This is a genomic window from Terrabacter sp. P2_E3, assembly GCF_056403915.1.
In genome coordinates, this window is sequence record NZ_JBFUEN010000009.1 from 222,187 (window position 1) to 279,857 (window position 57,671).

Annotated in this window: 45 protein-coding genes and 1 riboswitch (2 of these 46 only partly in view); of the genes, 29 read left to right on the forward strand and 16 right to left on the reverse strand. The window is 71.0% G+C overall.

The window, feature by feature from the left end; genetic code table 11:
• Window positions 1-223, forward strand: partial view of an AfsR/SARP family transcriptional regulator gene (locus AC1DW8_RS13535; RefSeq protein WP_478094610.1) — the 3' portion only. The gene continues 809 nt to the left of window position 1, outside the view; the window shows 223 of its 1,032 coding nt (coding positions 810-1,032); the start codon falls outside the window, past its left edge; its stop codon occupies window positions 221-223.
• A 274-nt stretch (window positions 224-497) separates the two neighbouring features.
• Entirely contained in the window at window positions 498-6,032 is a 5,535-nt protein-coding gene (locus AC1DW8_RS13540) for a peroxidase family protein (protein WP_478094612.1), read from the forward strand.
• Window positions 6,033-6,250: 218 nt separating this feature from the next.
• Here the strand turns inward: AC1DW8_RS13540 and AC1DW8_RS13545 are convergent, their stop codons facing one another.
• A complete protein-coding gene (locus AC1DW8_RS13545) occupies window positions 6,251-8,002 on the reverse strand; it encodes a copper resistance CopC/CopD family protein (RefSeq protein ID WP_478094614.1) in 1,752 nt (583 codons plus the stop codon).
• Between the two features lie 139 nt (window positions 8,003-8,141).
• Here AC1DW8_RS13545 and AC1DW8_RS13550 point away from each other — a divergent pair, with 139 nt between their 5' ends.
• The gene (locus AC1DW8_RS13550; protein WP_478094616.1) at window positions 8,142-8,711 is read left to right on the forward strand and encodes a hypothetical protein; all 570 of its coding nucleotides are present in this window, start codon (window positions 8,142-8,144) and stop codon (window positions 8,709-8,711) included.
• A gap of 2 nt (window positions 8,712-8,713) precedes the next feature.
• Window positions 8,714-13,405, forward strand: a complete 4,692-nt coding sequence (locus tag AC1DW8_RS13555; protein WP_478094618.1) for a multicopper oxidase domain-containing protein — start codon at window positions 8,714-8,716, stop codon at window positions 13,403-13,405.
• A gap of 7 nt (window positions 13,406-13,412) precedes the next feature.
• Here AC1DW8_RS13555 and AC1DW8_RS13560 read toward each other — a convergent pair whose 3' ends face one another.
• The gene (locus tag AC1DW8_RS13560; RefSeq protein WP_056772853.1) at window positions 13,413-14,648 is read right to left on the reverse strand and encodes a helix-turn-helix domain-containing protein; all 1,236 of its coding nucleotides are present in this window, start codon (window positions 14,646-14,648) and stop codon (window positions 13,413-13,415) included.
• Between the two features lie 86 nt (window positions 14,649-14,734).
• Between AC1DW8_RS13560 and AC1DW8_RS13565 the strand changes: the two genes are divergently transcribed.
• The 4 genes from AC1DW8_RS13565 to AC1DW8_RS13580 all read left to right on the forward strand — a co-directional run bounded on the left by AC1DW8_RS13565 (window position 14,735) and on the right by AC1DW8_RS13580 (window position 20,149).
• Window positions 14,735-15,874 carry a ferredoxin reductase gene (locus AC1DW8_RS13565; protein WP_056772855.1) on the forward strand — a complete coding sequence of 380 codons (1,140 nt, stop codon included), beginning with the start codon at window positions 14,735-14,737 and terminating at the stop codon, window positions 15,872-15,874.
• 42 nt (window positions 15,875-15,916) lie between these two features.
• Window positions 15,917-17,080 (forward strand): fatty acid desaturase family protein, encoded by a 1,164-nt coding sequence (locus tag AC1DW8_RS13570; RefSeq protein WP_478094622.1) that lies wholly within the window; start codon window positions 15,917-15,919, stop codon window positions 17,078-17,080.
• A 235-nt stretch (window positions 17,081-17,315) separates the two neighbouring features.
• Window positions 17,316-18,617 (forward strand): COG4705 family protein, encoded by a 1,302-nt coding sequence (locus AC1DW8_RS13575; RefSeq protein WP_478094624.1) that lies wholly within the window; start codon window positions 17,316-17,318, stop codon window positions 18,615-18,617.
• Window positions 18,618-18,679: 62 nt separating this feature from the next.
• Window positions 18,680-20,149: a sensor histidine kinase gene (locus AC1DW8_RS13580; RefSeq protein WP_478094626.1), complete on the forward strand. Its 1,470-nt coding sequence runs from the start codon at window positions 18,680-18,682 to the stop codon at window positions 20,147-20,149.
• Here the strand turns inward: AC1DW8_RS13580 and AC1DW8_RS13585 are convergent.
• Complete coding sequence (locus AC1DW8_RS13585; protein ID WP_056772865.1) at window positions 20,101-20,799, reverse strand: response regulator transcription factor; 699 nt, start codon at window positions 20,797-20,799, stop codon at window positions 20,101-20,103. The genes AC1DW8_RS13580 and AC1DW8_RS13585 overlap by 49 nt on opposite strands.
• A gap of 171 nt (window positions 20,800-20,970) precedes the next feature.
• Here AC1DW8_RS13585 and asnB point away from each other — a divergent pair, with 171 nt between their 5' ends.
• From asnB to AC1DW8_RS13605, 4 genes are read left to right on the forward strand one after another with little or no spacing between them, the layout of a single operon-like run.
• Window positions 20,971-23,862 carry an asparagine synthase (glutamine-hydrolyzing) gene (gene asnB, locus AC1DW8_RS13590; RefSeq protein ID WP_478094628.1) on the forward strand — a complete coding sequence of 964 codons (2,892 nt, stop codon included), beginning with the start codon at window positions 20,971-20,973 and terminating at the stop codon, window positions 23,860-23,862.
• A complete protein-coding gene (locus AC1DW8_RS13595) occupies window positions 23,859-24,578 on the forward strand; it encodes a phosphatase PAP2 family protein (RefSeq protein WP_478094630.1) in 720 nt (239 codons plus the stop codon). Before asnB ends, AC1DW8_RS13595 begins: the two co-directional genes overlap by 4 nt.
• A complete protein-coding gene (locus AC1DW8_RS13600) occupies window positions 24,575-25,462 on the forward strand; it encodes a polysaccharide deacetylase family protein (protein ID WP_478094632.1) in 888 nt (295 codons plus the stop codon). The genes AC1DW8_RS13595 and AC1DW8_RS13600 overlap by 4 nt, the downstream gene beginning before the upstream one ends.
• Window positions 25,463-25,505: 43 nt before the next feature.
• Window positions 25,506-26,777, forward strand: coding sequence for a YncE family protein (locus AC1DW8_RS13605; RefSeq protein WP_478094634.1), 1,272 nt, complete (start codon window positions 25,506-25,508; stop codon window positions 26,775-26,777).
• Window positions 26,778-27,046: 269 nt separating this feature from the next.
• Here the strand turns inward: AC1DW8_RS13605 and AC1DW8_RS13610 are convergent, their stop codons facing one another.
• The 5 genes from AC1DW8_RS13610 to AC1DW8_RS13630 form a co-directional block, all read right to left on the reverse strand.
• Window positions 27,047-27,661 (reverse strand): maleylpyruvate isomerase N-terminal domain-containing protein, encoded by a 615-nt coding sequence (locus AC1DW8_RS13610; RefSeq protein WP_478094637.1) that lies wholly within the window; start codon window positions 27,659-27,661, stop codon window positions 27,047-27,049.
• Window positions 27,662-27,713: 52 nt separating this feature from the next.
• Entirely contained in the window at window positions 27,714-28,211 is a 498-nt protein-coding gene (locus tag AC1DW8_RS13615; protein WP_478094639.1) for a pyridoxamine 5'-phosphate oxidase family protein, read from the reverse strand.
• 107 nt (window positions 28,212-28,318) lie between these two features.
• Window positions 28,319-29,398 carry a fatty acid desaturase family protein gene (locus tag AC1DW8_RS13620; RefSeq protein WP_478094641.1) on the reverse strand — a complete coding sequence of 360 codons (1,080 nt, stop codon included), beginning with the start codon at window positions 29,396-29,398 and terminating at the stop codon, window positions 28,319-28,321.
• Between the two features lie 260 nt (window positions 29,399-29,658).
• On the reverse strand, window positions 29,659-30,078 hold the full coding sequence (locus tag AC1DW8_RS13625; protein WP_478094644.1) for a DUF7144 family membrane protein: 420 nt from the start codon (window positions 30,076-30,078) through the stop codon (window positions 29,659-29,661).
• 145 nt (window positions 30,079-30,223) lie between these two features.
• Entirely contained in the window at window positions 30,224-30,514 is a 291-nt protein-coding gene (locus AC1DW8_RS13630; protein WP_478094647.1) for a hypothetical protein, read from the reverse strand.
• A 183-nt stretch (window positions 30,515-30,697) separates the two neighbouring features.
• On the opposite strand from AC1DW8_RS13630, the gene AC1DW8_RS13635 reads away from it, so the two are divergent.
• From AC1DW8_RS13635 to AC1DW8_RS13645, 3 genes are all read left to right on the forward strand, one after another.
• Window positions 30,698-32,296 carry a phytoene desaturase family protein gene (locus AC1DW8_RS13635; RefSeq protein WP_478094649.1) on the forward strand — a complete coding sequence of 533 codons (1,599 nt, stop codon included), beginning with the start codon at window positions 30,698-30,700 and terminating at the stop codon, window positions 32,294-32,296.
• A complete protein-coding gene (locus AC1DW8_RS13640; RefSeq protein ID WP_056772899.1) occupies window positions 32,293-32,739 on the forward strand; it encodes an SRPBCC family protein in 447 nt (148 codons plus the stop codon). The genes AC1DW8_RS13635 and AC1DW8_RS13640 overlap by 4 nt, the downstream gene beginning before the upstream one ends.
• Window positions 32,740-32,876: 137 nt before the next feature.
• Window positions 32,877-33,806, forward strand: a complete 930-nt coding sequence (locus AC1DW8_RS13645; RefSeq protein WP_478094651.1) for a hypothetical protein — start codon at window positions 32,877-32,879, stop codon at window positions 33,804-33,806.
• 27 nt (window positions 33,807-33,833) lie between these two features.
• On the opposite strand, the gene AC1DW8_RS13650 is transcribed toward AC1DW8_RS13645, so the two are convergent.
• Both AC1DW8_RS13650 and AC1DW8_RS13655 read right to left on the reverse strand, forming a co-directional pair.
• Window positions 33,834-35,123, reverse strand: a complete 1,290-nt coding sequence (locus AC1DW8_RS13650) for a hypothetical protein (RefSeq protein WP_478094653.1) — start codon at window positions 35,121-35,123, stop codon at window positions 33,834-33,836.
• A 111-nt stretch (window positions 35,124-35,234) separates the two neighbouring features.
• The gene (locus tag AC1DW8_RS13655) at window positions 35,235-35,534 is read right to left on the reverse strand and encodes a hypothetical protein (protein ID WP_478094655.1); all 300 of its coding nucleotides are present in this window, start codon (window positions 35,532-35,534) and stop codon (window positions 35,235-35,237) included.
• 55 nt (window positions 35,535-35,589) lie between these two features.
• Window positions 35,590-35,702, forward strand: a riboswitch (SAM riboswitch).
• Window positions 35,703-35,734: 32 nt separating this feature from the next.
• Here AC1DW8_RS13655 and AC1DW8_RS13660 point away from each other — a divergent pair.
• From AC1DW8_RS13660 to AC1DW8_RS13695, 8 genes are all read left to right on the forward strand, one after another.
• Complete coding sequence (locus AC1DW8_RS13660) at window positions 35,735-35,839, forward strand: putative leader peptide (RefSeq protein ID WP_478094657.1); 105 nt, start codon at window positions 35,735-35,737, stop codon at window positions 35,837-35,839.
• A 110-nt stretch (window positions 35,840-35,949) separates the two neighbouring features.
• Window positions 35,950-36,507, forward strand: a complete 558-nt coding sequence (locus AC1DW8_RS13665) for a cysteine dioxygenase (protein ID WP_056825067.1) — start codon at window positions 35,950-35,952, stop codon at window positions 36,505-36,507.
• Window positions 36,504-37,730, forward strand: a complete 1,227-nt coding sequence (locus AC1DW8_RS13670; RefSeq protein WP_478094660.1) for an LLM class flavin-dependent oxidoreductase — start codon at window positions 36,504-36,506, stop codon at window positions 37,728-37,730. Before AC1DW8_RS13665 ends, AC1DW8_RS13670 begins: the two co-directional genes overlap by 4 nt.
• Window positions 37,731-37,743: 13 nt before the next feature.
• Window positions 37,744-39,168: an NtaA/DmoA family FMN-dependent monooxygenase gene (locus tag AC1DW8_RS13675; RefSeq protein ID WP_478094662.1), complete on the forward strand. Its 1,425-nt coding sequence runs from the start codon at window positions 37,744-37,746 to the stop codon at window positions 39,166-39,168.
• A complete protein-coding gene (locus AC1DW8_RS13680) occupies window positions 39,165-39,767 on the forward strand; it encodes an NADPH-dependent FMN reductase (protein ID WP_478094664.1) in 603 nt (200 codons plus the stop codon). Before AC1DW8_RS13675 ends, AC1DW8_RS13680 begins: the two co-directional genes overlap by 4 nt.
• A 138-nt stretch (window positions 39,768-39,905) precedes the next feature.
• Window positions 39,906-40,568, forward strand: a complete 663-nt coding sequence (locus tag AC1DW8_RS13685) for a Type 1 glutamine amidotransferase-like domain-containing protein (RefSeq protein ID WP_056825073.1) — start codon at window positions 39,906-39,908, stop codon at window positions 40,566-40,568.
• An 81-nt stretch (window positions 40,569-40,649) separates the two neighbouring features.
• Window positions 40,650-42,701 carry an MDR family MFS transporter gene (locus AC1DW8_RS13690; RefSeq protein WP_478094666.1) on the forward strand — a complete coding sequence of 684 codons (2,052 nt, stop codon included), beginning with the start codon at window positions 40,650-40,652 and terminating at the stop codon, window positions 42,699-42,701.
• Between the two features lie 150 nt (window positions 42,702-42,851).
• Window positions 42,852-43,424, forward strand: coding sequence for a dihydrofolate reductase family protein (locus tag AC1DW8_RS13695; protein ID WP_478094668.1), 573 nt, complete (start codon window positions 42,852-42,854; stop codon window positions 43,422-43,424).
• Window positions 43,425-43,536: 112 nt separating this feature from the next.
• Here the strand turns inward: AC1DW8_RS13695 and AC1DW8_RS13700 are convergent, their stop codons facing one another.
• Window positions 43,537-44,460: a hypothetical protein gene (locus AC1DW8_RS13700; protein ID WP_478094670.1), complete on the reverse strand. Its 924-nt coding sequence runs from the start codon at window positions 44,458-44,460 to the stop codon at window positions 43,537-43,539.
• A gap of 274 nt (window positions 44,461-44,734) precedes the next feature.
• Between AC1DW8_RS13700 and AC1DW8_RS13705 the strand changes: the two genes are divergently transcribed.
• From AC1DW8_RS13705 to AC1DW8_RS13730, 6 genes are all read left to right on the forward strand, one after another.
• Entirely contained in the window at window positions 44,735-45,379 is a 645-nt protein-coding gene (locus AC1DW8_RS13705; protein WP_478094672.1) for a TPR end-of-group domain-containing protein, read from the forward strand.
• 41 nt (window positions 45,380-45,420) lie between these two features.
• The gene (locus tag AC1DW8_RS13710) at window positions 45,421-45,954 is read left to right on the forward strand and encodes a GNAT family N-acetyltransferase (RefSeq protein WP_478094674.1); all 534 of its coding nucleotides are present in this window, start codon (window positions 45,421-45,423) and stop codon (window positions 45,952-45,954) included.
• 138 nt (window positions 45,955-46,092) lie between these two features.
• Entirely contained in the window at window positions 46,093-46,665 is a 573-nt protein-coding gene (locus AC1DW8_RS13715) for a mycothiol transferase (RefSeq protein ID WP_478094676.1), read from the forward strand.
• A gap of 151 nt (window positions 46,666-46,816) precedes the next feature.
• Window positions 46,817-47,524, forward strand: a complete 708-nt coding sequence (locus AC1DW8_RS13720; RefSeq protein WP_478094678.1) for a VOC family protein — start codon at window positions 46,817-46,819, stop codon at window positions 47,522-47,524.
• Between the two features lie 232 nt (window positions 47,525-47,756).
• Window positions 47,757-48,845, forward strand: a complete 1,089-nt coding sequence (locus AC1DW8_RS13725) for a glycerophosphodiester phosphodiesterase family protein (RefSeq protein ID WP_478094680.1) — start codon at window positions 47,757-47,759, stop codon at window positions 48,843-48,845.
• A 59-nt stretch (window positions 48,846-48,904) separates the two neighbouring features.
• Window positions 48,905-50,920, forward strand: coding sequence for a phosphocholine-specific phospholipase C (locus tag AC1DW8_RS13730; RefSeq protein WP_056772943.1), 2,016 nt, complete (start codon window positions 48,905-48,907; stop codon window positions 50,918-50,920).
• Window positions 50,921-51,035: 115 nt separating this feature from the next.
• On the opposite strand, the gene AC1DW8_RS13735 is transcribed toward AC1DW8_RS13730, so the two are convergent.
• The 5 genes in view from AC1DW8_RS13735 to AC1DW8_RS13755 are tightly spaced (at most 28 nt apart) and all read right to left on the reverse strand, a layout consistent with a single transcriptional unit that may run on beyond the window.
• Complete coding sequence (locus tag AC1DW8_RS13735) at window positions 51,036-52,274, reverse strand: MFS transporter (RefSeq protein WP_056825087.1); 1,239 nt, start codon at window positions 52,272-52,274, stop codon at window positions 51,036-51,038.
• A 28-nt stretch (window positions 52,275-52,302) separates the two neighbouring features.
• Window positions 52,303-53,052 carry a respiratory nitrate reductase subunit gamma gene (gene narI, locus AC1DW8_RS13740; RefSeq protein WP_056825089.1) on the reverse strand — a complete coding sequence of 250 codons (750 nt, stop codon included), beginning with the start codon at window positions 53,050-53,052 and terminating at the stop codon, window positions 52,303-52,305.
• Window positions 53,049-53,735, reverse strand: coding sequence for a nitrate reductase molybdenum cofactor assembly chaperone (narJ, locus tag AC1DW8_RS13745; protein WP_478094684.1), 687 nt, complete (start codon window positions 53,733-53,735; stop codon window positions 53,049-53,051). Before narJ ends, narI begins: the two co-directional genes overlap by 4 nt.
• Complete coding sequence (gene narH, locus AC1DW8_RS13750) at window positions 53,732-55,423, reverse strand: nitrate reductase subunit beta (RefSeq protein ID WP_056772953.1); 1,692 nt, start codon at window positions 55,421-55,423, stop codon at window positions 53,732-53,734. The genes narJ and narH overlap by 4 nt, the downstream gene beginning before the upstream one ends.
• Window positions 55,423-57,671 carry the 3' portion of a nitrate reductase subunit alpha gene (locus tag AC1DW8_RS13755; RefSeq protein WP_478094687.1) on the reverse strand. 1,528 nt of this gene lie beyond the right edge of the window, so only the last 2,249 of its 3,777 coding nucleotides appear in the window; its start codon lies off the right edge, out of view; its stop codon occupies window positions 55,423-55,425. The genes narH and AC1DW8_RS13755 overlap by 1 nt, the downstream gene beginning before the upstream one ends.

A 57,671-nucleotide genomic window follows, 5' to 3' on the forward strand; every position in this document is an offset into this window, starting at 1 on the left:
CGACGCGGGCGACTCCGAGCTCGAGGGCCTCATCGATGCCGTCGTCCGCCTTCACCGGGTCTCTCGCGGCGGGTTCGCCGACGGGGACGTCCCCGACTCCGGCCCCGACTCCGGGACCGGCAGGCGGGGCCCGGCTGCCGACGAGGCCCGACGCACGCTCGCCGCACTCGTGCGGTGCGCGTCCTCGGCGCCATCACGACCGATCCGTTCGGCCAGCGCATGACGCCCGGGAGCCCCGGGCGGCAGCGCTCTCCGGGAGTCACGCCGAGCCGGCACGCGGTGCCGGCACGGCGCACTTCCAATCCGTTCCACACGCACTCATCGGGTCTGCACAGGACCACGTCGGGGACACCAACAACAACTCACGAGGCAGGTGTGCAATGAAACGCTCAACCGGCAAGTCTCCCGGGCGGATTCACGCCCGGATCTTCGACGTGGACGCTCGTCGGTCCGCGCACCGGGCGGGACCGCAGTCACTAGCGGTCCGGTTCCGGTGGGTGGCGGCGAGCGTCGCGTTCGTCGTGCCCTTCGCCATGGTCGTGCCGCTTGCGGTCACGTCCGCGCAGGCAGCTCCCGCACCCGCGGGCAACGGCTTCGTGGTGACGGCCTCCGACATCGCCTACATCCTCAAGCAGATCAAGATCGCCGAGCGCCACTCGGTGACGCAGACCGCGTCGGATCGCTGTGGCACCCTCGTGGGGCCCGGCCCCGACCAGGTTCCCGACCGGCTGACGTCCTACGGACTCCGCACCGTCGACGGGTCGTGCAACAACCTGTTCGCCGGCCGCGAGACGTTCGCCGCGGCGGACGTCCCGTTCCCGCGTCTCACCACCCCGGACTTCCGTGCGGCAGAGACGAACCCGCCGCTGTTCGGCCCGCCGGTCGCGACGTCGTACGCCCAGAAGAAGGGCAACGTCTTCGACAGCCAGCCTCGTCTGGTCAGCAACCTCATCGTCGACCAGACCTCGACGAACCCGGCAGCCATCGCCGCGGCCGAGTTCCCGGTCCGCGCCCAGGGCGGCAACAAGGTCATCGCCTGTACGACCGACCCGACCCCGGCCGACCCCAACGGCACGCCGGACAACTGCGTCCCGTCGCACAAGACGCTCTTCATCGAGAACGTCACGACGGACGTCGGTCTGTCCCCGCCGTTCAACTCGGTCTTCACCTTCTTCGGCCAGTTCTTCGACCACGGCGTCGACCAGACGGTCAAGGGCGGCGGCACGGTCTTCGTCCCGCTGCGCGCCGACGACCCGCTGATCACCGCCGGTCCGGACGGCGTACCCGCCAACGGCGACGAGGTGCCGGCCAACCAGGCCTTCATGGTCCTGACCCGCGCGCAGAACCAGCCGGGACCGGACGGGATCCTCGGGGACATCGCGACCACGACGACCGTGGACGAGTCCGCCGACGACATCCAGAACGCGAACAACACGGACAGCCCGTGGGTGGACCAGTCGCAGACGTACACCTCGCACAGCTCGCACCAGGTCTTCCTGCGGGAGTACAGCAACGTCGCCGGTCGACCCGTCTCGGACGGCCGCTTCCTCGACGGTGGACCGGTCGGGGAGGCCTACCCGGGCTCACCCGACGGCAGCGGTGGCCTGGCCACCTGGGCCGGCATCAAGAAGCAGGCTGCTGACCTGCTCGGCCTGCGCCTCGTCGACACCGACGTCACGAACATCCCCATGGTCGCCGCCGACCCCTACGGCAACTTCCTGCCGGGACCGGTTCGTGGCCTGCCGCAGTACGTGACGACCACCGGTCTCGTCGAGGGCTGCCGCACGACTGACGTCGGATGCACCGGCCCCGTGCCGGTTCCGGCGAACACCGTGCACTTCGACACGCCGTTCCTCACGGACATCGCGCACAACGCCGACCCGTCGGGTGGACTCACGCCTGACGGCGACAGCACCCCGTCGGCCGACTTCGCGAGCCAGCCCGCCGGCACCTACGACGACGAGCTGCTCAACTCACACTTCATCTGTGGTGACGGTCGGTGCAACGAGAACATCGCCTTGTCCTCGATCCACCAGGTCTTCCACTCGGAGCACAACCGACTGGTCGACGACATCGCCAACACGCTGAACAACAACCCGTCGCTGCTCGCCGACTTCCAGGCCCCGCACCGCCTCACGGCGACCGGCCCGGACGTCAGCTACGGCTACGGCGGACGCCTCTTCCAGGCCGCCCGCTTCGTGACGGAGATGGAGTACCAGCACCTCGTCTTCGAGGAGTTCGGCCGCAAGGTGCAGCCGGGCATCCGGCCGTTCCACGTCTACTCGCCGGACCTCAACCCGGCCGTCCAGGCCGAGTTCGCCCACGCGGTCTACCGGTTCGGGCACTCGATGCTCGACGACGACGTGGCGCGCACCACGACCGAGACCAGCGGTGCCAAGACGGACAACTCGCTGCCGCTGCTCACGGCGTTCCTCAACCCGCCTGAGCTCTTCGCGAGAACCCACGGGGCGAGTCCGACCTTCTACACCGCGCGCGAGGGAGCGGGAGCGATCTTCATGGGCTCCTCCGACCAGGCCGGCAACGAGATCGACGAGTTCGTGACCGAGACCCTCCGCAACAACCTGCTGGGTCTGCCGCTCGACCTCCCGACGCTCAACATGGCCCGTGCCAGGGACGCCGGCATCCCGCGGCTCAACGACCTGCGCCGGCAGATCTTCGCGCAGACCAACGACGGCCAGCTCGCGCCGTACACCGACTGGACCGACTTCGGGCAGCACCTCAAGCACCCCGAGTCGCTGGTCAACTTCGTCGCGGCCTACGGACAGCACCCGTCGATCGTCGGTGCCACGACGGCAGCCGCCAAGCGCAATGCTGCCCGGGCGATCGTCAACCCGCTCGCCACCGACGTCCCGCCGGCCGACGCGGCCGACTTCATGTTCGGTACGGGTGCGTGGGCCAACGCAGGCGGTCGCACCACCACCGGTGTCGACGACGTCGACCTGTGGGTCGGCGGTCTCGCCGAGGTGACGAACCTCTTCGGCGGCCTGCTGGGCTCGACCTTCAACTACGTCTTCCAGACGCAGATGGAGAGCCTGCAGGACGGCGACCGCTTCTACTACCTGCTCCGGACTCCCGGGATGAACCTCCGCACCCAGCTCGAGGGCAACTCCTTCTCCGAGATGATCCAGCGCAACACCGAGGGGACGAACTCGCTCAAGGCCGACGCCTTCGCCACGGCTGACTGCAAGTTCCAGATGTCGTTCCTGAACGACCCGCTGAACTCCCCGAACACGCTGGTACGCGCAGCGACTCCCGACGTGCCGGCAAGCCTGACGGGCGCCGGAACGCTCAAGGACGACCCGGCCACGGCCGACTGCGACGAGAACCTGTTGCTGCTCAAGAAGGCTGACGGCGCGATCGCCTACCGCGCGATCAACACCGTCGACCCGGCGGGCATCAACGGGCAGTCGGTCTACAACGGCACCGCCGCCGTGGACCGGATCATCGGTGGCAACGACAACGACACCTTCTGGGGTGGCCTCGGCAACGACGTCATCGAGGGCAACGGTGGAGACGACATCGCGCTCGGTGGCGAGGGCGACGACATCATCACCGACCTCGGTGGTGCGGACGTGCCCAAGGGCGGCCCCGGCGACGACGCGATCGATGCCGGCATCGGGGACGACATCCCGATGGGTAACGAGGGTCAGGACTTCATCAACGGTGGAGCCAACGACAACGAGACCTTCGCAGGCCCCGGCAATGACTTCGTCATCGCCGGCCAGGGCGCCGACGCCGTCTTCGGAGACGGTGGCGACGACTGGATCGAGGGCGGCTCGGGGCAGGACCTGCTCCAGGGCGACCACGGTGCGCCGTTCTTCGACGACCCGGCCCAGACCGCACCCGGCAACGACATCTTCGTCGGCCAGGTCGGCGAGAACGACTACGACGCCGAGGGCGGAGACGACCTCATGTCGCAGAACGCGGCCGTCGACCGCAACGCTGGCGCCGGCGGCTTCGACTGGGCGTTCCACCAGTACGACACCGTGGGCGGTGACGACGACATGGAGATCAACAACAACCTCGTCGGCGTCCCGATCCAGCTCGTCGTGAACCGCGACCGTTGGCAGGAGACCGAGGCCGACTCGGGCTCGAACTTCAACGACGTCATCAAGGGTCACGAGGTCGCTCCGTCGACCTTGGGCGGTGCCGGGTTCACCGGGTGCAACGCACTCGACCCGACCGGCGTCGCACGCATCGGCGGACTCAACCGCCTGGTCTCGACCTTCCCGAGCCAGCTGGCACCCATCGTCGCGGCCTCCGCCGCCGGCTACTGCCCACTCACCGGACAGGCCGGCACGGTTGCCGGGACCGGGACGGTCTGGGCCGAGGGTGACATCCTGCTCGGTGGCGGTGGCAGTGACACCATCACCGGCCGGGGCGCCGATGACATCATCGACGGCGACCACGCCCTGTCCGTGCGGATCAGCTACCGCACCAACCCGGCCGACCCCACCACCCAGACCGGCACGACGGACCTGATGGAGAACAAGGCGGTGCCCGCGACCACCACGAACCCGTGGGGAACCGGCACCACCGGCATGACGCTCCAGCAGGCGGTCTTCGCCGGACTGGCCGACCCGGGCAACCTGGTCGCGGTCCGTGAGATCACGGGCATGGGCACCACAGCAGCCACCGGCGCCGCAGGTGACTGCGCCCTCGGAGCTGCCGCGGTCAACTGTGACGTCGCCGTCTTCACCGGGACCCTGGCGTCCTACACGATCACGTCGAACGCCAACGGCAGCATCACCGTCGACAGCAACGGCGGAGCCGACGGCATCGACACCGTGTGGAACGTCGAGCGCCTGCAGTTCAGCGACGCGAGCCTGCCTGTGGCAGTGCCCGCCGCGCCCAGCATCACGAGCCTGGTCGCAGGCAACGCCTCGGTGACGGTCAACTTCACCGGGCCTGCCACCGCGACGAGCTTCACGATCCGGGTCTTCACCGGGACGAACACCACCGTCGCTCCGGTCCAGACCATCACCGGGATCTCGCGCACCGCGACCTCCCGCCTCGTCACCGGTCTCACCAACGGCACGCTCTACACCTTCCAGGTGGCCGCGGTGAACCAGTTCGGCACCGGTCCGTCGGCATCGGGGACCGCGACACCTGTCGCCCCGACCGCACCGGCTGCCCCGACGATCGGCACGGCCACACCGGGCAACGCCTCGGCCACCGTCCGGTGGACTGCGGGAACCAACGGAGGCTCGCCCATCACCGGGTTCTCCGTGCGGGTGGTCAACGCTGCTGGAACCCAGGTGGGTGCCCTTCGCCCAGCGGGTGCGGCGGCGACCAGCCTGGTCGTCACGGGGCTGACCAACGGGACGGCGTACCGTTTCCAGGTCGCTGCGGTGAACGCCGTCGGCACGAGCGGCTTCTCGGCTCTGTCGAACTCGGTCACGCCGGCGACCGCACCGGCTGCCCCGACGATCGGCACGCCCACCCGGGGCAACGCCTCGGCCACCGTCCGGTGGACTGCGGGAACCAACGGAGGCTCGCCCATCACCGGGTTCTCCGTGCGGGTGGTCAACGCTGCTGGAGCCCAGGTGGGTGCCCTTCGCCCAGCGGGTGCGGCGGCGACCAGCCTGGTCGTCACGGGGCTGACCAACGGGACGGCGTACCGTTTCCAGGTCGCTGCGGTGAACGCCGTCGGCACGAGCGCCTTCTCGGCTCTGTCGATCGCGGTGACGCCGGCAACCGTTCCCGGCGCTCCCGTCATCGGGACCGCCACGGCCGGAGTCGCCGGTGGTGCGATCAACGCGACAGCGCGGTGGACGCCTCCGGCAGCGACTGGTGGTTCGGTCATCACCGGCTACCGGGTCTCGGCGCTGCGCATGAGTGCAGCGGGAGCGGTCCTCGCGACCACCGTCTCAGCGGTGCAGCCGAGCACGGCCCGGTCGCTCGTGATGACACTGCCGGTCGCCGGTAACTACCGGTTCACCGTCCAGGCCGTCAACGCGGTGGGAGGCGGGGCCCAGTCGGCCCGGTCGAACCTCGTGGCCGGCCGGTAGTCCGGTAAGCAAGCAGGAGGGTGGTGGCCCCGCAGGGGTCACCACCCTCCGTCGTGTGGGGGCGTGAGTGGTCCACGCGATGTCGTGCCGCCGGCACGGCCGACGCCGCGACTGCCCACCGAGGGCGTATGCCGTCCGCCGGGCTCCCCGGTGCCGGTGCCGGTGCCGGGGGGCGGGTCGGTGCCGGTCGGCGCCGGTCGGCGCTGGGGCGCCGGGCCTCAGGCGTCGGCCGCGATGGGCACGATGAAGACGACCGTGGTCGGTGATCCCGAGGTCGGGGTGAGCACCAGACGGACCGACCACGGGCCGACGTCGTCGAAGGTGAGGCCGACCTCGGTCGCCCCGTCGGCACCGGACCCGTCCGGGCTCACGGGGAGCCGGACGGCCGCCGCGGTGGCCCCGGGACGGCTGACCGACCCGGTTACGGACGAGATGACGCGGCGTCCACCGGGCGCCGCGACCGTCACGAGGGCGATCGTGTCGCCGACCCGGGGGCGCGGCAGCTGCACCGACACCGTCGCGCCGTCGGCCGTGATCACCCGGCTCCACGGTTCGACGTAGTCCGAGCGGGCGGGGATGATGACGACGAGCGCCGTCGTGAGGCCGAGCACGACTGCGGCGGTGAGCGTCTCGCCGGCGAGCCCCACACGTAGACCCGGTGCGCCGACGGCTGCCGCCGGGACCGTGGACTCCGGAGCCCCGGCCTCTGCTCGAGGAGGCGTTGGTATGCGGTGTCGCTCGACCCACACCCGCGCGCTGTTGCCGAGGGCGACGAGGACGAGCACGCCGCCGACCTTCGCGAGGAGCACGCGTCCGTAGGCGGTCGGCGTCAGGGCCGAGACGGTACCCACCTCGGACCAGGCCAGCAGGACTCCGGTGACCACGAGCGTCGCGACGGACACGAGGGCCACGGAGGAGAAACGGGGGAGCGCCCGGCCGAGGGCCGCCTGCTGCTCGGCCTCCCCGGACCCGACGAGCAGGCCGACGAGGCCACCGAGCCAGACGACCATGGCGAGCAGGTGCACGACGTTGAGCGCCACGGTGAGCGCGGGGTGGGTCGTGGCCGCGGAGTGCCCGGCCAGCGGCCACGTCACGGCGAGAGCGAGGGTCACGGCGACGGCGGCGGACCGCAGGCCGAGCAGGAGGCGCCCCGTCGCTCGCGGCCCGAAGCTCAGGGCGGCCACGAGCAGCGCGACGAGGGCGACGAGGAGGAAGGCCCGCACCGAGTGGACCGTGTCGAAGGTCCGGGAGTGGGTGTCGAGGGAGCCGGGGTCGGCCCAGAGCGCACTGAACGGCTCGCCGCTGGCATAGACACCCTGCACGACCATGCTCCCCACGGTGGCCGCAGCGAGCAGGCCCGCACCGATGCCGAGGAGGCGACGGGTCCGGGGTGACGAGAGCCCCTCGGGCCACAGCCACAGGACCATGAGCAGCAGGCCGGGGGCGAGGACCATCCCGGCGTACCCGAGCCAGCGGAGGGGGCCCAGCACCGCTCCCGCGAGGTCGTTGTGGCTGTCGTCGGGTGGAGTGCCCTGGACCGGGGTCGGGGCGCCGACCGAGAAGCGGAACGACCCGGTCACGGGATGGGTATCGGCCGAGCTCGCCTGCCACACCACGACATACGTGCCCTTCGCCAGTCCGGGCCGCAGCGGGACCCGGAGCGAGTCGGACGTGCCCTCGACGGCGAGGACCTGACCCTGGTCGACGCGTTCGTAGTGGTCGTCGTAGACGTGCGCTGCCCCGTCCGCGGCCGCCACGGGCTCGGCGAAACGCAGCGTCACCGCCGTGGGCGCCGTGGCGACGACCGAGCCGGCCGACGGGTCCGAGGACCGAAGGCGCGTGTGGGCGCCGGCCGGCCCGGACGTGACGAGGACGACGGCAAGGGTCAGGAGGGCGACGAGCGCTCCGCGCCGACGTCGTCCCGGGCTCCCTCCGAGGCCCCCGCGCGAGCGGGGCCTGCCCAGCGTCATGGTCCGAGAGTAGGGCGGGAGCTGTTGCGCCCGGGGGAGATTGGAGCCGGTCGCCCGCGAAAGGCCTGGGCGAGCTGTGCAGTGGTGGGCGGTGGCGGACCCCAAGGTAGGTCGAAGGTCGCCCTGCGACGCTGGTCGGATGAGAAGCCTGCGCCCGGAACCGCGACGGGGACGCACCATCGTCCTCGCGCTGCTGGTCGCCGTCGGGCTGGTCCTCGGGGGGTGGCACACCCGTGCCGTCCTCGCCGGGCCGCCCGACCCGACGGTCCTCACCGTGGGTGGGGTGTCGTTCAGGGTGACGGGCGCCGAGGAGGTGACCGGCCTCTCCGACGCCGACCTCGGTGGGATGTCCCACGGGGTGAACGGGCTCGTCACCAGCGACAAGGCCCTGGTCAGGGTCGTGCTGACCGTGACGGCGGGCGACGTCGACGCGACTTACGACGCGACCGCCCTCAGGGCGATCGCCTCGGGACAGCCGTCCGGCGCGGCCCCGCTGGCCGGGTCGCTGCCACTCCGGGGCCGTCTCGCGGCCCACGCCCACCTCGAGGGGTCGTTGTCCTACGTCCTGCCCCGTGACGGCTCGCACGTCGTGCTCGGCGCTGGTCCGGGCACGCCACGGGTGGACCTGCTCTACATGTCGACTGCCGGCGGCTCGCCGGGCGACACGCACGACTCGCACGTCGCGCCGAAGCCTTCCCAGAAGGAGTGACCATGGCCATCCCGTCGCCCACCACCCGAGCGAGCGCGAAGCGGCACGTCACCGTGGCCGACCTCGTCACGGCGCTGGCGATGGGGGTGGTGGGCGGGCTCTGGCTGTCCTGGCTCGACCTGCACGACGTCGGCGCCGGAGTCGTCCAGGGACCCGTGGGTCACTCGACCACCGTGGTGGCGTTCACCGTGCCCCTCGTGCTCATCGTCCACCCCGTCCTGGCGGCGTCGCTGCGCCGAGGACTGCGCGAGTCGGCCGTCCTGGCGCGGTGCATCCTCGCGGTGGCGGCCTCGGTCGCGGTGGGCAACCAGCTGCGGCTCGTGGTCCTGGACGAGCCCCGGGAGGGCCTGCCGGTGATCGGCCTCTTCGGGGACGCGACGACGGTCCTGATCGTCGTCGTGCCGGTGGTCGTGGTGGCCTCGTCGCTCCGGACCCTTACCGGGACCCGACGCCACCGGGGCCTCTCGCGGTCCCACCGTCGTGCCCACGGGGCACGTCTGCTCGCGGTGGGTACCGGGGTCATCGGCGTCGTCGCCGTGCTCGCCCTCGCACCCGTCGCCGAGGCGTCGTCGCCCACCGTGGCCCTCGCCGGGACGCCCGGATGCCTGGACGGGGGGACCGTGAACCGCTCGTACGACGTCACGGCCATCGACGTCAACATCCCGCTCAACCGGTTCGGCGACCACGACCCCAAGGGCAAGATGTACGTCCTCACCTCTCGGCTCGCCGCGGTCCGGGCCCAGGAGACCTCACAGAAGGTGTCCGTGGGCCTGCGCGACGACGCGATCCAGCCCCTCGTCATCCGCGCCAACGAGGGTGACTGCGTCTCGATCCGGCTGACCAACGCGGCATCGGGCGGGCCCTACGGCCTGCACATCGACGGGCTCGAGTTCGACATCAGCTCGTCGGGCGACGAGGTGGGCCAGAACGACCCGTCCGACGTCGCGGCGGGACAGAGCCGCACCTACCGTTTCGCCATCCCGCTCGACCGTCGCCTCGAGGGCGGCCACTACATCCACCCCGGGCCCGGCTACCGCGCCGCGGTCGCGCACGGGCTCTTCGGCGCGCTCGTCGTCGAGCCGCCGGGGTCGACCTACTGGAACGCCTCGGTCGCCGGTCGCCAGCTGGAGTCCGGCTGGGAGGCCATCATCAAGCCGGCCTCACCGAGTGCCGCTTGCGTCCCGACGAGCGCGATGCCGACGTGCGGCTTCCGCGAGGGCGCCCTGCTGCACCACGAGATCGGCAATGACAACGAGCTGATCAAGAACGCCGCCGGCGCCGACATCCCGCTCGTCGACTCGACGACCGGCTCCTACCGGCCCGGCGCCTTCGCGCTCAACTACCGCTCGGAGCCGTTCCGCAACAGGCTCCTCGCCTTCCCGAAGGAGAAGTCTCACGCGTACAGCTCGTACACCTTCGGCGAGCCGGCGACGCCGATGATGCGCGGCTACCTCGCCGACCCGACGAAGATCCGGCTCATGCACGTGGGCAGCGAGAAGTTCCACGTCTTCCATCTCCACGGCGGGGGTGACCGGTGGCGCTTCAACCCGGTCGCCGACACGTCGTTCAACTACGCCGACACAGGACTTCGCAAGGACCCGCCCACCGTGCTGTCGCCGTCGCAGCGTCTCGACTCCCAGTCGATCGGCCCCGGTGAGTCCTACGACCTCGAGATCGAGGGCGGCGCGGGCGGCGTCCAGCAGTCCGCCGGCGACTTCCTCTTCCACTGCCACATCGCCAAGCACTACAACTCCGGCATGTGGGGCCTGTGGCGCGTCTACGACACCCGCCAGCCCGACCTCGTGCCGATCGCCGACCGAGCACTCCCGCCGACCGCCGTCGACTCGCGCGGCCTCATCGGGCGCACCATCAACGGCACCCTGATCACGGCCACCAACCTCGACTCCTGGATCCGCCCGCAGCTGCCGCCGGCCGGGGTGCCGCGCAACGGACAGGACGCGACCGTCTGGAACTGGAAGGTGACGGGCACGGGGTCGCAGCAGCTCTACCTCGGAGCCCCGGCCGACCCCACGGTCTTCGCCGACTCCCCGAAAGTCGTGTCCGGCCAGCCGAACCTCCTCGCCGTCGACGTGGGGCGCATCGTGACGGGACGACCGACGATCCTGTTCAACCCGCGCAACGGTCGCCCGGCCTACCCGCTCTTCCGCACGAACATCGGTAAACGACCACCCTTCACCCCAGCCGGTCACAGCGGGACACCATGGCTCGGGGCGACGACGGGCCAGACCTCCGCGAGCACCAGTCCGTGGACGAACCGCTCGGATGCCTTGTGCCCCAAGGGGAGACGGGTCCGCACCTTCAACGTCGTCACCATCGGCAAGTCGATCCAGCGCACGCCGACGCAGGTCGACCCGGACGGCAAGCTGTTCGTCCTGGCCAAGGACAAGCAGGCAGTCGCGAGTGATCCGCGCCGGTCCGACCCGCTCGCGATCCGTGCCAACCAGGGCGACTGCGTCGCGATCACGCTGACCAACGAGATCCCCGACGCGTCCGCCTTCGACAACTTCTCCAAGAGCTCCATGCACATCCACCACGTCCAGTTCGACGTGCAGGGGTCCGACGGGGTGAGTGCGGGCTACGCCTTCGAGCACTCCGTCCGGCCCTACCGTGTGGTCGACCCGCGCCTCAGCACGGCGGCCGCCAAGGGGTCCCGGACGCTCGTCCTCAGCAGCGTGGCCTCGCTCGTCGGCGTCGACGCCGGCGGCAAGGCCACGAGACCGTGGATCGCCGTCGGTGAGGGCCTCGAGTCCATCGAGACCCACCAGGTCGTCGCCGTCAACCAGACGACCCGCACCGTGACCCTCGACTCGGCGCTGGTCGCCGCCCACGCGTCCGGGGAGTATGCCGGGAGCGAGTTCATCCAGTACCGCTGGTACCCCGATGCCCTGCTCGACAACGTCTTCTGGCACGACCACGTCGACGGGATCCACGGCTGGGGCCACGGCCTCGTCGGCCAGCTCGTCGTCGAGCCTCCCGGCTCGACCTACCACGATCCCGTGACCGGGGCCGAGGTGGACTCGGGCACCCTCGTCGACATCCACACGACGAGCGCCCTGTCCCCGGGACTCGTCAACGGCAGCTTCCGTGAGCTGGCGCTCTGGACGATCAACGACAACGACGCAGGGGCGTACTCCACGCTCAACCTCAAGGCGAACCCGCTCGCAGACCGCCCGGACACGGCGCACCAGTTCAGCTCCTGGACCTACGGCGACCCGGTGACACCCCTGCCCCGGCTCTATCCCGACGACCCGCTGGTCGTGCGCACCATCAACGTGTCACCCACCGTCGACACCCTGCACCTGCAGGGGGGCCGCACGCTGCTCGAGCCGCGCTACACCCACGACGACGGGTCGGGCCCGAGCCCGGCCGGATCGATCATCGACACGATCCACTACGGCGTCAGCGAGAAGTTCACCCTGGTCTTCAACGGCTCGGCGCCCGACATGCGGATGAGGCCGGGTGACTACCTCTACGCCAACGGCGTCGAGAAGCACACCCAGCAGGGCGCCTGGGGCGTCGTGCGGGTGCTGCCCGGAACCGTCGACGACCTCCAGCCCCTCCCGGGGGTGGCGCCGCCGAGCACCGCCTACGTGCCACCGGTCGCCACCGGTGGACCGCCTCCGGCAGCCGAGCCCCAGGACAGCCCGTGCCCGCCGACGGCGCCGACGCGCAGCTTCAACCTCAGTGCCGTCGACAAGTCGCAGACCCTCAACGGTGCCCGGACGGCGTTCGTCCCCGACGGTGACGTCCTCAGCATCAAGAAGGGCCTGAAGAGCCCGGTACCGCTCGTGCTGCACGTCGTCGCCGGCGAGTGCGTCTCGGTCCGCCTCACGAACACGCTGACCACCGCAGTGGGGTTCTCGGTGGGCAAGCTCGACCGCGCCTCCGACTCGGGCGGCGTCGACGTCGGCTTCGCGCCGGAGCAGAACGTGGCTCCGGGGGCCGTACGCACCTACACGTACTACGCCGCCACCGACCGGCTCGGCACCGCCGTCATCTCGGACCTGGCCTCGCCGGGCTCGGCCAAGAACGGTCTCTACGGCGCGATGGTCGTCGCCCCCGCGTCGAGGGTCGACGGTCTGCGCACCGAGTTCAGCGACCCCGTCACGGGACTGGCCAAGGACATCGGCGCCCAGGTGATCGTGCACGTACCGGGCGGCGACGTCACCGACTACCGCGACTTCACGGTGCTCCTCGCCGACGACGACACGCAGATCGGGCAGGACTTCATGCCCTACCCGACGAACGCCCGGGCGGGACGGTCGCTGCTGAACTACGCGGCGGCTCCGGCCGGTGACGGTCCCGGCGCGTTCCGTGACCCGGGGCAGGTGCCCCTGCTGACGGCGTACGCCGGCGACCCGGAGGTCGTGCACGTGGTCGTGACGCCCGGGAGCGAGAGCGCCCACGTCTTCGGCCTCGGCGGGCTGCACTGGCCGCAGGACCCTCACATCGGTGACTCGGACTCGACGACCGCGCAGGGCATGGGGCCGTGGGAGTCCTTCGACCTCGACGTCGTCGGCGGCGCGGGCGGCACGAGAGTGGCACCCGGTGACTACTTCTACGGCGACCTCAGGAGGCCGTTCACCGCAGTCGGGGTCTGGGGCCTGCAACGGGTGCTGCCCTACACGTCCCCGACGTGTCCGATCCTCCGCGTCGACGGGAGCACGTGCTGACGGGGGCTCAGGACCCGTCCGCGGTGGGAGCCGAGAGCGCCACGACGAGCTCGCGCACCGCGGACGGGTCGAGGAGCCGGTCGCCGTAGAGCTCGCGCACCTGGCCCATCCGGTAGCGGACGGTCTGCGCGTGCACGTGCAGCTCGGCAGCGACCGCGTCCCGACGTCCCTGGTGCAGCAGCCACGACAGGAGCGTCTCCGCCAGCCGGTCGCGGGTGCCGGGAGGCAGGTCGGCGAGGGGAGCGAGGACGTGGTCGCGAAGGTCGGCGAGCGCGTCCGGGTCGGCCGTGAGGACGAGGTCGGTCAGGTGCCGCTCCGTGTCGACGGGGGCCCCGCTGCGTGACGGCCGGACGAGTCGCGCCGTCCGCGCGGCGCGGTCGTAGGACGCGCGCGCGTCGTCCCACGGGCGCGGCGGCCCGACGACGGCATGGCGGCCGGCGAGCACCCGCAGCACGTGGACGCGGCCCGGCCCGTCGGCGTCCGGCACGAGCAGCAGCGTCAGCGGGTGGTCCGGGTCGACGTCGTCGATGCCCGGCAGGTCCTCGCCGACCTGGAGGGTGTCGGCCCCGAGCGAGGCGAGGGCGCGGCGTCCCTGCGCCGCCGGCAGCAGGACCGCAGTCAGCGTGGCCGGGGGAGCCCACTCGGCGCGGGCGGCCGCCGCGGTCAGCGTGTCGATGCCGGCTCGCGCCAGCAGGTGCTGACCGAGCCGTTCGCGGTAGCGGTCTCGCACCCGGCCACTCGTCGTCAGCTCGTCGGTGTGACCCGCGACGCTCGCGGCCGACAGCTCGTCGATGTAGGCGAAGAGCAGCTCGGCGAACTTCGCCATCGTCGCCGCCGGCAGCCCGGCGTCTCCCGCGGCCCGGGCGAGCTCGCGCCACGACACGCGGGCACCGACCCGGTATGCCGCGAGCAGGCTGTCCATCGACCGTCCCCCGCGCGCCTCGCCGCGTCCGAGGGCGTAGGCCCCCTCGCGGGTCGGGCCGAGCGGGGTGCTCGGATCGACGTCGCTCCCGCTGCCCGCGAGCTTGAGGAAGCCGGCGATGGCCATCTGCACGGCGCGCTCGATCGTGTCGCCGGCGACCCCGCCGAGGGCGCCGCGGTAGTCGGGGACCTCGTCGACGACGGCGGTGACCGTCGTGGACGCGATGGCGGGGAGCCGCTCACGCAGCACCCTGAGGACCGCGTGGTCCAGCTGCAGGTCAGCCGCGCCACGGACCGTGGCGCTCGTTGCCTCTGAAGCCATCGACTGTTCCCTCCGCACAAGAGTTCCCGAACACTTCACGCCCTGTGGTCAGGATCTTACCCTTGGGTGTCAGTCATGCTGGGGGCATGAGCCTGACCGCGCCCTCGAAACCCTCGACCCGAGCCGCCCGCCCGTCCTTGCGACGCCGGTTCCTCCAGCTCGCCGAGCGCGCGACCTCCCCGCTGCTGCCCGCCGACTACCTCGACCTCTTCGACCCGTTGCGCCCAGGCGCCGACCTGCGCGGACGCATCGTGGACGTCCACCCCGAGACGGCCGACGCGGCCACCATCGTCATCCGCCCCGGCGCCGACTGGGCCGGCCACGTGCCGGGACAGTACGTCCGCATCGGTGTCGACGTCGACGGCATCCGCCAGTGGCGGGCCTACTCCCTGACCCACGGCCCGCGCGCCGACGGGAACATCTCCATCACCGTGAAGGCCGTGCCGGACGGGCTCGTCAGCACGCATCTCGTGCGCGAGTCGCGACCCGGCACCCTCGTGCACCTCGAGCAGGCCCAGGGCGAGTTCGTGCTCCCCACCGACGGCGGGAAGTTCCTCTTCGTCACCGCGGGGTCCGGCGTCACCCCGGTCATCGGCATGCTGCGCAACCTCTTCCCCGTGGCCGACGACGGCGTCGTGCGCCTGGCCCGCTCGGCGGCATACGACATCGTCGTCGTGCACGTCGCCCCGAGCGAGCCGCACTCGATCTTCATCGACAACCTCCGCGCCCTCGACGAGGCCGGCCTCATCCGTCTCGTCGCCCGCTACGACGACGAGCACGGCGTCCTCGACGTCGCCGACCTCGAGGCCCTCGTCCCCGACCTGCCCGACCGGACGACGCTCGCGTGCGGTCCGGGCGGGCTGCTCGACGCGCTCCAGCGCCACCACGACGAGCGCGGGCTCGACCTGCTCACCGAGCAGTTCCGCGCCACGACCCTCGTCGTCGGCGAGGGCGGCACGGTCGACTTCACCGGCTCGGGCACGACCGTCGACGCCGACGGCGCCACCCCCATCCTCGACGCCGCCGAGGCAGCCGGCGTCCTCATGCCGTCCGGGTGCCGTATGGGCATCTGCTTCGGCTGCGTCCTGCCCCTGCGCGAGGGAGCCGTGCGCGACCTGCGCACCGGAGCCGTCACGACCGCGACCCCCGGCGAGACCGAGGGCCAGGGCGTCCCGATCCAGACCTGCATCTCCGCAGCCGCCGGCGCCTGCGTCATCGACCACTGACCTGATCCACAGACCCCCGACCCCCTGACCAGAGGAGTCACCATGACCGTCCTGCAGAAGAAGACCCACAACCCGATCGGGCACCTGACGCCCGAGGACGTCGAGCAGATCGGCGGCGAGCTCGACGCGATCCGCCAGTCCGTCATCGACACCCGCGGCGCCGACGACGCGGCCTACATCCGCAAGGTCATCGCCACCCAGCGCAAGCTCGAGCTCGGTTCTCGCGCAGTCCTGCTCGTCTCGATGTTCCCGCCCGCCTGGGTCGTCGGCACCGCCGGCCTCGCGGTTGCCAAGATCATCGAGAACATGGAGATCGGGCACAACGTCATGCACGGCCAGTGGGACTGGATGCGCGACCCGAAGATCCACTCGACGACGTGGGAGTGGGACAACGCCAGCCCGTCGGAGCAATGGAAGCACTCGCACAACGAGCTGCACCACACGTACACGAACGTCATCGGCAAGGACAACGACCTCGGTTACGGCATCATGCGCGTCGACGAGGACCAGCGCTGGGTGCCGCTCTACGCCGCGCAGCCGCTGTGGAACTTCGTCAATGCCTGCTTCTTCGAGTACGGCATCGCGGCCTACGACCTCGAGCTCGGCAAGAACCTCGCCACCAAGGAGCGCCGCCAGGATCCCGACTTCCGGGCTCGCGCCAAGGTGACGCTGAAGAAGATCCGCAACCAGATGACGAAGGACTACGTCATCCACCCGCTGCTCTCGGGCCCGTCGTTCCTCAACACGCTCGCCGCGAACGCCACGGCCAACCTCATCCGCAACCTGTGGACCCACTCGGTCATCATGTGCGGCCACTTCCCCGAGGGTGTCGAGACCTTCGAGCGCCGGTCGATCGTGGGGGAGACCCGCGGCGAGTGGTACCTGCGCCAGATGCTCGGCTCGGCCAACATCAGCGGCAGCAAGGCCATGCACTTCATGACGGGCAACCTCAGCTTCCAGATCGAGCACCACCTCTTCCCCGACCTGCCGAGCAACCGCTACCAGGAGATCGCCCCGCAGGTGCAGGACCTCTTCCGGCGCTACGGCCTGACCTACACGACGGGCTCGCTGCCGCGCCAGGTCGCCTCGGCCTGGAAGAAGGTCGTCCGGCTGTCCCTGCCGAACGACTTCCTGGGCCGCAACAAGGGCGCGTCCGTCACGGACCTGCCGGCGCCGGAGCCCGCGCGGGAGCACGCGGCCGCCTGAGGTCTCGCCGTCTCGTGTCGACGTGCGAGCACGAGTGATCCTTCTCAGCGTGTGCTCAGTGCCGCTGCGACATCGTCGTGACGCCGGGAGACCCCCTCCCGGCGTCTCGACGTCCTGACCCGCGCGGCCACCGACGGCCGCGTCACCCGCTCCACGAGGGCCGACCGACGGCGCCACGCCAGGTCACCCGGGCCGGCAGGACGGTCGAGGCAGCTCTCTTCGTGGAGGATCCTGCATGTCTGACGCCCTGACGTCCACCGTCCCGGGGACGGTGGCGCACGACGCGCGCCCCCCTGTGGCCGCCCAGCTGCTCAACAAGGTGCCGGCCATCACGGCCACCTTCTGGCTCATCAAGATCCTGTCGACGACGATCGGCGAGACCTTCGCCGACTACCTCGCCGTGCAGGTCGGCCTCGGGACGCTCGTCACGGACGGGGCCATGATGACCCTCCTGGTCATCGCCCTCGTCGCCCAGCTGCGCACGCGGCGCCTCGTGCCGTGGCTCTACTGGCTGACGGTCATCCTCGTCAGCATCGTCGGCACCCAGATCACCGACTTCTTCACCGACACGCTCTACGTCAGCCTCTACGTCAGCACTGCGGTGTTCGCCCTGGTGCTGGCCGCGGTCTTCACGGTCTGGTGGCGCCAGGAGCGCACCCTGGCGATCACCGCGATCGACACGCCCCGACGCGAGCGCTACTACTGGGGCGCGATCCTCACGACGTTCGCCCTCGGCACGGCGGGCGGTGACCTCGCCACCGAGGCGCTGTCGCTCGGCTTCCGCAACGGCGCGCTGATCTTCGGCGGCCTCATCCTCGCCGTGTGGGTCGCCCGTCGTGGCGGCCTCAACGCGGTCCTCGCGTTCTGGATCGCCTACGTCCTGACGCGACCGCTCGGCGCGTCGCTCGGTGACCTGCTCACGCAGAGCCGGGCCTTCGGTGGGCTCGGCCTCGGCTCCAGCCTCACGAGCCTCGTCTTCCTCGCCGTCATCGTCGTGCTCGTCGCCCGTGAGCAGGTCAACGTCAACCGCCACGGCAGCCGCGCCAAGGGCGAGGCCCCGGCCGTGCACCCGCGCCGCGACTACGCGTGGGCCGCCGCAGGCGCCGTGGCCGTCGTCGCGGCCGCGACGGCTCTCGCGCCGGCTCCCGCTCCCGCCGCGGCCAGTCCCTCCCGCACGACCGCCGGCGCATCGTCCGGCACCCGGGGCAGCGCCACGCGGGCCAACCCGTTGGAGACGGACGCGACGTCGCCCATCGGGGACCTGCGGCCGTTCGCCGTCATCGTCGACGACGTCGCGGCGAAGACCCGGTCGGGCGACCTGTCCGCAGCGACGACGCGCATCAAGGACCTCGAGGTCGCCTGGGACGACGGAGAGGCCGCGATGAAGCCGGCGTCCCCCGACGACTGGCACACGATGGACTCCGCGATCGACGGTGCGCTGACGGCGCTGCGGTCGACACCGCCCTCCAAGAAGGACAGTGCCGCCGCGCTCCACGCGCTGCAGTCGACGATCGACTCGCTGGAGAAGAAGGCGTAACAGCCCGATCGGGCAGAATCGTGGTGGCACCGACCGTGCCTCCTCGGACCGGAAGGAGACCGATGACGGCCCGCTTCCGACTGCCCACGGGAGTCCGGGGGCAGGCGACGGTCGCCGCCGCAGCCGTGGTGGCCGTCGCCCTGCTCCTCGGCAGCGCCGTGCTCGTCCTCGTGCTGCAGGGGGCACTGACCCAGACGCTGCAGGACAGCGTCACCTCCGTCGTCGACGAGGACGCCGCGGTGCTGTCCGTCGACGGCACCGCCGGTCTCGCGCGAAGCGAGCGCGACGAGGGTCCCGACAACGTCCTCGTCCAGGTCATCGGGTACGAGGGGGGAGCGGCGCACGTGGTCTACACCTCGAAGGCGTCGCGGACCGAGCCGGTCACCGACGCGCGGCCTGCGGCCGGCCAGACCGTGGTCACCGGTCGCTCCTCGCTCCCGCTGCCGCTCGACCTGCGGGACCCGCTCGTGGTCGCACGCGGGGTCGAGGTGGGTGGTGACACGTACGTCCTCGCGGCACAGGCGTCCCAGGAGGCACGCGAGCAGGCCGTCCGGACCACGGCCATCCTCCTGGCGGTCGCCCTGCCGTTCCTCGTTGCCCTCACCGCGATGATCACGTGGTGGCGGGTCGGGCGCGCCCTCAGCTCCGTGGAGGCGATCCGCTCCCACGTCGAACGCACGAGCGCCTCCAGGTTGCAGGACCGCGTGCCCGTGCCGCCCACCCACGACGAGATCGCGCAGCTGGCCGTGACGATGAACTCGATGCTGAGCCGACTCGAGGTCTCGCAGCGCGCCCAGCGCCGCTTCGTCTCCGACGCCAGCCACGAGCTGCGGTCGCCGCTCGCGACGATCCGGGCGTCGCTCGACGTCGTCAGTCCCGACGATCCCGAGACGTCGTGGGAGCAGCTCGACCCGATCCTGCGTGGCGAGTCCGAGCGGATGAGCCGGCTCGTCGACCACCTGCTCCTGCTGTCGCAGGCCGATGACGACGCGCTCACGGTGAGCCGCCGCGACGTCGACCTCGACGACCTCGTCGACCGTGAGGTCCGGCGACTGCGCCGGCTGACCCCGTTGGCCGTCCGTCTGACGAACGCCGCCGTGCGGGTCCGCGGCGACGAGCACCAGCTCGAGCAGGTCCTGCGCAACCTGCTCGACAACGCCGCCCGGCATGCGGTGGGCACCGTGGACGTCACCGTCGAGCGGGGTGGCGGCAGCGCCGTGGTGCGGGTCGAGGACGACGGACCCGGCATCCCCGTGGCCGACCGAGCGCGCGTGTTCGAGCGCTTCGTGCGGCTCGACGAGAGCCGGTCACGCCACTCCGGGGGAGCCGGCCTCGGTCTCGCCATCGCCCGGGAGCTCGCTGTGGCACACGGCGGGACGCTCTCGGTGCGCGAGTCACCGTCCGGTGGCGCCTGCTTCGAGCTGACGCTGCCGCTGCCCTCCTCGGCGCCGGAGCCACCGACCGGCGGGTCCGGGGCCGGGGATCAGGCCGGCTCGACCGGCGCGACCGGCTCGGCCTCGAGCATCCGGTAGCCCACGCCCCGCACCGTCTCGATGCTCGCCTCCGCGAACGGGGCGTCGATCTTGCGGCGGAGGTAGCCGACGTAGACCTCGACGATGTTGACGTCGCCGTCGTAGGCCGGATCCCACACGGCGTCGAGGATGGTGGCCTTCGTGACGACCTCACCCGCGTGCATCATGAGGAAGGTCAGGAGCGCGAACTCCTTGGGGGTCAGGGCGATCTCCGATCCGTGTCGCAGCACGCGCCGTCGCACCGGGTCGAGCGACAGCGAGCCGTTCGTGAGGACCACAGGACGTTCCGGGGCGCCCCGTCGGATGAGTGCCCTGAGCCGGGCGACGAGCACGACGAAGCTGAACGGCTTCGTGAGGTAGTCGTCCGCACCGAGGTTGAACGCCTCGGCCTGGTCGTGCTCACCGTCGACGGCGGTCAGCATGAGCACGGGCGTCCACACGCCCGCCTCGCGCAGTCGTGCGATCACCTGGTAGCCGTCGAGCCCGGGCAGCATGATGTCGAGGACGATGACGTCGTACGCGGACTCGGTGGCCGCCCACAGCCCGTCCTGGCCGTCGTGCATGACGTCGACGACGAAGCCTTCGCGTGTCAGACCGCGTCGGACGACCTCCGCGAGGGACGTCTCGTCCTCGACGACGAGCACGCGCATCCCTCAGGCCTGCCGGGCGTCGAGGCCGGGGCCTGCGGGTTCGCGGATGGCGCTCATGGCTCCGAGGGTAGGTCGGCGAGCCTGAACAGCGGCTGAGAACCGGCCTCAGGGTCCTCTCAGCGGCGTCGTCGCACGATGGCGGGTCAGACGACCGTCGTCGGAGGGATGCGCATGTGTGGAATCGCCGGGTACTTCGGCCTCGAGGAGGACCGTGGGCTGCTGGACCGGATGAATGCGGCCCAGCGCCACCGTGGGCCCGACGACTCGGGTACCCACGTCGACGGCCCCGTCGGGCTGGCCCACCAGCGCCTGTCGATCATCGACCGCGAGGGCGGGAGGCAGCCGATGGCCACGCCGGACGGCAGGTACGTCCTCGCGTACAACGGTGAGGTCTACAACTACCGCGCGCTGCGGGACGAGCTCGCCGCGGCGTCACACACGTTCGTGTCGCACAGCGACACCGAGGTCGTCCTGCAGGCGTATGCGGCGTGGGGACGTGAGGCGTTCGACCGCCTCAACGGGATGTTCGCGATCGCGGTCTGGGACCGCGACGAGCAGACGCTGACCCTGGCCCGCGACCAGTTCGGCATCAAGCCGCTCCATGTGAGCCGGGTGTCGGAGGCGCACGGAGGACGACGCGGCCCTGGAGGGTCATGGCTCTTCGCGAGCGAGATCAGCCCCATCCTCGTCAGCGGCCGCCACGACCGAGCGCCCAACGAGCGCAGCCTGTTCCGCTATCTGCGCCATCGGGTGCACGACGACGGTGCCGAGACCTTCTTCGAGGGCATCGAGCGCCTGCTGCCCGGTGAGATGGCGACGATCAGCGCTGACGGGTTCGAGCGCCGGCGCTACGGCACCCTGCAGCGCGACCTCGAGCGCGCTCGTCCCGCCGCGACCGGTGCGGGCGCGGAGGAGGTCGCGGCCCTGCGCGACGGGCTGACCGAGTCCATCGCGCTGCGGCTGCGCTCGGACGTGCCGGTGGGAACGTCGCTCTCCGGTGGGCTCGACAGCTCGACCATCGCCGTCGGGATCGACCGGCTGCTCACCACGCACGACACGTCGGCCGAGGCCGTCGGGCCCCGGCAGCAGACCTTCTCGGCGGTCTTCCCCGGCTACCGCAACGACGAGGAGCGCTGGGTGGATGACGCCATCGACGCGTGCTCGGGTCCCGTCCAGTCGCACCGGATCCGGCCGACCTCCGACGACCTGCTCGCCGACCTCAGCGACTTCGTGCGCACCCAGGAGGAGCCCGTCGTCTCGACCGGACCGTACGCGCAGTACCGCGTCATGAAGGAGGCGAGCCGGCACGTCACGGTGATGCTCGACGGACAGGGCGCGGACGAGATGCTGGCGGGATACGTCCCCCAGACCGTCACGCACCTGCGCAGCCTGGTCTCCCGGGACCGACGCGCCGGCCTCGCGGAGATCATCGCCAACCGTGACATCCTCGCCGGCCAGGTCCGCTCGCGGCTCCGGACCCGGCTGCAGGGCGGGGGATCGGTGAGCCTGCTCCTCCGACGGGACTTCAGGGCCGTCCACGCCGAGGACACCTACGCCGTGGAGGGGGCGACCCTGCGACAGCGCCTCGTCCACGACCTCTTCGTGGCCTCGCTGCCGGCCCTGCTGCGCTACGAGGACCGCAACTCGATGCGCTTCTCCGTCGAGGGCCGGGTGCCCTTCCTCGACCCCGACCTCGTGCGCACCGTCTTCGCGATGCCCGACGACGCGATCATCCGGGACGGCTGGAACAAGCACGTCCTGCGCGATGCCGAGGAGCACGTCCTTCCGGCCTCGATCACCCGACGGCGCAACAAGATCGGCTTCACGACCCCGCAGAACGAGTGGTTCCACGAACAGCGCGAGTTCATCTACCGGGTGTTCCTCTCCGAGTCGTTCGCGAGCCGCCCCTACTTCGACCGGACCGAGGTCCTCAACGCCTTCGAGCAGTGGCTGAGCGGCCGGGGCTCGCTCGACTCCATGGCTTTCTGGCGCATCCTCAACGTCGAGCTCTGGCTTCGAGAGTTCTTCGACGCGCCAGCCGAACCCGCCACCGACGACAGGTCCGACGCCCGGTCCGACCCGGCCGACGACGCGAGGTCGGGCGCGGCCGGCCCCACGGGCGGAGCGGTCCGTGGGGCAGGCTCCCTGACCGCCCCCGCCACCAACGAGGGGAAGGACCTCGACATCGAGCTGCCCGACGGCACACGGGTCCGTCGCCTCCCGGTGCGCACCCCGCAGGTGGCGGACACCGACGACCTCGTGGCCCTCGTCGTGGACCGGGTCCGCGCGCACGTGGACGCGCTCGGTGACGGCCGGTCCGTCGCGGGATCGGGGTTCAGCCGCTGGCACGTCTTCGTCTCGGAGAAGGTCGTCGCGATCACCCAGCACCGCTCGTTCTTCATCTGGGACATCCCCGTCAGCCGAGCCGCGCGCGTGCTGAGCCGTCACGTGACGCGGACCCCCGCGGGCATCGGTCTAGGGTCACCGTTCACGATGCAGCTGGCGATCGACGAGGCGGGTCTCCCGCGGGTGTTGCTCGCCGCGGCCGCGGGCGCCGCGGGAAAGCTCGTCGGACGGCGGGGTCTCTTCTACACCGTCGTCGGGGGCGACGTGCGCGCCATCGACGGGCCCACCGAGTACTCGGTCCACCCGGCCAACCTGTCGGCCAAGCTCGCCCCCGAGGATCCCGACCGCGTGTCTGCGACCATCTCGGCGGCGATCCGCGCCGCACTGCCCGAGGGCCTTGCCGACACCTTCGGTGGCACCGTCGTCATCGACGCGAACGACCTCGGCTGCAACGTCCTCGGGACCGACGCCGCGGGCGACCGGACCCGGATGGAGCAGATGTTCGCCGACAACCCCTTGGGCCAGGGGTCACAGCGCACCCCGGTGGCGCTCGTCCTCGACGACCTCAGACTCCTGGACCCGAGCCCGCCGACGAGCCCCGACACGAGCGCCGACACGAGCCCGGCCACGGACCCGGCCACGGACCCGGCCACGGACCCGACGCCGCTCGTGACGGCATACGCGGCTCCCGCCCGGGCGAGCGGACGGTCCGCATGACCACCGTCGTGACCTCCGAGCCGGCCTCGGCGAAGCGCCGGCGGGCGCGTCGGCGGGCCTGGGTGGTCTGGGGGATCGCGCTCCTCGGCGTCGGTCTCGCCCTCGGCTTCGCGGTGACGGCTGCCGGCGCCTCCCGCACCGGCGAGCTGGGGCTGGACGTGCTCCTCTCAGGGCACCGCGACCGTCTGCTGACCGCGGCCGCCCAGGTCGTCGACGTCGGCCTCGGCACGCGCGTCGCACCGGTCCTGCTGCTCGTGGGCTGCGGACTCGTCTGGACGAGAGACCGGTTCGCCGCCGTGACCATCGGGGTCCTGACGGTCGTCGGCTGGCTGTCCGTCGAGATCGGCAAGGTCCTCGTCCACCGGCCCCGGCCCCCGGCCGCCGCCGTCCACGCCCTCGTCGCGGAGACCGCCGCCGACAGCTACCCGATCAGAGACACCGCGTTCGCCGCGGCGACGGTCTTCGCGGTCGTGGCGGCACTGGTCCTGACCGGTCGCTCCACCCGGGTCGCCCTTGTCGTCGGCCTGCCCATCGTGGCCGTCGTCGCCCTCTCGCGGCTCTACCTCGGGGCCCACTACCTCACCGACGTGGTCGCCTCGGTCGTCTTCGCCGGCGCATCCGTCCTCGTGGTGACGGCCCTCGCCGCACCCGCCATGCCGTGGCTGCGAACTCGGCTGCGTCCTCGCCCCGGTGAGCCGGAAGGGAGGGACGCGTGACTCCACAGGAGCCGGCCCCCGACCGGCCCGACCGGGTGCCTGCCTCCCGCCGTGGCACCTCTCGGAGAGCCGTGCTTGCCGCGGCCGCCGGCGCTCTGGGGTCGGCCGGCGTCGCCGCGTGCTCGCCGACCCCGAAGACCCCGCCGCCCGCGGCGCAGGGAACGCTCCGGGCGACCCGCTCACCCGCGCCGACGTCCGGCGTCCCCGGCTCGGCACCTCCGGTGGCGACCGGGCCATCGCCGGCTCGCACCACGTCGACCGAGGCCGACACGGTCCTCGGGTCCGTCGGCCCCGACATCCGGTCGGGCTCGTCCGGCCGGCACGAGGTCGCCCTGACCTTCCACGGCGCCGGACCTGCCTCCCTGACGGCGACCGTCCTCGACATCGCCCGCGCCCACGGGGCCCGGGTCACCGTGTTCGCCGTGGGCCAGTGGCTCCATGCCAACCCGGCGCTGGGCCGCGCGGTCCTCGCGGGAGGCCACGACCTGGGCAACCACACGTGGAGCCACCGACCCATGCGCAGGCTCACCGCCGCCGAGGCCGACGCCGAGGTGAGCCGGGGGGCGGCCGAGGTGGCTCTCGTGCGCGGCTCGGCCGGGCTGCTCTTCCGGCCGTCGGGGACTCCGACGAGCACCGCCGTGATCCGGGCGGCCGCGCGCGCCTGCGGCTACGCCCGCTGCATCTCCTACGACGTCGACCCCCAGGACTACCTCGACCCCGGGACGGCCGCCGTGCGCGAGCGGACGCTCGCCGACGTCCGGGCCGGGAGCATCGTCAGCCTCCACCTCGGTCACGCCGGCACCGTGGCCGCACTGCCCGGCATCCTCGCCGGAATGCGTGCCCGTGGCCTCCGGGCGGTCACGGTCAACGAGCTCCTGGCGTGAGCGCGTCCCGCGCTCGTGTCGCCGTGGGACGCTTCGCGGCGTCGTGGTCCTGCTGGCCCTCACGGTCACGACGAGCGCGCTGCTGGCCGACTGCTCGACGTCCCGGACCGCCGCGGCCGGTGCGCCGAGTTCGTCGTCGCGGGTCGTCGCCGCCCTCGGACCGGGCCCGACGGCCCCTGCGCCGACCTCCTCGGGGTCACCCTCGGTGCGTCCGTCGGGGACCACGCCGCGGGACGCCGGGACGATGCAGCCGTATGCGTTCACCGGCGCGGGGAGACTCGCCGCGGAGGCCCGCCGGGCGCGTCCGCTCGTCTACGTGCCCGAGCAGCTCGCCGGGACGGTGCAGGTCATCGACCCGAGGACGTATGCCGTCATCGCCACCCGACGCGTGCCGCGTTCGCCCGAGCACGTCGTGCCGTCCGCGGACCTGCGTCGCCTCTGGGTCAACAGCGACGCGGGCAACGCCCTGACGCCCATCGACCCGCGCACCGGTGCCGTCGGCACCCCCGTCCCGGTGCGCGACCCCTACAACCTCTACTTCACCCCCGACGGGAGGAGCGCGCTCGTCATGGCCGAGCGGCTCCGTCGGGTGGACGTCCGTGACGCTCGCACCATGGCCCTGCGGCGTTCCCTGCCGGTGCCGTGCGCTGGGCTCAACCACGCCGACTTCACGGCCGACCTGACGAGGATGCTCGTCAGCTGCGAGTTCAGCGGTGACCTCGCCGAGCTCGACGCGTCCGCCACCCGGGTCGTCCGGATCGTCGACCTGAACCACGTCCGGACCCCGGGAGCGACCCGCCCGGCCGATGCCCGGTCGATGGGCGGTCCCGCGGCCATGCTCGCGTCGGGCGCGACGTCGATGCCCCAGGACGTGCGTCTCTCTCCGGACGGCCGGTCCTTCCTCGTCGCCGACATGCTGCGCAACGGCATCTGGGTCCTCGACGCGACGACCTTCCACGTGACGCGGTTCGTCAGGACGGGCCTGGGCGCGCACGGCATCTATCCCGCCCGGGACGCGCGACGCGTCTTCGTGAGCAACCGGGGTGAGGGGAGCGTCAGCGTCCTCGACGGCGGCACCCTGCGCCGGCTCGCTACGTGGCGGATCCCCGGCGGGGGATCCCCCGACATGGGAGGGGTGACGGCCGACGGGAGCGAGCTGTGGTTCTCCGGTCGCTACGACTCCTGCGTCTACGTCCTCGACACCGTGACGGGCCGTGTCACCCACCGCATCCGGGTGCGACCGGGGCCGCACGGCCTGCTCGTCTGGCCGCAACCGGGCCGCTTCTCGCTGGGTCATACGGGCAACATGCGATGACCTCGTGGCCCGACGTCGCGCGGTCCGGGAGATCTGCTGAAAAACCGTGTCATGAAAACGCAGGCCGATCGTCTACAGGGGGAAGGGACGCCCCCGGGCGTCCTGGCAACAGCCTCGGGTGTTCGTGGAGGGGTACCCCAGGCTGGCCCGTCGGGGACGGGCAGCACCGAACAGAGCCCCCGCTCGCCCACCTGAGCGGGGGCTCTGTGCTGCGCCCGGCCCTAGGGTCCACCTGCGGCGCGGTCGGCGACTCGAGCGACTCGAGCGACTCAGCTTCGCACCGTCGGGTCCCAGCGCCACGTCTCGAGGCGGGGCCGGTCCGCGAGGGCGCCGCGACCGCAGCACCAGAGCAGGACCTCCGTCGGGTCCCCGCCAGGTGCCTGCGGGAAGAGTCGCGCCAGCGCGCCGGCCGTGAGCTCCTGAGGCGGCACCCACTCGAGCCCCAGCCCGCGGGTGACGTCGTGGGTGTGCACGAGCACCTCGACGACGCCCATGGCCGCGAAGCCCTCCGCGTCCGCGACGCCGGCCGGGTGCCAGGCCCGCAGCCCGGCCGGCGCGGCCCGGCAGGCCAGGTGGAGCAGCTCCGCGCACGTGACGACCGAGGCGACGAGACGGTCGGGCGTCGCGGCGTCCTCGACCACGAGCTCCATCGGCAGGTAGGCCGCGTCCGGCTGCGCGACGACCTGGCCGGCATACGAGAAGAGCACGTCGGCCACGTGCGCCGCGGTGCGCCGGCACGACCACTCGAGGTCACCGGCCGGCATACTCCACTTGCGGTCGACGGCGGCGTCGAGGACGCGGCGGCACTCCGCCGCCACGGAGGGGATGAGATCGGTGATCGGGCGCGGATCGGTGAGAACCCCGGGACTCGTCGCTGTGGTCATGACCCGACCGTGCCACCGGATCCGGACGGTCCCCGACCGGGAAGGCACGGACTCAGGCGCGTTGCCGGCGCTCGCGCTCCAGGACCAGCTCCTCGACGGCGCTCGGCAGCGTCGTCTCGAAGTCGATGAGCTTCGCCCACGTCGGGGTCACGACGATCCGGACCATCCCGTCGTAGAGCGAGCGGACCTCCGCCTCCCACCCGACCCGCTGCTCGGGCGTCATCGTGTAGGTCCCGTTCATCTGGAGATACTCCTCCGGGATGCCGTCGACGACATCGAGCTCGGCCGTGCCGCGGACGAGCAGCATCGTCGGCGGGTGCACCTCGGTGTCGATGGTGAGCGCGACCACGGGGTCGCGACGCAGGGCAGGCAGCTTCGGGGAGTTCTTCGTGGTGCACATGACCACCTGGGTCCCGTTCCAGGTGAAGGCGATCGGGATGACGCGCGGTGTGCCGTCCGTAGCGACATAGGCCAGGCGGGCCACGTCACGCGCAAGCATCTGCTGGCTCCCGGGCCGGTTCAGGACCTCGGTGATCTCGTTCGGTTGCACGGGTCGACCTCCGTGTTCAGGTGGGCCTCCGGGGTGGCTGCCCGTCACGGGAGGGACGGGGCCGGCCCGCGTGTCTCGACATCGGACCGCTGGCCGGCCTGTGACCGTCAGGTGGCATCCGTCACGGTCACCGCGCGTCGGCTCGCGACGAGCGGGCACAGGAAGGGGTCGTTGTCCTTGAGGCCGACGGCATTGAGGTGGCTGATGACGCTTCCGTATGCCGTCCAGAGCGTCGTCTGCGTGTAGCGCACTCCCTCGGCCGCGCAGTAGGCGACGACGAGCGGCTGCACCCGCCGCAGGTGGGGCCGCGCCATCGACGGGAAGAGGTGGTGCTCGGTCTGGTGGTTCAGCCCACCGAGGAGCACGGACATCCACCGGCCGCCACTGATGTTGCGGCTCATGAGGACCTGGCGGTTGAGGAAGTCGAGCTTGAGCCCCGGCGCGACGAGGGGCATGCCGATGTGGTTCGGGGCGAAGGAGAGGCCCATGTAGAGGCCGAACAGCGCGAGCTGGACGGCGAGGACGGCGACGACCTTGGCCGGCGACATGACGAGGAGCAGGAGCACCGGCAGGCCCGCGAGGCGGGTCGTCAGGAAGGCCAGCTCGACCCACCGGCGCTCGACCCGACGACGGCCGGCGACCCGGTGGATGCCCTCCCAGTGCAGCGACAGTCCTTCGAGCAGCAGCAGCGGGAAGAAGTACCAGCCCTGGTGGGCCACGAGCCAGCGCACCAGTGGTCGATGGGAGCGGTGGGCCTGCTCGGGGGTGAAGGCGAGCACCCCCGGCGCGATGTCGGGGTCGTAGCCGACCTTGTTGGGGTTGCCGTGGTGACGGGTGTGCTTGCTCTGCCACCAGCCGTAGCTGATGCCGACGAGCAGGTTGGCCACGACGAGGCTGACCCAGTCGTTGAGGCGTCCGGAACGGAACATCTGGCGGTGCGCGGCGTCGTGGCCGAGGAAGGCGATCTGGGTCATCAGCACCGCGAGGACCGCAGCGGGCGCGAGCTGCCACCAGCTGTCACCGATCCACACGACGATGAGCACCCACCCCGCCATCGCCACGACGGCGCCGACGAGTCTGGTCCAGTAGTAGGCGTACCGCCGACGCATCAGCCCGAGGTCGTGCACCTGGCGGGTGAGCGCCGTGAACGAGCTCCCGGTGGTCTGGTCATGGTGGGTGCTGGTCACGGCGATCGATCTCCTTGGGCCACGGTGTTTCCCGTGGCTCCGGGCGTTCGCGAGAACGGCACGGGGGTGCACGGGCATGTGAGGAGTGACCGGCGCGGAGACGGCGGTGCCGGACGACGCACGACGTCACGTTCACGGGAGGGACGCGACCGGGGTCCAGGGACTCGCCTACCACCCCGAGTGTACGCGTCCGGGGCGGCCGGCACCGCCGCGACGACCGTCAGTGTCAGGACCCGAGGGGCGACGAGCGCGGGCCGGCGTCAGTAGCCGACGTCGTCGGCGAACCCGGCGGTGCACAGCGCCCAGATGACGAGGGCGTTGAGCGTCAGCAGCACGATGGACCAGAACGGATAGACCGGTATCGAGGCGAAGTTGAGGACCATCGCGAGCGACACGGGGACCAGACCGAGGATCCGGCCGATGGGCCGCTCGGCGAGGATCAGTCCTCCGACCACGACGAGGACGATGCCCCAGACGAGGTGGATCCAGCCCCAGGCCGTGGTGTCGAAGGCGAAGATGTACCGGGGCGTGTTGACGTAGAGCGTGTTGTCGAAGAGTGCCGACAGCCCACGGAGGAACTCGAGGATGCCGGAGATGAGCAACACGGTTCCCGCGAAGAGCACGGTCCCGTACCTCCAACCGTGCGGGCGGGTCGGAGCGGTGATGGGCGAGCTGGTCATGCGTCCTCCCGGGCTTGGCGATGCCTCATCGTCGCCCGGTCCGCCGTAGACCGTCCTCACCCGGTCGGCATGAGATCGCAAGCTCTCTTGGCTGAGGGACGGGTGCCGGACGAGATCGACTGACCTCGTCAGGCAGACAGCCGGCTCAGGAGACGACCGCGTCGATGGCCTTCTTCATCGCACTGGGCTGTTCGGGACGGCGCGGCGCCTTCTTCCGCGCTGCGAGCAGCTCCTCACCGAGCTCCTGCAGCTGCTTGCGCCCGAGGCCCGCGCGGACCTTCGGGAACCAGTCCTGCTCCTCCTCGGCCATGTGGTGCTCGACGTTCTCGATGAGCACTGTCGTCTTGGCGTCGAACCGCTCGTCCGTCGCGTCCATCGCCGCGAGCTCCATGCAGAGCACGTCCGCGACGTGGTGCTCCTCGTACGACTCGAGCACGTCGTCCTCGAGGTCGGGTGCTGCAGACGAGGGTTCGGCCCCGGGACGTCCATCTCTGTCTTACCCACGTGCCCACGCATCCGGGCCGCCGCCCTTGGGTTCGTACAGCCCTGCACGGGGTACGACTGGGTTCGTACAGCCCTGCACGGGGTACGACGAGCAGGAGGCGGACGAAGGGGCAGCGTGACGACGACGGATGCAGTGGTCATCGGCAGTGGACCCAACGGGCTCGTGGCGGCCAACCTCCTCGTCGACGCCGGATGGTCGGTCGTCGTGCTCGAGGAGCAGGACCGGCCGGGGGGAGCGGTGTCCAGCGACGACGCCGTCGCGCCCGGGCACGTGCACGACACCTTCAGCTCCTTCTACCCCCTGGCCGCTGCGTCGCCGACGATCCGCGGGCTCCGTCTCGAGGAGCACGGGCTCGAGTGGTCGCACGCCCCGTCCGTCCTCGGCCACTCCTTCGGTGACGGCCGGTGGGGGGTGCTGCACCGGGACCGGGCGGCCACCGCCTCGGCGCTCGACGAGGACGCACCCGGCGACGGCGAGGCGTGGCTGGCCCTCTGCGAGACGTGGGACCGCGTCGGCGACGACGTGCTGCGTGGACTCCTCAGCCCCTTCCCACCCGTGCGCGGCGGCGCGGGTCTGGCCCGTCAGGTGCTCCGACCGGGCGGCCTGGAGCTGCTGCGCGAGATGACGATGCCGGCCCGCAGCCTGACCGAGCGGCTCTTCCGCGGGGAGGCGGCACGGATGCTCGTGGCCGGCAACGCCGGACACGCCGACATCGGTCTCGAGTCGCCGGGTTCGGCGGCCATGGGCCTGCTCCTCGCGCTGCTGGGCCAGTCCGTCGGCTTCCCCGTCCCACGCGGCGGGGCCGGCCGCCTGGCGACGGCCATGGTGGGTCGGCTCGAGTCGCAGGGAGGCGAGCTCTGCCTCGGCGAGCGAGCCGAGGGCGTACGCGTTCAGGGCGGTCGCGCGGTCGCGGTGCGGACCGCGTCGCGCGAGATCCACGTACGCCGCGCCGTCCTCGCCGACGTGTCGGCGCCCGCCCTCTACGGGGGGCTCGTGCCGTGGGGTGTCCTGCCGTCACGACTGCGCCACCGGATGGCGCGTTTCGAGTGGGACCCCTCCACCGTCAAGGTCGACTGGGCGCTCGACGGACCGGTCCCGTGGCAGGGCGCACCTGCTGCGGCTCCCGGCACGGTCCACGTCGCGGACTCGATGGACGAGATGACGCTGACCGGGGGACAGGTGGCTGCCGGGCTCGTGCCCGACAAGCCCTTCCTCCTCGTCGGCCAGATGGGCGTCGCCGACGCCTCGAGAGTGCCGACCGGGGGAGAGGCTCTCTGGGCGTACACCCATGTGCCCCAACGGGTTCGGGGTGATGCGGCAGCCGGCCGGCCGACGGTCCGCGAGGTGCGCGGCACGTGGGACGAGGGTGACCTCGAGGCGATGGCCGAACGCATCGAGCAGCGCATCGAGGACCGGGCACCCGGGTTCCGTGACCGCATCACGGCGAGACGGGTCCTCGGCCCGCGCGAGCTCGAGGCCCGCGACGCCAACCTCGTCGGGGGAGCCATCAACGGCGGCACTGCGGGACTCCAGCAGCAGCTCGTCTTCCGGCCCGTCGCCGGCTCCGGACGTGCCGAGACACCGGTCAAGGGCCTCTACCTCGCGTCCGCCTCGGCCCACCCGGGCGGCGGCGTCCACGGTGCGTGTGGCGCGAATGCCGCACGGGCTGCCCTGTGGCACCACAAGATCCAACTGCCCTGGAGGCGCACATGAGCACCACGACACGGACCGTCCACGGCACACCGGAGGCGGTCTTCGACGTCCTCGCCGACGGGTGGAGCTACAGCCAGTGGGTCGTCGGCGCCTCCCGCGTGCGCGACGTGACTCCCGGCTGGCCGGCACCGGAGACGCACATCCACCACTCCGTCGGCGCCTGGCCGCTCCTCATCGACGACACGACGACGGTGCGGCGCTGCGAGCGGCCAGACCTGCTCGAGCTGACGGTGCGTGCGTGGCCGTCCGGTGAGGGCGTCGTGCGGATCACCTGCCGCGCGAGCGGGGCCGACACCGAGGTGACGATGGAGGAGGACGCGACGAAGGGGCCCGCGCTGCTCGTCCCGAAGCCGGTCCGTGACGTGCTGCTCGACCGCCGCAACCGGGAGGCGCTCCGGCGTCTGGCGATCCTCGTCGAGCGCGCCCAGGCCGACCCTGCCTGACGGTTCGGGGGGTTCGGCGTGGGGGCAAGAGGGTGTTTTGCGAAACTTGCGGCAATCTTGCGAAACGCCTGCGCGAGTCTTGAGCAATCCGGACAATTCGGAGGGCTGGTCCCCGCCCTTCGTCCCGGAGCTCTCACATGTTCAGCACCCCTCGTGCCCGCGCCACCCGCCTCGTCGCCGCGGCTCTCGCACTGGCGGGCTCGGCTGCCGCGCTGGTCGCCATGGCTCCCGTCGCCGCGGCAGCGCCCCAGGCCGGGACGGTGACCGCCGTCGCGTCCGCGGCCCAGGACACTCGGGCCATGTGGGTGTGGGACACGAGCACCCCTGCGGCCACCGTCGACCTCGCCGTGAGCGCCGGCATCGACCAGCTCTTCGTCGCCGTCCCGCCGAACCTCACCACCTCGAGCCAGCTGCCGAACATCAAGGCGCTGAGCGACCGGGCCCGCGCTGCCGGCATCCGGGTGGACGCGCTCGGGGGCGACCCCGGCTGGGTCGACAACCCGACGTGGGTCGTCACCTACTGGCTCAAGCCGGCCAAGAGCTCGGGCCTCTTCACGGGCATCCACGTCGACGTCGAGCCCTACTCGACCTCCGCCTGGGGGACCGACCAGGCCACCGTCGTCAGCAAGTACCTCACGCTGCTCGACAAGCTCAAGGCCAATGCCGGCACCTACCCCATCGAGGCCGACATCCCCTTCTGGTTCAACACGATCCACGCCGTCGCCTCCACGGGGGCGGCCTCGACCCTCGACCGGGAGATCATGAAGCGCACGGCCGGCGTCACGGTGATGTCCTACCGCAACACCGCGGCCGGCACGGACGGGACGCTCGACGTCGCGACCCCCGCGCTCGCCGCCGGCGCCGCGCTCGGCAAGCCCGTGCGCCTCGGCCAGGAGACGAACTATCTCGGCGCGACGGCCGTCGACACGAAGCAGACGTTCTACGGCTGGACCCGCACCGCCATGGAGGCCCAGCTGGCCCAGGTGAACTCCGGCGCGAGCGCCTCTGGGACGTACGCCGGGCTGGCGATCCACGACGCCACCGGGTATGCCGCGATGGCCCCCTGACCGGGACCGGAGCAGGAACGCGACGGCTCAGCCGCCACCGATCCGGCCGGCGATGATGCTCGTGACGATGACCGACGTGATCGTCACGGTCGAGAAGCCGGCGACGATCATCTTGGGCAGGATCTCGTTCTCGATCGCGGCCACCTCCTCGGGGGTCTCTCCGGCTCCCTTGGCGGCCTCCTGGGACAGGATCATCGTGCCGGGGAAGCCGTAGAGCGAGGTGAGCCCGATCGCCACGGACATCGACACGCTGTAGCCGAGCAGCTTGCCGACGAGAGCCGAGAAGCTCGCGATCCCGACGATCCCGAAGGCGAAGGCGATGAGCAGCGGCACGGCCAGCGCTGACACGTCGCTGGGCTTCACCGTCGCCAGGGGTCCGAAGACGAGGATCATGATGGCGATCATCATGAGACCGAAGGCGTCGATGCCCGACAGGACCGACGGCTTGAAGATCCCCGTCGTGCGCAGGCCGATGCCGAAGAGCAGGGCCACGACGAACGTGTTGAGGATGCCGTCGGTGACGTTGTTGATGCCCAGACTGATGAGCACGACGACCCCGACGATGAAGAGGGTGCCGGCCGTCGTGCGGAGGGCGCCGGGCAGCTTCGTCTCCGGCACGGGCTCGGCGGGCGGCGTGGCGCCGTCCCCGCTGCTGCCGGCGTCGCCCTTGCTGCCGCCGCCATCGCCCCCGCCGCTGGCGGCGGCGGCCCCCGCGGCCACCACCGGCGCCAGCGTGCCCGCTCGGTACTCCTCCTTCAGCCGGGCGGCCTCGCGGCGCAGGATGATCGAGGTGAGCGGGAAGCCGATGAGCCCCTGGAGCGCGGCGATGAGGACGGGGAAGACGGCGATGCTCGTCAGGCCGACGCCGAGGGCCGCCTCCTGGACGATGAGGACCGAGATGGTGCCCCCGCTCAAGGCGCCGGTGCCGGCGATCACGAAGTCGAGAGCCTGCGCATAGCCGTCGGCCGCGGAGCCCGTGATCCGAGGCCCGAAGATGAATCCGGCCAGCAGCAGGGCAAGTCCGATGCCGATGACAGTGGCGATGCCGACGAGCAGCGTCTTCCACTGCTTCTTGAAGTCGTCGAGGCTGATCATGGTGCCGAGGTGGACGATGACGAAGCCGACGACGACGCCGGCGAGCGCGAGCAGGCTCGAGCTCGCGAGGAGGTCCTCGGGGAAGACGTCGGTGAGGAAGCCGACGAAGAAGATGATCGAGGCGACGAAGAGCGAGGACAGCAGCGACCTCGTCTTCTTCGCGACGAGGTCGCTCACGGTCCAGACGAGCATGACGATGACGAACGCGAGCACCGGGTTCACAGCGGCCTCATCTTCCTCGTGGTGGCGGGCTGGTCGTCTCCCGATCGTGCCGGGGGAGCGGGCGTGCCGATTCCCCCTCCGTGGGTGATCGGCACCGATCTGCTGACCCCGTCAGCCCTGCTGCCAGGCGGGGTCGCAGGAGAGCTCGACGTTGATCCAGGTGGCCACACTCAGGTGGCGCAGCCGCTCGGTGACGGCCTGACGGGCCGGGTGCTCGATCTCGGGGGGAGGCTTCATCTCGAGCAGCTCGCGCAGCATGGTCCGGACGAAGCCGACCGGGGCCGGGAGCACCATGAGTGACACGACGATGACGAGCACCGGGTCGACCAGTGCTGAGGCGGTGTCCTTGACGTCACCAGCGGGCAGCACCGTCACGACGAGGAACCCGACGGTCCGTGGCCTCGGTGGCATCTCAGGGGGTGGTCGCCCGCTATCCCTACCAAACAGGTATGTTATCTTCTCTGCAGGTCATGAGTTCCAGCGACAAGCCCCGGCTTGCTGGGCGGCAACCCTCCTCCGCGGTGGGGTGCCCCGGGTGAGGACCAGGCGTCGACCCCTCGGTCGACGCAAGCGCGGGCTTGACGAGGGCCCCACGGACACAAGGGTTTCCCGTGACGCACACCACCGAACGGCGATCCCCCGGCCACGCCCTGTGGGCTCACCGCCGCCGGCACGTCGACCTCTCCCGGGTGAGCAGCGCCCTCTGTCGGGGCTGACGACCAGACGACCGCGTGCGCAGCGTCGCCGGCCCCCTTGGGCCCGGCTGTGGCGCGCGGCGTCCCCGTAGTCCGTCTCGACCCACCCTCACACCTTCAGGAGCCTTGCCATGCCTCTGCGCACCCGCCCCGACCGGACCACCGCCCTCACCACGCTCTCTGCGCCCGGCGCCGGGACGCCATCGACGTTCGCACCACGGACCGCCGTCAACCTCGCGGAGACGGCTCGGCGCCTCGCGGGCGACCGTGCCCTCTGGGCCGGCCTCGTCGACTTCGACCCCATCAGCCGCTACTACGCCCGGATCGCCGCCGAGCCCGACCACGAGGCCTGGCTGCTCACCTGGCTCCCCGGCCAAGCGACGGAGTGGCACGACCACGGGCAGAGCGCCGGCTCGTTCGTCGTCCTGCAGGGACAGCTGAGCGAGCGCGTCGCCGATCTGGACGGTCCCGACCGGACCCCGCAGGTCGGTGAGGACGTCGGCCGGCTGCGGCCCGGCCAGCAGCGCACGTTCGGACGTCGCTACGTGCACCACGTGAGCAACGAGGGCCCGGACCCGGCGGTGAGCCTGCACGTGTACTCCCCGCGCCTCACCGAGATGACCACGTACGCGCTCACCGGCACGAACCTCAGGCCGATCGAGCTGCAGCAGAAGGGAGTCGACTGGTGACTGGCCTCACTCCGAACGCCACGCCGATCCACCTCGCCGTCGCCCTCGACGGTGCGGGATGGCACCCGGCAGCGTGGCGCGAGCCTGGTGCGCGGCCGGCCGACCTCCTCACCGCCCGCTACTGGGCCGACCTCACCACCACGGCCGAACGCGGCCTGCTCGACTTCGTGACGATCGAGGACAGTCTCGATCTCCAGTCGGCGGACCCCTTCTCCGACGACGTCGACACGCGCACCGACCAGGTGCGCGGGCGGCTCGACGCCCTCCTCGTCGCGGCCACGGTCGCGCCCCTGACGCGGCACGTCGGCCTCGTCCCGACCGTCACGACGACCCACACCGAGCCGTTCCACGTCTCCAAGGCCGTCGCCACCCTCGACCACGTGAGCCACGGTCGTGCTGGCTGGCGGGTGCAGGTGGGTGGCACACGCGGCGAGACCGGCAACGTCGGTCGTCGCACCCTCCCCCCGATCCGACGGGACCTCGCCTCCAGTCCCGAGGGCCGCGCTGCCGTGCGCGAGCGCTTCGACGAGGCTGCCGACCACGTCGAGGTCGTCCGGCGGCTCTGGGACAGCTGGGAGGACGACGCCGAGATCCGCGACGTCACGACCGGGCGGTTCGTCGACCGGGACCGGCTGCACCATGTCGACTTCGAGGGCCGGCACTTCAGCGTCCGAGGCCCGTCGATCACGCCGCGACCACCACAGGGGCAGCCCGTCGTCACCGCCCTGGCGCACCAGACGATCCCGTACGAGCTGGCGGCCCGGTCGGCGGACGTCGTCTTCGTGACGCCGCACGACGACGAGCAGGCCGCGAGCATCCTCGGCGAGGTCCGAGGGGCAGAGGCGCGGGTCGGGCGCAACGCCCGTCCCCTCACGGTCTTCGCCGACCTCGTCGTGGTCCTGGGGAGCACGACAGACGCAGCCCGGACCCGGCGACGGCGGCTCGACGAGGCCGCGGGGTCGCCCTTGACGTCCGATGCCCACGTCTTCACGGGCACCGCTGCCGACCTCGCGTCGCTCCTGCTCCGTTGGCACGACGTCGGCTACGACGGCTTCCGGCTGCGTCCGGCCGTCGTCATCGACGACCTCGCCGCGGTCGTGGACGAGCTCGTGCCCGCGCTCCAGCGCGCTGGGGCCTTCCGGACGGCATACGACCCCGGCACGCTGCGCGAGCGCCTCGGCCTGCCCGTCGCCGTGAACCGCTACGCCGCCGCGTCGGCGTGAGAAGGGAGCTCCCATGACGCAGCACCGCAAGCAGGTCATCCTCGGCGCCCACTTCCCGGGGGTCAACAACACGACGGTGTGGAGCGACCCGGCCTCGGGCAGCCACATCGACCTGTCGTCGTTCACCCACTTCGCGCAGACGGCCGAGCGCGGCCGGTTCGACTTCCTCTTCCTCGCGGAGGGGCTGCGGCTGCGAGAGCAACGAGGTCGGATCCACGACCTCGACGTCGTCGGCCGGCCCGACACGTTCACCGTCCTCGCCGCGCTGGCTGCGGTGACGCAGCACCTCGGTCTCGCCGGCACGATCAACACGACGTTCAACGAGCCCTACGAGGTCGCGCGCCAGTTCGCGACCCTCGACCACCTGTCCGGAGGACGCGCCGCGTGGAACGTCGTGACGAGCTCCGACGCCTTCACGGGTGAGAACTTCCGGCGCGGAGGGTTCCTCCCGCACGCCGAGCGTTACGAGCGCGCCGAGGAGTTCATCGCGACGGCCCGCGAGCTGTGGGACTCCTGGCCGGTCGACGCGGTGCGGGCGGACGGGGCCGACTTCCTGTCCGATGCCTCCGCGGGGACCTTCGAGCACCGCGGCAAGCACTTCGACGTCGCCGGCCGCTTCACCGTGCCCCGGAGCCCACAGGCCCATCCCGTCGTCCTGCAGGCCGGCGACTCGAGCGACGGCCGCGAGCTCGCAGCGCGCAGTGCGGACGCCATCTTCAGCCGCCACTCCACCGGGGACGGCGCGCGCGAGTTCTACCGCGACGTCAAGGGACGGCTCGAGCGCTACGGCCGGCGGCCGGACGACCTCAAGATCCTCCCGGCTGCCACGTTCGTGCTCGGTGACACCGACGCCGAGGCCGTCGCCCGGGCGGCCGAGGTGCGGCGCCAGCAGGTGAGCCCGCAGACGGCGATCCTCCTGCTCGAGCAGGTCTGGAACCGCGACCTGTCCGACTACGACCCCGACGGCCCGCTGCCGACCGTCGACCCGATCGTCTCCGACGCGTCCTCGATCGTCCGCGGCCGCGCCCGGCAGGTCGGTGACCCCGCTGTCGAGGCGGCCCGCTACCGAGCCGTGGCCGAGGCCAAGGGGCTCAGCATCCGCGAGGTCGTCATCGAGCTGACCGGTCGCCAGACCTTCGTCGGCTCACCGGAGACCGTGGCCCGCGCCCTCGAGCACGCCGTCGCGACCGAGATCAGTGACGGCTTCATCCTCGTCCCGCACATCACCCCGGGCGGACTCGACGAGTTCGCCGACCGGGTGGTGCCGCTGCTGCAGGAGCGCGGCGTCCTGCGCCGCGACTACGCCGAGGGTGCCACCCTCCGGGATCACCTCGGCCTGGGGCCAGCGCGGCCCGCATCCGACTGGGGGACAGGGGTGTCGGCCGCTCACGGTGCGTCGGCCGAGCCCCTGCGGACCGGCGTCAGGGCGAGCGCGTGACGGCGACGCCTGCGGCCGCTGGCACGGTGGTCGAGGTCGTCGAGCTCGTCGGCAACCCGCGGGTCGGCTCGCGCACGCGAGCCCTGGCGGACCTCGTCGTGCGTTCGCTCGCCGAGACGGTGGAGACGGACGGACGAGCCGCGCCGGACGGCATACGCCTGGGGGTGCCCGTCGTCATCGAGCTGGGCGAGGCGGTCACCTTCGGGGCCGTGGTGGCGCGGGCCTCGGCTCCCGTCGAGGACCCGTTCGGTGTCGTGAGGCGCGCCGGGCTGCTCGTCGTGGCGACCCCGACGTACAAGGCGACCTACAGCGGGCTGCTCAAGCTCTTTCTCGACGAGCTGAGCCAAGGCGACCTCGCGGGGGTCGCGGCGGTGCCGGTGGCGATCGCCGGCGCGCCCGCTCACCGCGACGCCGTCGCGACCGCGCTGCGCGACCTCCTCGTCGAGCTCGGCGCCGACGTGCCCACGCCCACCGTTGCGCTGCTCGAGAGCGAGGTCGCCGACCAGGAAGAGCACGTCCGCCGCTGGGCGGGGACGTATGCCGCCACGCTGGGTGCCAGCCTCGCCCGCGCGTCCGAGCCGGTCGGCACGCAGACGTGAGCGGAGCGGGCGTCACCCTGCACTGGTTCCCGCCGACCGCCGGTCTGTGTGTACGGTGTCAACACCCGTCAACGTCCGGGGCGCCTCCGCCGGCCCGTCCGTTGTCCCGAAGTCCAGCCACACCAAGGAGCCCCAGCGATGAAGCTGCTTCTCACCTCGGGCGGCGTCACGAACACCAGCATTCGCGATGCGCTCGTCGGCATGTTGGGCAAGCCGATCTCCGAGTCTGCCGCGCTCTGCATCCCGACCGCCCAATGGGGGCACCCCATGTGCGGGCCGCGGTCGGTGCACCGATTCGTCACCGGCGGGGACCCGGGAGACGCCATGACCTCGCTGGGGTGGAAGTCCGTGGGTGTCCTCGAGCTCACCGCCCTACCCACCATCGGCACGGAGCGATGGGTCGAATGGATCCGTGAGGCCGACGTTCTGCTCGTCGACGGCGGCGATGCCGCGTACCTGTGTCACTGGCTGCGGCAATCCGGCCTGGTCGACCAGCTGTCCTCCCTGACCGACACGACCTGGGTCGGAGTGAGCGCCGGGAGCATGGTCATGGCACCCCGCATCGGTTCGGACTTCGTCAAGTGGCCGGCGGCAAGCGACGATCGGACTCTGGGGCTCGTGGAGTTCGCGATCTTCCCTCACTTGAACGCTTTTCCGACGAACACCCTTGCGGACGCGGAGCGGTGGGCCGCTGAGATCGGCGGCCCGGCCTATGTCATCGACGAGCAGACCGCCATCAAGGTCATCGGCGACTGTGTCGAGGTGGTTTCCGAAGGCGAGTGGCACACGTTCGGGCTGTAGAGCATCGGTCAACCCCGGGGGGGGGGCAACGGTGGCTTCGATGGAGGGGCGGGCCCGGTGGTTCGGGCCTAGTGTGAGCAAATGAGCCAGGTGGAGGCGTCCGAGGACGATCTGACCGAGGTCGGCGACCCGCCGCTGCTGGGCTCGTCGGAGCGCAACGTCGCCTTCGCGCTGATCATGGGCGGGATGCTCTTGGCGGCGCTCGACGGGACGATCGTGGCCACTGCTCTGCCGACGATCGTGGGCGACCTGGGTGGTGCGCAGCACATGAGCTGGGTGGTGACGGCGTACCTGCTGACCCAGACCATCGCCACGATCCTCGGTGGCAAGTTCGGGGACCTGTTCGGCCGGAAGTCGATCTTCATCGGCAGCATCGTGCTGTTCACCGTCGCCTCGATGCTGGCCGGGCTCTCCCACTCGATGACCTGGCTCATCGCGTCACGCGCCCTGCAGGGCATCGGTGGAGGCGGCCTGACCATCACCGCCACGGCCATGATCGCCGACATCATCCCGTTGCGTGAGCGGGGCAAGTACCAGGGCGCGATGGGCGCGGTCTTCGGGGGAACGACGGTGCTCGGGCCTCTGCTCGGCGGCTTCTTCACCGACCACCTGTCGTGGCAGTGGGTCTTCTACGTCAACGTCCCGATCGCACTCGTCATCATCCCGTTGGCTGTCAAGTTCCTCCCGTCCGTGCCGACCTCCGGGCGCCCGATCTTCGACACCTTCGGCATCGTCTTCATCTCGCTCGGGTCGGCCGCGCTGATCCTTGCGACGAGCTGGGGCGGGTCTGAGTACGGTTGGGGATCGCCGACCATCATCGGGCTGGTGCTCGGGGGCGTCGTGTTCCTGGGCTGCTTCGTCGTGGCCGAACACCGAGCGGCCGAGCCGATCCTTCCGCTGAGACTGTTCCGGCGGAACGTGTTCAGCGTGAGCTCGGTTCTCAGCTTCATCGTCGGCTTCGCTCTCCTGGGCTGCATGACGTTCCTTCCGACGTACCTGCAGTTCTGCCAAGGCGTCAGTGCCACGGTGTCCGGGCTGCGGACACTGCCGATGGTGCTCGGGCTCATCGTGGCGTCGGTGGGTGCCGGCAACGTGGTCAGCAAGACCGGCCGCTACCGGGTCTTCCCGATCGTCGGCTCGGTGGTGATGGCGGTCGGGATGTGGTTGCTCTCGCGGCTCGACCAGCACTCGACGACCCTTGAGACGTCCGGCGCGATGCTCGTGCTCGGTGTCGGCATCGGTCTGTCGATGCAGGTGTTGACGATCATCGTCCAGAACACGGTGGAGTACCGCGACCTGGGGGTGGCGACGTCGGGAGTCACCTTCTTCCGGACCATGGGAAGCTCGTTCGGGGCGGCCGCGTTCGGCACGCTGTACGCCAACCAGCTGGCTCCCAACCTGGCCAAGGCCGTCGTTGCCACCGGCGCGGACCCGACACAGGTCACCTCGCCCGCGGCTGTCCAAGGCCTGCCGCCGGCTCAACAGGCTGCGGTCGTGGCGGCCTATGCCGACACGCTTCAGTACGTGTTCGCCTCCGCCATCCCCGTCGCCGTGCTGGCCTTCGTGGTCGCGTTGTTCCTCAAGCAGGTCGCGATGCGCGGGCTGACTCAGCCAGGGGCATCCGAGATCGGACCGGCCTTCGCGATCCCGGACCAGCGCTCGGCGCAGGAGCAGCTCGAGGGCCAGGTCGTGCGGATCCTGCGGACTCGGTTGCCCGAGGCCGCCGAGAGGCTGCTGCTGTCCTCCCAGTCCGGGCTCGACGGCGTCCAGGTCTGGACCCTGCGCCAGGTCGCGATCCAACAGATCCATGTGCACGGCCCGGCAGACCCCTACGACATCGCCTCCTCCCACCGGGTGCCGATGGCCCTGATCCAACCGGCGATCGACGACTGCGTCATGCGCGGGCTGCTCCAGGCGGTGGACAGTCGGGTGGAGCTGACAGACCGGGGTCGCGAGCAGTTCCGAGCCTTCGTGCGAGAGCTCTGGCAGTGGCTGGTCGTCGAGGTGGAGCTCGCCAACGGAGAGCCGCTCGACGAGCAGGGCCGCGAGGATCTGCGCACCATCGCCCGACGTCAGATGCTCTCCGACGACCCCGTCACCGAGCCGAAGGAGCTTGCGCAGGCCGGCGCCTGACTGTCGGCACTCTCCATCGGCCCCTGTGTACGGCGAATCCGATCTTGGCGGCCGAGCAAGCGGCCCCTGAACCTCGTCGGTGGCCCGGCCGGGGGAGTTTGAGTACGGTCCGGTGAAGACGCGCTGCGCGCCTCAAGGGAGAGCAACGAGATGAGACCACTTCGATACTCGATCAACGTCACACTCGACGGCTGCTGCCATCACGAGGCGGGGCTACCCCCCGACGAGCAGTCGATGCGCTACTGGACGGCCGAGCTGGAACGAGCCGATGCCCTGCTGTTCGGCCGGGTGACCTACGAGATGATGGAGTCGGCGTGGCGGCAGCCGGCCACGGGCACGTGGCCTGACTGGATGGATGAGTGGCAGATCCCGTTCGCCGAGACCATCAACCGGACGAAGAAGCACGTCGTGTCGAGCACGCTGAGCGGGGTCGACTGGAATGCGGAGCTGGTGCGAGGCGACGTGGGGCAAGCGGTTCAGCGGCTCAAGCAGGAGCCAGGCGAGGGTCTGTTCGTGGGTGGCGTGACGCTTCCCCTGGCGTTGGCAGATCTGGGACTGATCGACGAGTACGCGTTCGTCGTGCAGCCGGTCCTTGCCGGACACGGGCCGACCTTGCTCGCCGGTCTGCGCGAGCGCGTCCAGCTGGAGCTCGTGGATCGCCAAGAGTTCCGGTCGGGGGCGGTCGCCCTGCGATACCGGCCCAGCAGTAAGGGCTTCACGTGATGTGGCCGCCTGAGAGCCAGTGAAGCCGGTCGAGCGGTCGTGATCCCGCTGCTCTGGGAGGACGCCGGAAGTCGCCGTTCAGACGTCTCGGTGACGCGCACCCGTCTCTGGGTCAATGCGTCCCCGACGGCCCCTGTGGTGCGCCAGCCCGCGACTTCCCGGTGAGCAGTGTGACCGCGGCGAGGAGACACAGCACGGTGCCACCGATCGCGGGGGCCGAGGCCCACGTGGCCGTGCCGATCCCGGCGTTCGACTGGAAGCCTCCGCCCACCTCGAGGACGAGCAGGTAGGCGGCGGCAGAGACGTTGGCCGCCGCAGCGAGCACGGCGCCCCAGGGGCGGCAGAGCCACAGCAGGACGCCGGAGAGGAGGAAGGCCGGCGCGAGAACGCCGAGGTCGAGGGCGTAGACGAGGTGGACCGCCTGCGGTGGCATGACGTCGACGGGCAGGAGGCCGGTCACGGCGAACCGGACCGACAGGGTCCCCCAAGCGGCGACGAGCCCCGCCCCGAGCAGCATCGTGAAGGCCGCGACCAACCGTGCTGGCGGGCCGGTGCGGATCCGAGCAGCCGTGGCTTCGACCCGGAGGCTCGACCCGAGCAGGATCAGGGCGTACGTCGAGGCCGAGAAGGCGGCGACGTGAAGGAGGAAGACGTCGCTGAACGCGGCGCCGAAGGCGTAGTAGGCGTAGTTGTAGATCCCGTAGAAGAGCAGGCCGAGCCACACGGCGACCGACGTGGCCGAGGCGCGGGTTGCGCTGAGGTACAAGCTCAGCGCGAGCGCGGGCACGACGACTGCCAGCGTCACGAGGTCGTTGCCGCGTAGTGCGGCTATCGCCCAGGCCTGCTCGGGGTAGAGGCCGGGCACGAGCAGTCCCAGAAGAGACTGGACGAGCATCAGGGCGAGGACCAGGACCGAGAGCACGCGGGCAGCGGTCAGTCGCGGGCCCGCGCGCAGCAGGGCGATCGCGCCTCCGTGGGGTGATCCCGTGCCCCGGACCCTGTTCTCGACCCGACCGGCGACGCGCTGGGCAGCCATGGGCTACCAACCTCCTCGGCGACGAGGCGTGCGCTCGAGCGGCGCCCCTCAGCGCGCTCCGCGCACGCCTCTTGCTCCACGGTAGCCCGTGGGCGAGGCAACTCGAGCCGCCCTGTCGGCAGCCTCACACGAGGCACTGATACCCGTCATGCGACTGCCGATGAGCGGCTCCGGCAGAGCGAGTGACCTGCGGTTCCCGCAACCTTCCGGAAGCCGACCGTCCTGAAGGGCCCGTAACGTGGCAGGCAACGCTCGCCATGCGAAGGAGCGGGCCATGACCGGCTACGCAATCGCCCACCTGGATGAGATCGATGAGTTCAGCGACGCAGGGGCCCACTACCGACCTGTCCGCCACCACCTGGGCATCTCGGCCTTCGGGGCCACGGTGTGGACCGCCCGCACGGCGGGTGACGTCCTCATCAACGAACACGACGAAGACGACCCGACCGCTGACCAGGAACTGTTCCTCGTGCTGCACGGCCATGCGGTGTTCGAGGTCGACGGGGACCGGGTCGACGCGCCGACCGGCACCTTGTTCTTCGCTCCTCCCGGCACCGGGCGCAAGGCCTCAGCCCTCGAAGGCGACACGACCCTCCTGGCGATCGAGGGCACGCCAGGAGAGGCCTACGCGGCCCGAGGTTGGGAACTGTGGGCTCCACTGGCCCCCCGGTACCAGGCGGGGGAGTACGCCGAGGTCGCCGCCCGTCTAGCAGCGTTGGTCCGTGCCAACCCGCAGTACCCCATGTTGTTCTTCAATCTCGCCTGCTGCGAGAGTCAGTGCGGTCGGACGAGCGAGGCCCTCGAGCACCTCCAGCACGCCATCGAGCTGTCGGACGAGTTCAGGGAGTCGGCAAGGAACGACTCCGACCTGGATCCGATTCGAAACGAGCCGGTGTTCACGGAACTGATGCGGCCCTAGCACCCCCGCGACCGACTCGGGTCGTTCGCTAGGTTGCGCCCATGCGGACCATCACCTCGGCGCGACTGGTTCTCAGACCATGGGAAGCCGGCGACGCCGACTTCCTCCTCGACCTCGAGGGCCGTTGGGAGGTCGTGCGCTACCTGGGGGCCGACCCCACGACCATGACCTCCCGTAGCCAGGCGCTCGCCTCGATCGAACGCCGACGCGCCATCAGCGAGCACCCCGTCCACGGCATCTGGGTCATCACCGACCAGGCCGGCGCGCGGCTGGGAAACCTTCTCCTCAAACCCATTCCACTGTCAGCAGGGGAAGATCCATCCGACCCCGCGGACGTCGAGATCGGCTGGCACCTGCATCCGGACACGTGGGGCCACGGATACGCGACCGAGGCTGCGCGCGCCGCATCCGTCGACGCGTTCGCGCGCGGCGAGAGCCGGATCATCGCCGTGACCCATCCCGACAACCACCCATCGCAAGCCGTCTGCCGGCGCATCGGCATGCGCCACCTGGGCGCGACCACCCGCTACATGGATACGTCCTGCGAGCTGTTCGAGCTGACCCAGGACGGGTGAGCGCTCCTGCCGCCCGCACGCGGTCGCCGAGCTCTCGGCACGACGTATGCCGTCTCGGCCTCGCCGGGATGTCGACCACTTCGCGGTCGACCGGGTTTGCGGACGTCTCTCGTCCGGGTGCCTTTCTAGTGTGGACGTATGACGAGCACCTTCGGCTTCACGCCCGGCCAGCCACCAGAGTGGGACATCGAGCGCTTCATGCGCGGCGACGAGGTCGACACCGCCGTGATCACCCTGGAACGCAACCGGTTGACCTTCGCGTGGAAGTGCGCGGACGTCGCCGCCGCGGGGATGAGTCTTCGGCTCGGGGCGTCCTCGGTGACGCTGGGCGGTCTGCTCAAACACCTGGCCTGGGTCGAGGAGCTCTACTTCCAGCACCGGCTCGCCGGTCGTGCGTTCATGTCGCCCTTCGACGCGCTGGACCTCGAGAGGGACTGGGACGACTGGGCCTGGGCCACGGCGGCCGACGACACCCCTGACGCCCTGCGTGCGCTCTGGGTCGAGACCGTGCACCGCTCCCGGGCGTCGCTGACGGAGGCGTTGTCGCGCGGCGGCCTGGACCAGACGACCCACGACGGGATGAGCCTGCGCCGGTTGCTGGCCGACATGATCGAGGAGTACGCCCGCCACACCGGACACGCCGACCTGCTCCGCGAGCACGTCGACGGGGCGACCGGCGAAGGCGCTCCGAGCGACTTCCCGGTGCCCTGAGCCCCGCGGCTCGGAGTCGGCCACCGCTCACAGCGATGGTGGCGGCGTCCGCTGTCGACCGGACCCAACCGCGAACGGTTGCGACGACGACGGAAACGGACTGATGTCTCCGAGCCGTCAACCGTGGTGATCGCAGCTATGGTCCCCGTCTATGGACATGCTGAGGGGCGCACAGATCGCCGAGGCCGACCTGACCGACTGGCGCAAGCTGGCCCAGGGACTGCACGCCCGATACGTGGTCGACGGGTTCGGCACCGGCGTCCGGTTCGTCGCCGCCGTGGGCGAGGCGGGTGACACGCTCCAGCACCACCCGCACGTGTCGATCGGCACGGAGTGGGTCGACCTCAAGCTGGTCAGCGACGACGCCATCTACCGCGACGACGAAGGCACCGAGCACGTCGTCGAATGGGTGACGCAGCAGGACGTCGACCTCGCCCGACGGATCACCGAGATCGCCGCCGACCACGGGCTCCGGGCCGACCCGGCGTCGGTCAGCGACATCGAGCTCGGCCTCGACACCGCGCGCTCGTCGACCATCGCCCCGGTCTGGGCCGCCCTCCTGACGGGGAGTGCCGAGTCCCAGGGGCGCGGCACGCCCGGTGACGAGATCCGGGACGCCACGAGGCGCGTGCCCAACCTGTGGTTCGGGGACGCTGACGAGCAGCAGACCACGGGTCAGCGGTTCCACGTCGAGGTCTACGTCGCGCCCGAGGCGGCCGCGCAACGGATCGCCGCCGTCCTCGCCGCGGGCGGGACCGTCGTCGACGACAGCGATGCACCCGCGCTCACCGTGATCGCCGACCAGGACGGCAACAGGGGAGTCCTCTGCGTCGACGTGTCCGCGGTGAAGCAGGACTGACGCCCGAGCCCGGATGTCGGGCTGCCGGGGGAGGGAGCGTCGGGGCGACGGTAAGCAGGTCCCTGCGGCGCGGGCTGAAGGCGCTGGTGCCGGTTTCGGCGGACGTGCGCTGGGCGTCCGCTTCGTCCGTGTTCGGCCAGGGTTCACGGAAGCGCCACGTCGAGGGCACCACAGCCCTGCGGGACGTCCCTAGCGTCGAGGGGCCAGCCCAGCCCCGAGCGAAGGATCTCCCATGCACGTACGCCGTCTCCTGGTCAGCCTGGCCCTGACCGGCCCCCTGGCAGCACTGACCCTCGGCCCGAGCGCCGCCGCCACCGCGGTCGCCGCCGCAGGCTCCCACGCCGTCCTGCCACAGCAGACCCACTTCGACCTGCAGGCGCACCGCGGGGGGATCGGCATGACGACCGAGGAGTCCCTCGAGGGCTTCGCCAGGGCGATGCGCCTCGGCGTGACGACGCTCGAGCTCGACACGCAGGTCACCAAGGACGAGAAGGTCGTCGTCAACCACGACCGTCAGGTCAGCGCCCAGAAGTGTCGCGACACGGCCCCGGTCACGGCCGGTGACCCGATGTACCCGTACGTCGGCAAGTACATCAAGGACCTGACCCTCGCCCAGATCCGGACGATGGACTGCGGCTATCAGCAGCTGCCCGGATTCCCTGAGCAGGAGCGGGTGCCCGGCTTCCGGATGGTCGAGCTGGGGGACGTGCTGAACCTCGTGAAGTCCTACCGCGCCAAGCAGGTGACCCTCAACATCGAGACGAAGGTCGAAGCCGGCGCGCCCGAGCAGACCGCGCCGCGAGAGCTCTTCGTGCGCCGCGTCTACGAGGAGATCCATGCCTCGGGCATCGAGGACCAGGTGACGATCCAGTCCTTCGACTGGGGCGCCCTCAACGTCATGCACCGGCTCGCGCCGACCTGGCCGCTCGTCGCCCTCACGAACCACGACTTCATCCAGGTCGGCAAGCCCGGCGCGTCACCGTGGCTCGGCGGTGTCGACGCCGACGACTTCGCTGGTGACTTCGTTGCGACCGCCGCGGCGGCGGTTCCCGGACTCACGGCTCTCTCGCCGAACTACGGCTTCCCGCAGAACGGCACGGTCGCCGACCCCGGCTTCCGCTTCTACCCCGACCGGGCCATGGTCGACGCCGCCCACGCCCGGGGGCTCAAGGTCATCCCTTGGACCTGTGACGACCCGGCCACGATCAGCGCCCTCATGGACCTCGGCGTCGACGGCGTCATCACCGACTACCCGAACCGCGTCCGCACGATCATGGCCGACCGCGGCATGCGCCTGCCCAAGGCGTACGCGCCGCGCTGAGCCACCCGGCATACGCCATCGCTCACCCTGCCCGAATCCCCACACCACCAGGAGTTTCCATGGTCGACCTCGACCGTCGCCGCTTCCTCAAGATCGCCGGTGGCGCCGCCGCCGCGACGATGCTCGACGAGAGCATCGCCCGCGCTGCCGCCATCCCGGCCAACCGGGCCACCGGGTCCCTCAAGGACGTCGAGCACATCGTCGTGCTGATGCAGGAGAACCGGTCCTTCGAGCACTACCTCGGCAGCCTCCGCGGTGTCCGCGGCTTCGGTGACCCGCACCCGGTCCGGCTCCCGAGCGGCAAGGACGTGTGGCACCAGTCCGACGGCACCCGCGACGTCCTGCCCTTCCACCCGAGCGTCGACGACCTCGGCGCCGCCTTCCTCGAGGGCCTGCCGCACAGCTGGACCGACGGGCAGGCCGCCGTCAACCGAGGGCACTACGACGGCTGGGTGCCGGCCAAGGGCACGACGACGATGGCCTACCTCGAGCGCCAGGACGCGGCCTTCCACTACGCGCTGGCCGACGCCTTCACCGTGTGCGACGCCTACTACTGCTCGTTCATCGGCAACACCGACCCGAACCGCTACTACCTGTGGTCCGGGTGGACGGGCAACGACGGCAAGGGTGGTGGCCCAGTCCTCTACAACGACGAGCTCGGCTACGACTGGCGCACCTACCCCGAGCGGCTCGAGCAGGCAGGCGTGTCGTGGAAGGTCTACCAGGACGAGGGCACCGGGCTCGACGCCGCCGGCTCCTGGGGCTGGACGTCGGACCCCTACATCGGCAACTACGGTGACAACTCGCTGCTCTACTTCAACCGCTACCGCAACGCCGGGCCGGGAGACCCGTTCTACGAGAAGGCCCGTCGCGGCACGAGGGCGCGTGACGGGCAGGACTACTTCGAGCCGCTGCGCCGGGACGTCGAGGCGGGCACCCTCCCGTCGGTCAGCTGGATCGCGGCTCCCGAGGCGTTCAGCGAGCACTCGAACTGGCCGACGAACTACGGCGCCTGGTACATCTCCAAGGTCCTCGACACCCTGACCTCGAATCCCGAGGTCTGGGCCAGGACCGTCCTGCTCATCACCTACGACGAGAACGACGGCTTCTTCGACCACCTCGTGCCCCCGCACGCGAACTCGCCTGTCATCCCTGGCGCCTCGACGGTGTCGACGGCCGACGAGTTCTACGACGGCGAGCACGGCCCCGGCGCCTACGGCATGGGTCCACGCGTGCCGATGTTCGTCGTGTCGCCGTGGAGCACGGGTGGCTGGGTCTCATCGGAGACCTTCGACCACACGTCGGTCATCCGGCTCATGGAGACGCGCTTCGGGGTCAAGGAGCCCAACATCACGCCGTGGCGACGGTCGGTCGCCGGCGACCTCACCTCGGCCCTCGACTTCTCGAAGACCGTGGAGAAGGTGCCCGCACTGCCGAGCACGACGAGCTGGAAGCCGTTCGACGACCAGCGACACCCGTCGTACCGGCCCACGCCGCCCGCTGAGGGGAAGATGCCGTCGCAGGAGCCGGGGACGCGCCCGGCGCGCCCGACCCCCTACGACCTCGTCGTCCGTGAGCAGCAGACCCGCGGGGCCGTCACCGTCGACCTCGACAACCGCGGGCGCCGAGGCACGCACGTCCAGGCACGGCTCGTCGAACCGGCCGGGCCACCGCACAGCTACACGGTGGGTGCCGGCGACGAGCTGCGGGCGACGTGGCCCGTCAACGGCGACTACGACATCCACCTGCACGGGCCGAACGGCTTCTTCCGGCGCTTCGCGGGTGACACGAGGACGGACCGCATCCGCGTCGAGGTGACCCGGGTCGGGCGCACGCAGCGCCTGTCGGTCACCGTCGAGGCGCCGCGCGGAGTCCGCGTCACGGTCGAGGACGCGTACGGCGCCCGCACCACGGTCGGCCGTCGACCCGTCGTCGTCGACACGTCGACCAACGGCGGGTGGTACGACCTCACCGTCGTCGCCGAGGAGGGCACCTTCCTGCGAGGCTTCGCGGGGCACCTCGGGACGGGCCGTCCGTCCATCAGCGAGCCGGCGCTGGGCCACGCCGACGGCTGACCCCACGGCTGGCGTATGCCGGGTGCCGGGCACCCCGGGTCGAGCACCCCGGGTGCCCGGTGACGCCGCCGGCGTCGCCGGCGTCGCCGGCGTCCCCGAGAGACCGTGCCTGCCGTCAGGCCGTGCGCCGACGGTCGCCGGACGAGCGGATCCCGACCTGCGAGAAGACGAGCGCGCAGGCGGCCACGAGTGCGAGCAGGGCGAGCCCGAAGCCGTACTGCGGGAAGACCTTGTCGTAGGTCGCCCCGAGGACGAGGGGCGGGAAGTAGCCGCCGAGGCCGCCGGCGGCGCCGACGAGGCCGGTCACGCTGCCCACCCGCTCCGGCGGTGCGAGGCGCGCGACCCAGGCGAAGACGCCGCCGGTGCCCAGCCCGAGGAAGAAGGCCATGGCGACGAACGACAGGCCCGCCGCCACCTCGAGGGGCGGCCGGAATGCCAGGACGACCGCGAGAACGGTCGTGCCGGAGAGCGAGATGGCGAGGACCGCGCGCGGCCCGATGCGGTCCGACAGCACCCCACCGATGGGTCGCGCGACGACCGCCGCGACGGCGAAGCCGGCCGTGCGCGTACCCGCTGCCGTGAGGTCGAAGGCGTAGACGTCCTTGAGGAAGGTCGGCAGGTAGGTCGAGAAGGCGACGAAGCCGCCGAACGCCACGGCGTAGAGGAACGACATCTGCCACGTCACCGGCAGCCTGATCGCGGCCGCCAGCTTGGGGACGACGGGGTCGGTGTTCGGCGTCCAGGCCGGTGAGTTGCGCATGGCGGACCAGCACAGCGCGGCGGTTGCGACGAGCAGGACGGCGATGATGACGTGCGTCAGCGTGTAGCCGAACCACGTCACCATCCGCGGCGTCAGGGCCGATGAGAGCGCCGTCCCGCCCATCCCGGCGCCGAAGACGCCGGTGGCGAACCCGCGCCGATCCGCCTGGTACCACGCGTTGACGAAGGGGACCCCGACCGCGAAGGTCGTGCCCCCGATGCCGAGGAAGAAGCCGAAGAGGAGCATCAGCGGGAACGACTCGAGGTTGCCGGCCAGGGCGACGAGGAGCACGAAGGGCACGGTGAGCAGGGTCAGCACCGGGAACATGACGCGACCGCCGTAGCGGTCGGTGAGCGCGCCCACCGGGATGCGCCCGAGCGAACCGACGAGCACCGGTGTCGCGACGAGCAGCGCCTTCTGGCTGCTGCTCAGGTGCATCTGCTCGGTGTACCTCACCCCGAGCGGCCCGATGAGGTTCCACGCCCAGAAGGTCACCGCGAAGGCAAAGGTCGCGAGGGCGAGGTTCCGGCCCTGACCGCTCAGGCCGACCTGCGGCGGGGACGGCGTGGACGCGGTCGGTGCGCTGGTGCTCATGGCTCTCCTCGAGGCAGGGTCGGTCGGGTCAGTGTCTGCGGTCGCGGTCGGAGGTGCCGACGCCGCTCCAGCCGGGCCGGCTGGAGCGGTTGCCGGAGGTCCGGCCGTCGCGCGACCGGTAGACGATGTAGGGCCGGAAGAGGTAGTGCAGCGGGGCCGTGAAGGCGTGGACGAGCCGCGTGAAGGGCCACAGCGCGAAGAGCAGCATCCCGACGATCGCGTGGACGTGGAACTGCACCGGGGCCGCCGCCATCGCCGTCACGTCCGGGCTCAGCAGCAGCACCGACCGGAACCACGGCGAGACGGTCTCGCGGTAGTTGTGTGCCTCGCTGCCCGCCCCGACGCTGACGAGCGTCGTCCAGAGGCCGAGGACGATGGCGCCGACGAGCAGGACGTACATCAGCTTGTCGTTCTTCGTCGTCGCCATGAAGACCGGCCCGGTCGTGCGGCGCCGGTAGACGAGGATGAGGATGCCGGCCAGCGTGCAGACCCCCGCCAGACCGCCGAAGAGCAGCGCGTTGACGTGGTAGAGCCCCTCGCTGACGCCGACGGCCTCGGTCCACGACTCGGGGATGACGAGTCCGCCGACGTGGCCGACGAAGACGAGCAGGATGCCGAAGTGGAAGAGCGGCGACCCGATGCGCAACAAGCGCGACTCGTAGAGCTGTGAGGACCGGGTCGTCCAGCCGAACTTGTCGTAGCGGTAGCGCCAGACCGTGCCACCGACGAGGCTCGCGATGCAGAGGTAGGGGAGGATGCCCCAGAGGAACGTGCTCATGACCCTCCACCCCTCGGTGCCCCGGTCGAGGCCGGTTGCAGCGGAAGGAGCCTCGGGTCGTAGGGCTCGAGCCCGACCGTCTCCGTCGGGTGCGGTCCGCTCAGCCCGACCATCTCCATGACCGCGGCGCGGTCGGGCGGGGACTCCCCGGGAAGGGTCGCGCACACGGCGACGACGGCGGCGGCATACGCGCTCTTCTTCTCCTGCAAGGCGATCCGCAGCAGCTCGAGGCTCGCGCGGTACTCCTGGAGCAGCGCGACGCCGGCCTCCGGGTCGACGCGTGCGGTGAACTCGAGCACCATCGGGAGGTAGTCGGGCAGCTCTCCGTGCGTGTCGACGACAGCGCCACTGCTGCGGTATGCCGTCTTGAACCGTCCGAGCACCTCGCCCCGCCGGCGCGTGTCGCCGTCGGTCCAGTAGGACAGGTAGAGCGCGTGCTTGCGGCTGAGGTCGAAGGTGTCGACGTAGGCGCGCTGGAGATCGGCCAGGGCGGCTCCGTCGAGGTGGGTGACGAGACTCGCCAGTGCCGTGGCGGCGGCCGAGTCGGCCTGCTCCGCAAGGGCATCACGCATCGAGGGAAGCCCGGCGACGAGCTCGGCGGTCGGGTAGTCGAGGCAGCGTCCGGCGACGAGGTGCACGACGCGGTCGTCCCGTGGTGCCGCCCGCCGGTGCAGGCCGATCACGGCGCGTCCCCGTCCGAGCGGCCCGGGAAGAGGCCCGGGGGAGCGCCGTTGCCGTCCCAGTTGAGCAGGTTGACCCGCCCGGTCAGGGAGCCGGACTCGGTCGTCGCCATGGCCGTGTCGGAGGTCTGCCGCTGCTTGAGCGCGTTGAACGTCTCGACGGCCACCGGTGCAGGACGTCCGCTCGCCTCGCCGAACGGACCCGACTCGTACATGCCCGGCCCCTCGTCGAAGTCGAGCGAGCAGCCGATCTCCTCGAGCTCGTGGGCCCGCTCGACGTGCGCCGTGGGGATGACGTAGCGGTCGGCGTACTTCGCGATCGCCATGAGGCGGTACATCTCGTAGAGCGACTCCTCGCTCATGCCGACCGCCGCGGGGATCGCGGGGTCGCCGTCGCGGCCCAGCGACACGTCGCGCATGTAGGCGCGCATCGCGGCGAGCTTCTGGAGCACGCCGGTGACGATGTCGGTGCGGCCGGCCGTGAAGAGCTCGGCGAGGTAGTCGACGGGGATGCGCAGCGCCTCGATCGCTCCGAAGAGCACGGTCCGGTCCTCGGCGTCGTGACCCTGCGACGAGAGGACGTCGACGATCGGCGACAGCGGTGGGACGTACCAGACCATCGGCATCGTGCGGTACTCCGGGTGCAGCGGCAGGGCCACCCGGTAGGTCTTGGCGAGCGCGTAGACGGGCGAGCGCCGCGCCGCGTCCATCCAGTCGTCCGGTATGCCGTCACGCCGGGCCGCGGCGACGACCTCGGGGTCGCTCGGGTCGAGCAGGAGGTCGAGCTGCGCCTCGTAGAGGTCGCCCTCGTCGGGGGTCGCCGCCGCGGCCGTGACGCGGTCGGCGTCGTAGAGGAAGAGGCCGAGATAGCGCAGCCGCCCGACACACGTCTCGGAGCAGACCGTCGGCAGCCCCACCTCGACGCGGGGGTAGCAGAAGGTGCACTTCTCGGCCTTGCCGCTCTTGTGGTTGAAGTAGATCTTCTTGTACGGGCATCCCGTGATGCACTGCCGCCATCCGCGGCACCGGTCCTGGTCGACGAGGACGATGCCGTCCTCCTCGCGCTTGTAGATCGCGCCCGACGGGCACGAGGCCATGCACGACGGGTTGAGGCAGTGCTCGCAGATGCGCGGCAGGTAGAACATGAAGGTCTTCTCGAGCTCGAAGCGGACCTTCTCCTCCGACTCACGCCGCACCGAGGCGTTGAGCTTCGCGACGATGGGATCGAGGTGGCCCATCTCGCTCGCGCCGCCGAGGTTGTCGTCCCAGTTGGCCGACCACGTGATCTTCGTGTTCTCGCCGGTGATGAGCGACTTCGGCCGGGCGACCGGGAAGTCGTCACCGAGGGGTGCCTCGATGAGGGTCTGGTAGTCGTAGGTCCAGGGCTCGTAGTAGTCGGCGAGCTTGGGCTGCACGGGGCTCGCGAAGATGCCGAGGAGCTTCTGCACCCGGCCACCCGCCTTGAGCTTGAGGCTGCCGCGGTGGGTGAGCGTCCAGCCGCCCTTCCACGTCTCCTGGTCCTCGTAGCGGCGCGGGTACCCCTGTCCCGGGCGGGTCTCCACGTTGTTGAACCAGACGTACTCGGTGCCGGCGCGGTTGGTCCACGCCTGCTTGCACGTGACCGAGCACGTGTGGCACCCGATGCACTTGTCGAGGTTCATCACCATGCCCATCTGGGCCATGACACGCATCAGTACGTCACCTCCTGCGATCGCTTGCGCACCGTCGAGACCATGTCGCGTTGGTTGCCCGTCGGTCCGAGGTAGTTGAACGTGTAGGACAGCTGGGCGTAGCCGCCGATGAGGTGGGTCGGCTTGACGAGCAGCCGCGTCACCGAGTTGTGGATGCCGCCGCGGCGACCGGTCGCCTCCGACTTCGGCACGTCGATGGTGCGCTCCTGCGCATGGTGGACGTAGACCACGCCCTCCGGCATGCGGGGGCTGACGATCGCGCGGCCGACGAGCACGCCGTTGGTGTTGAGGCACTCGACCCAGTCGTTGTCGGCGACGTCGATGGAGCCGGCGTCCTGCGGACTCATCCACACCGTCGGGCCGCCGCGTGAGAGCGAGAGCATGAGCAGGTTGTCCTGGTACTCCGAGTGGATCGACCACTTTGAGTGGGGCGTCAGGTAGCGGACGGTGACCTGCTTCGACCCGTCTGGCCCGAGCTTCGGCTCGCCGAAGAGGCGGTGCATGTCGAGGGGCGGCCGGTAGATGGGCAGCGCCTCGCCGAGGTCCTGCATCCAGTCGTGGTCGAGGTAGAAGTGCATCCGACCGGTGAGGGTGTGGAAGGGCTTGAGGCGCTCGATGTTGACGGTGAAGGGCGCGTATCGCCTCCCGCCGGTCTCGGAGCCCGACCACTCGGGCGAGGTGATGACGGCCACCGGTGCGCTCTGCGTGTCGGCGAAGGTGACGTGCTTCTCCTCCGAGCCCTCGGCGAGGTCGACGAGCTTCTTGCCGACCCGCTCCTCGAGGGTGCGGAAGCCCTGCACCGCGAGGTGACCGTTCGTCGTGCCGGAGAAGGTGAGGATCGCCTCGGCCAGCTTCGCGTCGGTGTCGATCGCCGGACGGCCGTCGCCGGCGCCCCCGAGCATGACGCCGTTCCTGGCGGCGAGGCGGGCCACCTCCTCCTCGACCCGGTAGGTGACGTTCTTGACCGTGAAGCCGAGGCTGTCGGCGAGCGGGCCCACGGTGGCGAGCTTCTCGCTGATCGCGGTGTAGTCGCGCTCGACGAGCTGGAAGACCGGCATCGTCCTGCCCGGCACGCCAGGGTGCCCCGTGGCCCGCCAGTCGACCGCGCGCCCACCGGGTTGGGCCGTCTCGCCGGGTGTGTCGTGCATGAGCGGCACGCTGACGAGGTCCTTGCGGACTCCGAGGTGGGTGCGCGCGAGGTCCGAGAGCTTCTCGGCGAGGAGGTGGAAGAGCTCGAAGTCGCTCTTGGCCTCCCACGGCGGGTCGATGGCGGGCGTGAAGGCGTGCACGAAGGGGTGCATGTCGGTCGAGCTGAGGTCGTGCTTCTCGTACCACGTCGCTGCGGGCAGGACGATGTCGGAGAGCAGCGTCGTCGACGTCATGCGGAAGTCTGCCGAGAGCAGCAGGTCGAGCTTGCCCTCCGGCGCCTCGTTGTGCCATTTCACCTCGGACGGCCTTGGTGCCAAAGGGTTCTCGCTGCCCAGGACGTTGTGGTGCGTGCCGAGAAGGTTGCGCAGGAAGTACTCGTTGCCCTTGGCCGAGGACCCCATGAGGTTGCTCCGCCAGAGCACGAGGGTGCGTGGCCAGTTCTCCGGAGCGTCGACGTCCTCGATCGCCGAGGTCAGCGTGCCGTCGTGCAGGGCGTCGGCGACGTAGGCCGCCGGGCTGGCGGCGGTGCCCGCGTCGACGGCGGCCTGGGCGTCCTCCGCCACCTGGAGCGGGTTCGTGCCGAACTGCGGGTAGAACGGCATCCACCCCATCCGGGCGGACTGCGCGATCGTGTCGGCCGTGTGCTTGCCGGCCAGATGCCCTCTGGCGAGGGGCGAGTTGAGCGAGTCGGCGGAGTAGCCGTCGTTGCGCCACTGGTCGGTGTGCATGTACCAGTACGACGTGCCCGTCATGGTCCGGGGCGGCCGGCCCCAGTCGAGGGCGTTGGCGAGGGAGATCCAGCCGGTGATCGGTCGGCACTTCTCCTGGCCGACGTAGTGCGCCCAGCCGCCGCCGTTCCGACCCATGCAGCCGGTGAGGATCAGCAGCGAGAGGATCGCCCGGTAGGTCGCGTCACCGTGGAACCACTGACAGATGCCCGCGCCCATGATGATCATCGAGCGCCCTTGCGACTGCTCGGAGTTCGTGGCGAACTCGCGAGCGATGCGGATGCACTGCTCCGCGGGCACGCCGGTGATCTCCGCCTGCCAGGCAGGCGTGTAGGGCGCGGTGACGTCGTCGTAACCCGTGGGCCAGCTGC

What these genes read in the sequence shown, in the direction of transcription:
- AC1DW8_RS13595 (WP_478094630.1), top strand. Translation starts at nt 23,859, where the DNA reads ATGACCACCGTCGTGACCTCCGAGCCGGCCTCGGCGAAGCGCCGGCGG.
- AC1DW8_RS13695 (WP_478094668.1), top strand. Translation starts at nt 42,852, where the DNA reads ATGAGACCACTTCGATACTCGATCAACGTCACACTCGACGGCTGCTGC.
- AC1DW8_RS13710 (WP_478094674.1), top strand. Translation starts at nt 45,421, where the DNA reads ATGCGGACCATCACCTCGGCGCGACTGGTTCTCAGACCATGGGAAGCC.
- narH (WP_056772953.1), bottom strand. Translation starts at nt 55,423, where the DNA reads ATGCGTGTCATGGCCCAGATGGGCATGGTGATGAACCTCGACAAGTGC.
- AC1DW8_RS13665 (WP_056825067.1), top strand. Translation starts at nt 35,950, where the DNA reads ATGCCTCTGCGCACCCGCCCCGACCGGACCACCGCCCTCACCACGCTC.
- AC1DW8_RS13550 (WP_478094616.1), top strand. Translation starts at nt 8,142, where the DNA reads ATGAGAAGCCTGCGCCCGGAACCGCGACGGGGACGCACCATCGTCCTC.
- narI (WP_056825089.1), bottom strand. Translation starts at nt 53,052, where the DNA reads ATGAGCACGTTCCTCTGGGGCATCCTCCCCTACCTCTGCATCGCGAGC.
- AC1DW8_RS13705 (WP_478094672.1), top strand. Translation starts at nt 44,735, where the DNA reads ATGACCGGCTACGCAATCGCCCACCTGGATGAGATCGATGAGTTCAGC.
- AC1DW8_RS13565 (WP_056772855.1), top strand. Translation starts at nt 14,735, where the DNA reads ATGAGCCTGACCGCGCCCTCGAAACCCTCGACCCGAGCCGCCCGCCCG.
- AC1DW8_RS13735 (WP_056825087.1), bottom strand. Translation starts at nt 52,274, where the DNA reads ATGAGCACCAGCGCACCGACCGCGTCCACGCCGTCCCCGCCGCAGGTC.
- AC1DW8_RS13555 (WP_478094618.1), top strand. Translation starts at nt 8,714, where the DNA reads ATGGCCATCCCGTCGCCCACCACCCGAGCGAGCGCGAAGCGGCACGTC.
- AC1DW8_RS13575 (WP_478094624.1), top strand. Translation starts at nt 17,316, where the DNA reads ATGTCTGACGCCCTGACGTCCACCGTCCCGGGGACGGTGGCGCACGAC.
- AC1DW8_RS13610 (WP_478094637.1), bottom strand. Translation starts at nt 27,661, where the DNA reads ATGACCACAGCGACGAGTCCCGGGGTTCTCACCGATCCGCGCCCGATC.
- AC1DW8_RS13675 (WP_478094662.1), top strand. Translation starts at nt 37,744, where the DNA reads ATGACGCAGCACCGCAAGCAGGTCATCCTCGGCGCCCACTTCCCGGGG.
- AC1DW8_RS13655 (WP_478094655.1), bottom strand. Translation starts at nt 35,534, where the DNA reads ATGCCACCGAGGCCACGGACCGTCGGGTTCCTCGTCGTGACGGTGCTG.
- AC1DW8_RS13625 (WP_478094644.1), bottom strand. Translation starts at nt 30,078, where the DNA reads ATGACCAGCTCGCCCATCACCGCTCCGACCCGCCCGCACGGTTGGAGG.
- asnB (WP_478094628.1), top strand. Translation starts at nt 20,971, where the DNA reads ATGTGTGGAATCGCCGGGTACTTCGGCCTCGAGGAGGACCGTGGGCTG.
- AC1DW8_RS13730 (WP_056772943.1), top strand. Translation starts at nt 48,905, where the DNA reads ATGGTCGACCTCGACCGTCGCCGCTTCCTCAAGATCGCCGGTGGCGCC.
- AC1DW8_RS13700 (WP_478094670.1), bottom strand. Translation starts at nt 44,460, where the DNA reads ATGGCTGCCCAGCGCGTCGCCGGTCGGGTCGAGAACAGGGTCCGGGGC.
- AC1DW8_RS13715 (WP_478094676.1), top strand. Translation starts at nt 46,093, where the DNA reads ATGACGAGCACCTTCGGCTTCACGCCCGGCCAGCCACCAGAGTGGGAC.
- AC1DW8_RS13720 (WP_478094678.1), top strand. Translation starts at nt 46,817, where the DNA reads ATGGACATGCTGAGGGGCGCACAGATCGCCGAGGCCGACCTGACCGAC.
- AC1DW8_RS13560 (WP_056772853.1), bottom strand. Translation starts at nt 14,648, where the DNA reads ATGGCTTCAGAGGCAACGAGCGCCACGGTCCGTGGCGCGGCTGACCTG.
- AC1DW8_RS13725 (WP_478094680.1), top strand. Translation starts at nt 47,757, where the DNA reads ATGCACGTACGCCGTCTCCTGGTCAGCCTGGCCCTGACCGGCCCCCTG.
- AC1DW8_RS13580 (WP_478094626.1), top strand. Translation starts at nt 18,680, where the DNA reads ATGACGGCCCGCTTCCGACTGCCCACGGGAGTCCGGGGGCAGGCGACG.
- AC1DW8_RS13585 (WP_056772865.1), bottom strand. Translation starts at nt 20,799, where the DNA reads ATGCGCGTGCTCGTCGTCGAGGACGAGACGTCCCTCGCGGAGGTCGTC.
- AC1DW8_RS13645 (WP_478094651.1), top strand. Translation starts at nt 32,877, where the DNA reads ATGTTCAGCACCCCTCGTGCCCGCGCCACCCGCCTCGTCGCCGCGGCT.
- AC1DW8_RS13690 (WP_478094666.1), top strand. Translation starts at nt 40,650, where the DNA reads ATGAGCCAGGTGGAGGCGTCCGAGGACGATCTGACCGAGGTCGGCGAC.
- AC1DW8_RS13640 (WP_056772899.1), top strand. Translation starts at nt 32,293, where the DNA reads ATGAGCACCACGACACGGACCGTCCACGGCACACCGGAGGCGGTCTTC.
- AC1DW8_RS13570 (WP_478094622.1), top strand. Translation starts at nt 15,917, where the DNA reads ATGACCGTCCTGCAGAAGAAGACCCACAACCCGATCGGGCACCTGACG.
- AC1DW8_RS13545 (WP_478094614.1), bottom strand. Translation starts at nt 8,002, where the DNA reads ATGACGCTGGGCAGGCCCCGCTCGCGCGGGGGCCTCGGAGGGAGCCCG.
- AC1DW8_RS13685 (WP_056825073.1), top strand. Translation starts at nt 39,906, where the DNA reads ATGAAGCTGCTTCTCACCTCGGGCGGCGTCACGAACACCAGCATTCGC.